Below are 53,184 nucleotides of genomic sequence, written 5' to 3' on the forward strand. Positions count from 1 at the left end.
GCGCGCAGCTACAACGGCTATACCGACCGGCCGGTCGACGAAGACCAGCTGCATGCGATCTGGGAGCTGATGAAATGGGGGCCGACCTCCGCCAACCAGCTGCCCGCGCGCCTGATCTGGTGCGTCAGCGATGCGGCCAAGGCGAAGCTCGCGGCCTGCACCTCGGCCCAGAACCAGCCCAAGATCCTCAACGCCCCGGTCAGCGTCGTTATCGCGATGGACCTCGAATTCCACGAGCATCTGCCCGAGCTGTTCCCGCACACCGATGCCCGGTCGTGGTTCAGCGGCGACGCCGCCAAGCGCGAGGTGTCGGCGTTCCGCAATTCGACGTTGCAGGGCGCCTATTTCATCATCGCAGCGCGCGCGCTGGGGCTCGACACCGGGCCGATGTCGGGGTTCGACAATGAGGCGGTGGACAAGGCGTTCTTCGCCGACCAGCCGAACCTGCGCACCAATTTCATCTCGACCCTGGGTTATGGCGACCCGGCGACGATCTTCGACCGTCTGCCGCGGCCGGCGTTCGAACGGTTCAATTCGATCGCCTGAATCGGCCCTCCGCCCGCTTGTGTCGGCCACGCGCCTGTCGCAAAGCGGGCGGAACGCCTCGCCATGACCGACACCCCCTCCCCCCGCACGCTCGTCATCGACACCGCGACCGCCGCCTGTTCGGTCGCGCTGATCGAACGGGGCGCGATCATCGCCGCCGCGCATCGCGAGGTCGGCCGCGGCCATGCCGAACAATTGCTGCCGATGATCGCCAGCCTGCCCGACGGCGGCCGCGCCGCGCATATCCTGGTCGACGTCGGCCCGGGCAGCTTCACCGGCCTGCGCGTCGGCATCGCCGCCGCGCGCGGCCTCGCGCTCGGCTGGGACGCGGACGTGCAGGGTTATTCGAGCCTGTCCCTGATCGCTGCCGCAGCGTTCGCCGCCGGTCGGGCTGGCGAGATTGCGGTGATGCTGGAGGGCGGCCATGGCGAGGTGTTCATGCAAGCCTTCGCCCCCGGCCCCCTGCCCCTCGACGCGCTCGCCTCGCGCAAGCCCGATGCCGCGATCGCGGCGCTCGCCGGCCGCCATCCGGTCGGCAACGGCGTCCGCTGGCTGCAACAGGTCGCGCCCGATCTCGACGGCACGCCCGCCCTGCCCAATGCCGCCGACGCGCTGCTGCTGCCGGTCGCGCTCGCGACGCTGGCGCCGCGCCCGCTCTATGGCCGTGCGCCCGATGCCAAGCTGCCCGGCGGCAAGGCGCCCCCGGCCGGGGTCGCGGCCTGATGGCTATGCGGCAGATACGGTTGCGGACCGGTGACGCCCGCGACGTCGCGCTGGTCGACACGCTCATGACCGCCGCGTTCGATCCGCGCTACGGCGAGGCGTGGACGCGCAACCAGTGCCTGGGCGTGCTCGCCATGCCCGGCGTCCGCCTGACGCTGGCCAGCGTCGACGACCGGCCCGCCGGCTTTGCGATGGTGCGCAGCGTCGCCGACGAGGCGGAGCTGCTGCTGCTTGCGGTCGATCCCGCCTGCCGCCGCCGCGGCATCGGCAAGGCGCTGCTCCGCGCCGTCATCGCCGAGGCGCAGGCGGGCGGCATCGCCGACCTCCACCTCGAGGTGCGTGCGGATAACGAGGCGGTGAAGCTGTACGCCGGGCAGGGTTTCGCCAAGGTCGGCGAGCGGCGCGGCTATTATCGCGGCAAGACCGGGCAGGTGTTCGACGCGCATACCTACCGTCGCGCCGTTTAGCGGTTGTTGCGAGTCGGTTTCGCTTTTCGCAACAAGGCACCTGCACTACATTGCGCGCATGCCTCGCAAGATCGACCTCGAAGCCCTCTGCAATCAGAAGGGCCTCCGCATCACCGAACAGCGCCGCGTCATCGCGCGCGTCCTGTCCGAAGCCGAAGACCATCCGGACGTCGAGAAGGTCTATGAACGCGCGTCGGCGATCGATCCGGGCATCTCGATCGCGACCGTCTATCGCACCGTGCGATTGTTCGAAGAGGCGGGCATCCTCGACCGCCACGATTTCGGCGACGGCCGCGCGCGCTACGAACCCTCGCCCGAGGCGCACCACGATCACCTGATCGACGTCGAGACGGGCCGCGTCATCGAGTTCGTCGATCCCGAACTCGAGCAATTGCAAAAGGCGATCGCGGAAAAGCTCGGCTTCCGCCTCGTCGACCATCGCATGGAATTGTACGGGGTCAGCCTCGACCGCAAGGCGTGATCCCGTCCGCGGCGCGGCCGGCGTGATCGCCAACCTGCGCCTCGGGCTGCGGCTGGCGGCGCTGGTCGTGGCGCTGGTCGCCGCGCTCGTCATTCATGGCCTGTGGCGGCTGCTGCGATTGCCCTCGCCATGGCCGCGGCTGTTCCTCGGCCTCGTCGCGCGTATCGTCGGGGCGCAAGTGCGTGTGATCGGCACACCGCTGCGCCGCGACGTCGTCTTCCTCGCCAACCACCTGAGCTGGATCGACATCCTCGCCATCGCCGGCGCGACCGGCAGCGCCTTCGTCGCCAAGGGCGAATTGCGCGGCGTGCCGCTGGTCGGCTGGCTCTGCACGCTCAACCGGACCCTGTTCGTCAGCCGCGAGGACCGGTTGCAGGTGACGACGCAGATCGCCCGCCTGCGCGATGCGATCGGCGAGGGGTGGAGCGTCACGATCTTTCCCGAGGGCACGACCGGCGACGGCCACAGCCTGCTGCCGTTCAAGGCGGCGTTGCTCGCCGCGCTCGATCCGCCACCCCCCGGCGTCCGGGTCCAGCCGGTTCGCGTCGATTACGGCACGGCGACCGACGAACTCGCCTGGGTCGGCGACGAACCCGGGCAGAGCCACGCGCTGCGGGTGCTACGCCGGAAGGGCACGTTCGCGGTGACGCTGCACCTGATCGATCCGTTCGACCCCGCCACGGTCGGCAACCGCAAGGCGATCGCGGCGCAGGCCCGGGCCGCGATCGAGGCCGCGGCCTGAGCCGCGCAGGTCAGTGCACGCCGGCGCCGAACGTATAGGACAGCGCCAGCCCGCCCGACAGCTGGTTGCGCGATCCGAAGGCGCGGACCACCGGCGAGCGGCCGGGATCACCCACCAGCCGGTCGTACTTGGCATAGCCCGACACGCCCCAATGGCTGGTCAGCTGACGCAGCGCGCCCGCGGTCGCACCGACCGCCTGCAGCCCGCCTTCCGCCTTGAATGCGGGAAGGCCCGCGCGCACCGCATCGGCAGGCGCGACACCGAAATAGGCACGATTGTAGCGGCCGCCCGACAGCGTCAGCCGCGGCCCGATCGAGAACAGCCAGCGGTCGGCATCGCGCGCGACATAGTCCGCGCCGACCATGCCGATCAGCCCCTTGTGCCCGCCGATGCCCTGCCGCGCCTCCACCCGCACGCGCAGCGCGTCGGTCAACGCATATTGCGCGAAGCCGCCGAGTTCGACGGTGAAGCCGACCGACGGCAGCACGCCGCCGACGTCGCGGCTGCGGCGCCGCCCCTCGAAGCCGATCGTCGGCCCGAACTGGAACTGGTTGTCGCGTATGACCGGGAAGCCCGCGCTCTCGTCGGGCGCCTCGAACGCGAACGGCGTGTCGCCGCGGGTACGCGAGACATCGACGAACGGGCGCAGGCTGACCGAATCCGATCCGGGATAGCTCGGCACCAGTTGCGGCCCCAGGCCGATGCGGGTGCGACGTGGCGCCTCGGGCGGCGCATCGGGCGACGCCTCCTGCGCCTGGGCGGGAACCACGCCGATGCCGGTCGCGACCAGCAGGGCAAGAACGATCGGGCGAATGCTCTCCATGGCACCGACGGTACAGCTTTCCCGCGATTTGGCGAGTCGCGACCGAGCGCGATCAGCGCGTCTGGCGGGCGACCGGCCTGGGCAGTGGCCCGGTCACCGGGCGGAGCGTGTCGATCCGCCGGTTGACGCAGCCGAGCACATCGACGGTCGTATCGTTGCCCTCGCGCACGCAGGCCCGCACCATTGCGCAGCCGATCCGGTCCAGCGGCGGATCGCCGCTCGAGATGTCGGCATGGCACCAGCGGAACGCCTTGCCCCGGCTGGCATAATGCAGCCGGATGCGACGCAGCTTGCGCGCGACCACGACGATATCCTCGGCCTGCGGCGGAGCGGTATGCGTGGCGGAGGAGCGCGGCGGCGGCGCGGCGGTTTCGCCGTCCGCCGCCGCCGGATGGTCGGCGGCGCCCGGCAGCGGACCGGCCTCGTCCTCGGGTTCCGCCGCCTCCGATCGAACCAGCTGCGCGGCCGGGCCGGTCTGCGCAGGAGCAGCGCCAGCAGCCGGCGTGGCGATTTGCCGTACCGCCGGCCCCTCGCATGGACCGATACGCCGCGCCGAGACCCGCCAGCGCATTTTGGGGGCATCGGTGCGCGGCAAGCCGATCTGTTCCTGATAGTCGGCGGACAGGTTGCTTTCAGCGATCCTCGCCCGCATCCGCGTCTCGGCGACCAGGCCGACGATATAGCCGGCGTCGCGGGTTTCGATCGGCGGCAGCGGGCAGCGGCGACTGCCGTTCACCCGGTTGCGCGTGATCGTCAGCCCCATCGGCGAACACAGCATGCCCTCGTCGAACACCGCACGGGCGCCGATCAGCTGTTCGAGGATCGCGGGCGTATCGCCGTCGCGGATGCACAGGCTCCAGTCCTGCGGCCCCCGCCCCCGAGGCCCGACGACCCCCGGCACCGCATCGCGGCTCGCGGCATCGGCATGGAAGGTCCACAGACCGGCGAGCATGCGCGGCGTCCCGGCGTTGACGATGATGTCCTGCCCGATCGTCGGTGCCGCCCAGATCGCCAGCATCGCCGCGGCAGCAGCCGCTCCCCCGGTGACGATCGCCCGTATCATCCGCCCGCCCCTCATTCTCTCCGTCCGGGCAGCATTTCACGGAACGCCGCGCCGGGCCAGCCCCGGGCTGGCGACACCGCGCCGCATCCTGTATGCGCGCGCCATGACCGCCCCGGAAAAGCCCAAGACCTTCCACGTCAAATCCTTCGGCTGCCAGATGAACGTCTACGATGGCGAGCGGATGGCCGAACTGATGGCCGCGGACGGGATGACGGCGACCGCCGATCCCGATGCCGCCGACCTCGTCGTGCTCAACACCTGCCACATCCGCGATCGCGCGACCGAAAAGGTCTATTCGGACATCGGCCGGCTGCGCAAGAACGCGCGCCTGAACGCGCGGACCGCGCCGATGATCGCAGTCGCCGGCTGCGTCGCGCAGGCGGAGGGCGACGAGATCGTCCGTCGCGCCAAGGTCGACGTCGTCGTCGGCCCGCAGGCCTATCACAACCTGCCCGCGCTGGTCGCCAGCGCTGCCGGCGGCACCCCCAGCCTCGACACCGACATGCCGCTGCTGTCGAAGTTCGCGGCCTTGCCCGCGCGGCGCCGCGTCGGTCCGTCCGCCTTCCTGACGGTGCAGGAAGGGTGCGACAAATTCTGCACCTATTGCGTCGTGCCCTATACGCGCGGCGCGGAAATCAGCCGCCCGTTCGCGGCGATCGTCGACGAGGCGAAGGCGCTGGTCGACGCCGGCGCGCGCGAGATCACGCTGCTCGGCCAGAACGTCAATGCATGGGACGACGACGGCAAGGGGCTGCACGACCTGATCCGGGTGCTCGATCGCATTCCGGGGCTGGCGCGCATCCGCTACACCACCAGCCATCCCAACGACATGGCGCAGGGGCTGATCGATGCGCACGGCGACGTCGAGAGCCTGATGCCCTTCCTCCACCTGCCGGTGCAGGCGGGCAGCGACCGCGTGCTGCGCGCGATGAACCGCAGCCACGACCGCGACAGCTATCTGCGGCTGCTCGACCGCGTCCGCGCGGTGCGGCCGGACATCGCGCTGTCGGGCGACTTCATCGTCGGCTTCCCCGGCGAGACCGAAGCCGAGTTCGCCGAGACGCTCGGCCTCGTCGATGCGGTCGGCTATGCGCAGGCCTATTCGTTCAAATACAGCCCCCGCCCCGGCACGCCCGCCGCCGACATGGCCGGCGCGGTGCCGCCGGCCGTGATGGACGAACGGCTGCAGCGCCTGCAGGCCGCGCTCGGCCGCGACCAGCAGGCGTTCAACCAGGCGAGCGTCGGGCGCGCCTGCGACGTGCTGATCGAACGGCGCGGCAAGCTGCCCGGGCAGATGCTCGGCAAGTCGCCCTGGCTGCAATCGGTGCATCTGATGACCGATGCCGCGATCGGCGACATGGTGTCGGTCGACCTGCTGTCGGCGGGGCCGGTGTCGATGGCGGGCGCCGAGCGGGTGCGGGCAGCGGCCTGATCTCGCCGTTCGCGGAAGGGGATGTTTCGCGTCGGACGCGACATGCCGGCGTGACGCCCCTTCCTCCCCCGCCTTCGTGTGAAAGTCGGGTTTTGCAGCTTCCCTTTCGCCGGTCCGCATCCCACATTCCTTTCATGCCATCACGGCATGAAAGGACCGCATGAGTCGCAAGCCCGTCCCCGCCCGCTCCGGTGAACGCAGCCGGGCAGAGGTGTTGTTCGACAAGCCGCAATTGCTCGCCACGCTTTTCGGCCAGTATGACCAGAATCTGGTGGCGCTCGAAAACCGGCTGGGCGTCTATATCACCGCACGCGGCAACCGCGTCGGGCTGGAAGGGACTGCCGAGAACGTCGCCCTCGCCCGCGACGTGTTGCAGGACCTCTACCACCGGATGCAGCGCGGCGAGGAGGTCGATACGGGGCTGGTCGACGCCGCGATCGCGATGGCGTCCGAACCGACATTGGCCGGCATCGTCAGCGCGGAGCGCGGCGGCATCCCGTCGGTGATGATCCGCACCCGCAAGAAGACGATCGTGCCGCGCACGCCCGCACAGGCGCATTACATGCGCGAACTCGCGACCAACGACATGATCTTCGCCCTGGGGCCGGCGGGGACGGGGAAGACCTATATCGCGGTCGCGCAGGCGGTCTCGCAGCTCATCACCGGCAGCGTCCAGCGCCTGATCCTGTCGCGCCCGGCGGTCGAGGCCGGCGAGAAGCTGGGCTTCCTGCCCGGCGACATGAAGGACAAGGTCGATCCCTACCTGCGTCCGCTGTACGACGCGCTGCACGACTGCCTGCCCGCCGAGCAGGTCGAACGTCGCATCACGTCGGGCGAGATCGAGATCGCTCCGATCGCCTTCATGCGCGGGCGGACGCTGGCGGATGCCTTCGTGATCCTCGACGAGGCGCAGAACACGACGCCGGCGCAGATGAAGATGTTCCTCACCCGCTTCGGCCAGAACAGCCGGATGGTGATCTGCGGCGATCCCAACCAGACCGATCTGCCCGGCGGCGTCGGCGCATCGGGCCTCGCCGACGCGACGGTGCGGCTGGACGGCGTCGAGGGCATCTCGATGACCCGCTTCACCGCCGCCGACGTCGTGCGTCACCCGATTGTCGGTCGGATCGTCGAGGCGTATGAGGGGCCGAACGGTTGACGGGGCGGAATATCCCTGAAACCTTTTCGGGATATTCCGGAGGCTGAGCCATGGCGTCGCCGTACGTTAAGGATGACGAGGCGAACGCTTTGGCCGCCCGCGTTTCGGGAAGGGCGCCCGCCCCGCCCGCCTGACCATAAGCGACTGTTTCGCCTATGCCTGCGCCTAGAACTATCACGCACGCCTGCTCCACTAGGGCGCCGATTTTTTCACGGACGGACCTCGCATGATCCATATCGAACTCACCCGCGAAGAGCCGTGGCCGGCGGATACCGACTGGGACGCGCTCGCCGTACGGGCGGCGCGCGCGGCGATCGAGCGGACGCCGCATGGCGAATTGCTCACCACCGCCGCGACTGTGGAGATCAGCGTCCGCCTGACGTCGGACGACGAGGTGCATGCGCTCAACGCGCAATACCGTCAGAAGGACAAGCCGACCAACGTCCTCTCCTTCCCGATGGTGCAGGCCGACCTGCTCGACACGGTCAGCCAGAACAGCGACGACGGCGAGCTGCTGCTCGGCGACATCGTGATGGCGCACGGCGTCTGCGCGCGCGAGGCGATGGAAAAGGGCGTCAGCATCGCCGAACATGCCACGCACCTGCTGGTGCATGGCACGCTGCATCTGCTAGGCTACGACCACATGGGGGATGAGGAAGCCGAGGGTATGGAGGAGATCGAGCGTCAGGCGCTCGCCAGCCTCGGCATCGCGGACCCCTATTCTGTACGAGAGGACTGACACGGCCGCCATGGCAGACGACCGAAGTAGCGCCGGCAACGGCGACTCCAGCGAATCCAATATCTGGCGCGGGCTGAAGCATCTGATCTTCGGCGGCGCACCGGAAGAATCCCTCCGCGACCAGCTGGAGGAGGCGATCGACCGGCATGAGGACGATCCCGCGCCCGATGCCAAGGGCGATCTCACCCCGCTCGAACGGCAGATGGTGCGCAACCTGCTCCACTTCGGCGAGCGCGACGCGGGCGACGTCGGCGTACCGCGCGCCGACATCATCGCGATCGAGGAAGGCACCACCTTCGCCCATCTCGTCCAGATCTTCGCGGAGGCCGGCCACAGCCGCCTGCCCGTCTATCGCGGTGCGCTCGATACGATCATCGGCATGGTCCACATCAAGGACGTGTTCAACATCCTGGCGACCGGCGCGGACCATCCCGCCGACCTGTCCGGGCTGATCCGCGATCCGCTGTACGTGCCGATGAGCCGCGGGGCGCTCGACCTGCTCGCCGACATGCGCGCGAGCCACGTCCATCTGGCGGTGGTGCTCGACGAATATTCGGGCACCGAAGGCCTCGTCACGATCGAGGATCTGATCGAGGAGATCGTCGGCGAGATCGAGGACGAGCACGACGAGGCGCCCGAGGCGCTGCTGGTGCCGATCGACGGCGGCGCATGGGAGGCCGACGCCCGCGCCGAGCTGGAGGATGCCGCCGAGCTGATCGATCCGCAGCTGGGCGAGACGGAGCATGACGTCGATACGCTCGGCGGCCTCGCCGCGGTGCTCGCGGGGCATGTGCCGGCGCGCGGCGAATGCGTCGACCATCCCAGCGGCTGGAAGCTGGAGGTGCTCGATTCGGACGAGCGCCGCATCCACCGCCTGCGCCTGCATCCGCCGGTCGCGCGCGAGGTCGAGGACGCCTGAGGTCAGCGTCGGTTCATCGACGTCCGGCATGATCCTCGCAAAAAGGGAGATGCCCGATGCCGACGTTCCGCCCTGCCCTTGCCCCGTCGCTTTTTCGCCGCTCTTCCGCCGGGCGGGGGATGGCAGGACCGGTCGCGTTGCTGCTCGTTGCCCTCCCCGCCCCCGCCGTGGCGCAGGCGTGGAGCACGATCAGCAGCGCGCCCGCCGGACCGTCCGTCGAACGTCAGGTCGGCAGGATCCGGGACGACGTGCGTGACGGCCGCAAGGCCGGCCAGCTGTCCAGACGCGAGGCCAGGGACCTGCGCAGGAAAGCCGACGGGATCGGCCTTCGCGCGGGCATGTATGCGCAAAACGGCCTGAGCGATTCCGAGCGTTCGTTTCTGGAGAGCAATGCGGCGGCGCTGCGCAGCGAGGTCGTCGTCAAACGATCGCAAGGACGGCGCTGATCGTCGCATCCGATCACCACGTTCGCGATTTCGCGTTTCCTCGATCACTGCCGCTGGAGTAGTTTTCCTGCAACACCGCGCCGGTAACGCCGGCCCTGCGGCAATGCGAGGAGAGCGACATGGACGCGATTACCCAAGGCAGCCCGATCAACGACCCCAGCAAGCAGCCCGCGGCAAAGCGCCGGCTGCTCGGTCGCACCGCCAAGGACTGGTGGCCCGAATCGCTGTCGATCGATATCCTTCACCAGAAGGGCGTCAGCGGCAATCCGATGGGCGACGACTTCGACTATCGTTCGGAGTTCCTCAGCCTCGACTATGACCAGCTGAAGGCCGACATCACCGCGCTGATGACCGACAGCCAGCCGTGGTGGCCCGCCGATTACGGGCATTACGGGCCCTTCTTCATCCGCATGGCGTGGCATAGCGCCGGCACCTATCGCACCGGCGACGGCCGCGGCGGTTCGTCCGCAGGCCAGCAGCGCTTCGCGCCGCTCAACAGCTGGCCCGACAACGGCAACCTCGACAAGGCGCGGCGCCTGCTGTGGCCGATCAAGCAGAAATACGGTCGCAAGCTGAGCTGGGCGGACCTGTTCATCCTCGCCGGCAATGTCGCGATCGAATCGATGGGCGGCCCGACCTTCGGTTTCTCCGGCGGACGCGAGGACGTGTTCGAGCCCGAGAAGGACGTCTATTGGGGCACCGAGGAGGAATGGCTCGGCCAGACCCGCATCGACGAGGAGGCCGGCCTCGCGCTCGAAAGCCCGCTCGCCGCGATCCAGCACGGCCTCATTTACGTGAACCCCGAGGGTCCGGGCGGCTGCCCGCATCCGCAGGGGTCGGCGCGCGACATGAAGGAAACCTTCGCGCGGATGGGCATGAACGACGAGGAAACCGTCGCGCTGACCGCCGGCGGCCACACCTTCGGCAAGGCGCATGGCGCGGGCGACGCGACGCTGGTCGGTATCGAGCCGGAGGGTGCGGACATCGCCAGCCAGGGCCTCGGCTGGACCTCCACGCATGAGAGCGGCATGGGCGATCACACGATCACCAGCGGCATCGAAGGCGCATGGACGCCGACGCCGACGACATGGGACATGAGCTATTTCGACATGCTCTTCGACCATGAATATGAGCTGGTGAAGAGCCCGGCGGGTGCGCACCAGTGGCAGCCGGTCGGCAGCCCGGACGATACGCTCGCACCGGCCGCGCATACCGCCGGCAAGCGCGTGCCGACGATGATGACGACCGCCGACATGGCGCTGAAGGTCGACCCGGCGTACAATGCGATCTGCCAGAAGTTCCGCGCCGATCCCGCCTGCTTCGCCGATGCCTGGGCGCGGGCGTGGTACAAGCTGACGCATCGCGACATGGGTCCGAAGATCCGCCTGATCGGCCCGGAAGTGCCGCAGGAGGAGCTGATCTGGCAGGATCCGATCCCGGTCGCGGACTATCCGCAGGTCGAGGCAGGCGACATCGCCGACCTGAAGACGGCGATCGCCGGCGCCGGCCTGTCGATCGAGGAACTGGTTACCACCGCCTGGGCCTCGGCCTCGACGTGGCGTGGGTCGGACCATCGCGGCGGTGCCAATGGCGCGCGCATCCGCTTCGCCCCGCAAAAGGACTGGGAGGTCAACCAGCCCGAACAGCTCGCCCGCGTGCTGGCGGTCTATGAGCGGATCAAGGCCGATTTCGACGGCAGGGGTGCACGGAAGGTGTCGATCGCCGACCTGATCGTGCTCGGCGGCTCGGTCGGCATCGAGGCGGCGGCGAAGGCGGCGGGGCATGCGGTGGAGGTGCCGTTCACCCCCGGCCGCACCGATGCCAGCGAGGCGCAGACCGAAACCGAAAGCTTCGACGTGCTCGAACCGCGCGCCGACGGCTTCCGCAACTACCTGCAGGTCAAGTTCAACGTGCCGACCGAGGAATTGCTGGTCGATCGCTCGCAGTTGCTCGGGCTTAGCGCACCGGACATGACCGTGCTGGTCGGCGGCCTGCGCGTCCTCGGAGTGAACCATGCCAAGGCGAAGCAGCATGGCGTGTTCACGACCCGTCCGGGCCAGCTGACCAACGACTTCTTCGTGAACCTGCTAGACATGGGCACCGCGTGGAAGCAGGTCAGCGACGAAAGCGACGAGGAGTTCGTCGGCACCGATCGTCACACGCACGAGCAGCGCTGGACCGCGTCGCGCACCGATCTGGTGTTCGGCTCCAACTCGCAGCTGCGCGCGATCGCCGAAGTCTACGCCTGCTCCGATGCGCAGGAGATGTTCGTCCGGCACTTCGTCAAGGCGTGGGTCAAGGTGATGAACGCCGACCGTTACGACCTGCTGGTCGGCAGCCCGGCGTAACGTGGGCGACTGGGGGGCGGGGTGGCGCGGAAAAGCCATCTCGCCTCCCCCTTCCGCTTCCCCCTCGCGCCTCCTATCGTAGGTCCATGCTGAAGCACGTCCTGCGCCTCGCCGCGCTCCTCGCCATCATCGCCGTGGCGGTCGTCGTCTATCTCGCCTGGCCGGACACGGCGCAGGTGCCGTTCGACAGGATCACCGGCAAGCGCCCGCAGATCGGCGAACCGCGCATCCAGACGCTGCCGACCGTCAAGGTCGCCGACGTCGTCGGCTGGCAGGGCGACCAGACCCCCGTCCCCGCCGCGGGTCTGACGGTGAAGGCCTTCGCCAAAAATCTCGATCACCCCCGCTGGCTGTATCGCCTGCCCAACGGCGACGTGCTGGTCGCCGAAACCAACTCGCCCCCGCGCGAAGGCGGCGGCATCCAGGGCTGGGTGATGGGCAAATTGATGGCGAAGGCCGGTGCGGGTGTTCCCTCCGCCAACCGCATCACCCTGCTGCGCGATACGGACGGCGACGGCGTGGCGGACCAGCGCCACGTCTTCATGACCGGGCTCAACTCGCCGACCGGCATGGCGCTGCTCGATGGCCAGCTCTACGTCGCCAACACCGATTCGCTCGTCCGCGTACCCTATGCAGAGGGCGCTACGTCAATCGCCGCCAAGCCCGAACTGGTCGTCAAGCTCAACGGCGGCGGCAACCATTGGGCGCGCACGCTGATCGCCGCCCCGGATGGCCGCACCCTGTTCGTCGGTGTCGGATCGGCATCGAACATCGCCGAAAACGGGCTGGAGGCGGAGAAATTCCGCGCCAACATCCTGCAGGTCTATCCGAACGAGAAGACGTTCCGCATCTACGCCTCCGGCCTGCGCAATCCGCAGGGCATGGCGATCAGCCCGTTCAACCAGCAATTGTGGACCGTGGTCAACGAACGCGACATGCTCGGATCGGACCTCGCGCCCGATTATCTGACGCAGGTCGAACTCGGCGACCAGTTCGGCTGGCCGTGGTTCTATTGGGGCGGCTACCCCGATACCCGCGTGGAACCCGCGCGTCCCGAATTGCAGCAATATTCGAAGCGTCCCGATTATGCGCTTGGGCCGCATGTCGCCGCACTCGGCCTGACCTTCGCCGGCGACGTCAAGCTCGGCGACCGGTTCGCACAAGGTGCGTTCATCGGCGAACACGGCTCGTGGAACCGCAAGCCGGTGTCGGGCTACAAGGTGGTATTCGTGCCGTTCGCCGCGCGCGGCTTCCCCGCTGACGGTGCCAGGCCCGTCGACGTACTGTCTGGTTTCCTCGACAAGGACGGCAAGGCGCATGGCCGTCCGGTCGGCGTCACCGCGGACCGCACCGGCGCGCTGCTGGTCGCCGACGATGTCGGCAACACGATCTGGCGCGTCGCGGCAAAATAAAACCCCCCCCTTTTCAAGGGAGGGGTTGGAGCGGACGCCATCGTCTCGCGGCTGGTGCGTCCCTTACGCCTTAGACCGTCCGCAGCCGCAGCGGTGTCCGCTCGACCGTGCCCGACAGCACCTTGCGCCCGAACACGCGGTTCATCGCCGCGGCGGCGTCGCCGTTCATGAACACGACGCGCGTGCCACCCGATGCCAGCGTCTCGATCGCGCTGATCGGCGCCTTGTGCTTGAGGCACAAAGCCTCGACATCGGTCTTGCTGGCGTTGACGTTGATCGCGCGCGACATGCGGGTCTCCCTTTCGAAGCGGGAGCGCATATCATCTCTCAGTCGGGACCATGCTCGAATAGGGCGGCCCGATGGTCCCCAAATGGCCCCTTACGCGGCGCTCCGCAACCCTTGCCGGTCATGGCGCGGACCGAAACCCTTGCCGAACCCGGCCCGATGCCCCATATAGCCCCTGCTAGAGTCGCACATCGACGGTCTACGGTGCTTTGCGGCTCCCTCTTCCTTCCTTCCCTGCTTCGAGCGCAATTTCGCGCATCGGTAATCGTACCGCCGCGCGGCAGAGTAGAAAGGATACTGCCATGAGCAGCATCACCGGCACCGTAAAGTTCTTCAACGCCGACAAGGGCTATGGCTTCGTCGCACCCGACACGGGCGGCGCCGATGCGTTCGTCCACATCACGGCGGTGGAACGCGCCGGCATGGCGACGCTGAACCAGAACCAGCGCATCAGCTATGACCTGGAGCAGGACCGTCGCGGCAAGACCTCGGCCGTCAACCTTCAGCCGGTCGACTGATCGAACGGGCGGGTCGCAGGACCCGCCCGCTTCGCGGTCACCGCGTCCTCACCGGACACGAAAAAGCCCGCGGGACACCGCGGGCTTTTTTGTGTCCGACGAAGATCGGCACAGGTTTGCGCGGGGATGCGACACTATTGCGTCCCTTGCCTTGCACATGGTGAGGTTTCGGCAGGCCGAACTTCGGGAGACGCAACGTCTCCGCGTCCTCCGCGCCTCCGCGCGAACCAATGTCGCCTTCGTCCTGCGCGCAGGAAGCGCCAGATCGTTCACGCATAAAGGGTAGCATTCGCTGACCGGCGACCAACATCGCACACGGCTTTGCACGTCTGCTACATCCGTAACAGCCGTCATAGCGGACAAGTGATTGTCTTGGAATTCCCTGCCAGATCGGCAGGTTCGGAACCGAATGGTGGAGCCGAGGGGGATCGAACCCCTGACCTCTGCAATGCCATTGCAGCGCTCTCCCAGCTGAGCTACGGCCCCATTCGTTCCGGGAGGCGACCCACTAGCGGGGGCGCCCGGGCATGGCAAGCGGGGAAATCCGCCTGCCATGCCTTTTTTCACATCATCGTCCGATCAATGGTCGTCGTCTTCGGTCGGCGCTTCCACGCCGAGATCGTCGTCGCCGCCGAGATCAACCTCGTCGTCAGCCGAGGGCTCTTCCTCTTCGCCCAGCGCTTCCAGATCCTCGTCCTCACCCTCGAGGTCGCGGTCGGCTTCCTTGGTGTCCGGCTTGGCCTGCTCGAACGGGAGCGGCTGCTTGGACTTCAGGATGGGTTCGGGATTCCATGTCGATCCGCAGTTGATGCAGGTGACGGGATCGTCCTTTTCGAGGTCGTAAAAGCGCGTGGCGCATTTCGGGCACGTACGCTTCGTGCCCCATTCCGGCTTAATCATGCCGTGTCGTGCCTTTCGGAATTGGGTTTCGCAGGCAAAGGTTGCCCCCAGCCCGTGAATTGGGGCGCGCCTTGCCATAGCGCAAGGTGGCTGTCAAAGCCCCCGACCCATGGCGCACCCCCTTCCCCAAGACCTCGCCGTCGGTCCGCGCGGACCGCTGACCGGCCCCATCACCGTCCCCGGCGACAAATCGATCAGCCATCGGTCGCTGATGTTCGCCGCGCTTGCGGTCGGCACCAGCCACATCACCGGGCTGCTCGAAGGTGAGGACGTGCTCGCCACCGCCGCCGCGTTGCGGGCGATGGGCGCGCAGATCGAACGGACCGGTGAGGGCACGTGGCGGGTCGACGGCGTCGGCGTCGGCGGGCTGCTGCAACCCGCGACCGCATTGGAGATGGGCAACAGCGGCACCTCGACCCGGCTGCTGATGGGCCTCGTTGCCAGCCACCCGATCACCGCCACCTTCACCGGCGACGCCTCGCTGTCGGCGCGACCGATGGGCCGGGTCATCGATCCGCTCACGCAGATGGGCGCGGACATCACTGCCAGCCCCGGCGGCAAGCTTCCCCTGATGGTGCGCGGCCTGTGCCCCGCGGTACCGATCAGCTACACGCTGCCGGTCGCCTCGGCGCAGGTGAAGTCGGCGGTGCTGCTCGCCGGTCTGAACACGCCCGGCATCACCCGCGTGATCGAACCGGTCGCGACGCGCGATCATAGCGAGCGCATGCTGCGCGGCTTCGGTGCGGAGATCGGCATCGAGGAAACCAACCATGGCCGCATCATATCGATCACCGGCGAGGCGGAACTGACGCCGCAGACGATCACCGTCCCCGGCGACCCCTCGTCCGCCGCCTTCTGGCTGGTCGCCGCATCGATCGTGCCGGGTTCCGACATCGTCGTGCGCAACGTCGGCCTCAACGTCACGCGCACCGGCCTGATCGCGGCGCTGCGCCTGATGGGCGCCGACATCACCGAGCTCGACGCGCGCGAAGTGGGCGGCGAGCCCGTCGCCGACCTGCGCGTCCGCCACGCTGCCCTGACGGCGATCGACGTGCCGCCAGACCTCGCGCCGAGCATGATCGACGAATATCCGGTGCTGTTCGTCGCCGCCGCCTTTGCGGCAGGACGCACCGTCGCCCGCGGCGCACACGAACTCCGCGTCAAGGAATCGGACCGGATCGCAGCGATGAAGGACGCGCTCGAAGCCTGCGGCGTGCCGTGCGAGGAATATGAGGATGGGCTCGCGATCACCGGCACCGGCGGCGATGCGATCCCGGGCGGCGCGCGCATCGCCTCGAAACTCGACCATCGCATCGCCATGAGCCTGACCGTCGCCGGACTGCACGCCGCAAAGCCGGTCACGATCGACGACATCGGCCCGGTGGCGACCAGCTATCCCGTGTTCTATCAGTCGCTCGACGCATTGACGCAGGGAACGGCCGCATGATCATCGCCGTCGACGGCCCCGCCGCATCGGGCAAGGGCACGATCGCCCGGGCGCTGGCGCGCCACTATGGCCTGCCCCATCTCGACACCGGCCTGCTGTACCGCGCAGTCGCGCTGACGGTCCGCCGGCTCGACCTCGACCCGGCGAAGGAAGCCGATGCGGTCGCGGCCTGCGGCTTCGACGACGCGCTGCTCGCCGATCCGGAGCTGCGGAGCGACGAGATCGGCCAGCTCGCCTCGATCGTCTCCGCCCATCCGCTCGTCCGCGCGGCGCTGCTCCAGCGCCAGAAGCGCTTCGCCCGCCAGCCGGGCGGTGCGGTGCTCGACGGCCGCGACATCGGCACGGTCATTGCGCCGGACGCCGACGCCAAACTGTTCGTCAAGGCCACCCCCCAGATCCGCGCGCAACGCCGCCACAAGGAATTGCAGGGCCACGGCTCGCAGGTCAGCTTCGACAAGGTCCTCGCCGACATCCGCGCCCGCGACGCCCGCGACAGCGGTCGTTCCACCGCGCCGCTGGTGATGGCGGACGATGCCGCGCTGCTCGACACGAGCTTCCTGTCGATCGAGGCGAGCGTGCAGAAGGCGGTGGCTCTCGTCGAGGCGCGGCGGGTGAACGTCGCGGATGGTGCCGACGACGGATGATGGGTGGTTAGCTGCCCGTCCGCTTTAGGCGGCGAAAGAGTGAGCGCAGGCCGCCACCAACCGCGTAGCCCACGCTTGCACCAAGGCTGGGCCACAGAGGTCCAAAAAGAAAATCCAAGGCGCTGGTCGAAGGCAGGTTCTCAGGATGCTGCCATTGCCAGAAGGCGATGTAGGCGATCATGGCGACAGGTACGATCCATAAGACGGTGCACCCCACACGGCCACTTGGCGAGAACAGCCCGATCAGCAACCCGACAACGGCACCAAAAATGAGCATGGCTTCGATGGTCATGGATGCAGCGTAGCACGCTCGTCGTCGTCAGCCATTGGGCGATAGCGCCCTCACCCACTCCTCCACGCCGCGCCACCCCGCCCACCTTGCCAAAACACCCGTTTTCCCCTAAGCGGCCACCGTCCGGCGAGCAGGTGCTCGCGGAGGTAGGCGCGATCGGTTCGACCGTTCGCGCCCTTTTCGCATGATGCGCATCGCTTTTCCTCCGCCTGTCCCAGCCCAATGGATGCCGCGATCGGCATGGGGTCGCCGCGGCGTTTTCAGCCAAGACCAGCGGAACCAACCGCTTGGCCGGAAACAGTAAACCTGAGGACACTCTAACCCTATGGCTACCCAGCCCACTCCTACGCGCGACGATTTCGCCGCGATGCTCGATGACATGTTCGGCGGCGCCGACAGCTTCGAGGGCCGTGTCGTCCACGGCACCGTTACCGCGATCGAGAACGACATGGCCGTCATCGACGTCGGCCTGAAGTCCGAAGGCCGCGTGCCGCTGCGCGAATTCGCCGCACCGGGCCAGAAGGCCGAGCTGAACGTCGGCGACGAAGTCGAGGTTTATGTCGACCGCGTCGAGAACATGCATGGCGAAGCGATGCTCAGCCGCGATCGCGCCCGTCGCGAAGCCGCCTGGGACAAGCTGGAACTCGAATTCAGCAAGACCGCACGCGTCGAGGGCGTCATCTTCGGCCGCGTCAAGGGCGGCTTCACCGTCGACCTGTCGGGCGCCGTCGCGTTCCTGCCGGGTTCGCAGGTCGATATCCGCCCCGTCCGCGACGTCACGCCGCTGATGGACATCCCGCAGCCGTTCCAGATCCTGAAGATGGACCGCAAGCGCGGCAACATCGTCGTGTCGCGTCGCGCAGTGCTGGAAGAAACCCGCGCCGAGCAGCGTTCGGGCCTGATCCAGAGCCTCGCCGAGGGTCAGATCATCGACGGCGTCGTCAAGAACATCACCGATTATGGTGCGTTCGTCGACCTCGGCGGCATCGACGGCCTGCTCCACGTCACCGATCTGTCGTACAAGCGCGTCAATCATCCGTCGGAGATGATCGCGATCGGCGACACCGTGAAGGTGCAGATCATCCGCATCAACAAGGACACGCAGCGCATCAGCCTCGGCATGAAGCAGCTCGAGTCCGATCCGTGGGATGGCGCATCGGCCAAGTATCCGGTCGGCGCGAAGCTGTCGGGCCGCGTCACGAACATCACCGAATATGGTGCGTTCGTCGAACTGGAAGCGGGCATCGAGGGCCTCGTCCACGTCAGCGAAATGTCCTGGACCAAGAAGAACGTCCATCCGGGCAAGATCGTCAGCACGTCGCAGGAAGTCGATGTGGTGGTGCTCGAGGTCGACGAGGACAAGCGTCGCATCAGCCTCGGCCTCAAGCAGGCGCAGAACAATCCGTGGGAAGCGTTCGCCGCCGCCCATCCGATCGGTTCGACCGTCGAGGGCGAAGTCAAGAACGCGACCGAGTTCGGCCTGTTCATCGGCCTGGACAACGACGTCGACGGCATGGTCCACATGTCGGACATCGCCTGGGGCGTGTCGGGTGAGGATGCCCTCAACCTGCATCGCAAGGGCGAGACGGTTCAGGCCGTGGTGCTCGACATCGACGCCGAGAAGGAGCGCATCAGCCTCGGCATGAAGCAGCTCGAGCGCGGCGGCCCGTCGGCCGGCGGCATCGCGGCATCGGGCGACCGCCTGAACAAGAACGCGATCGTCACCGTCACGGTCCTCGAAGTTCGCGATGCGGGCCTCGAAGTCCAGCAGGGCGACGACGGCGCGACCGGCTTCATCAAGCGCACGGATCTGGGTCGCGACCGCGACGAGCAGCGTCCGGAGCGTTTCCAGGTCGGCCAGAAGTTCGACGCGATGGTGACCGGCTTCGACCGTTCGAAGAAGCCGACCTTCTCGATCAAGGCGATGCAGATCTCTGAAGAGAAGCAGGCCGTGGCCCAGTACGGTTCGTCCGACTCGGGTGCGACCCTCGGCAACATCCTGGGCGAGGCTCTCAAGGCCCGTTCGGACGCTGAGAAGAAGTAAAAGACTGCGGGGCCGGGACAAAACGTTCCGGCCCCGTTTCTTTTTTTGGACCGGTTACGGATCGGCCCTGTACGTGAGGCCGATTGATCTCTATCAAGCCCTGGTTGCATAGAGCCGGGGGGAGCTTGTGATGATCCGTTCTGAACTAGTCCAAAAATTGTGCGATCTGAATCCGGGCCTTGCCGCCCATGACGTCGAGGCGATCGTCGCGACCTTCTTCGACGAGATTTCGCGCCGGCTCGCCGCCAATGGCCGGGTCGAACTGCGCGGCTTCGGTGCCTTCTCGACCCGCTCGCGCGATGCGCGTGTCGGGCGCAATCCTCGAACTGGTGAGACCGTCGAGGTTGACGCCAAGCGGGTTCCGTATTTCAAGCCGGGCAAGGAAATGCGCGCGCGCCTGAACGTCTGAGGCGGATATCGGCCATAGCGGCTTGACGCCCCGGCCCCGCTGGGCTTGTCGTGCGCAGGTGCGCGGACGTGGCGAAATCGGTAGACGCTGCCGACTTAAAATCGGCTTCCATCGGAGTGCGGGTTCGAGTCCCGCCGTCCGCACCATCATCCTGCCGGCCGAACCGGTCCGAAATCAGCGCGCTGTCGAAGCCGCGGGGACCGGCCGCGCCCTCCTTTTGCTCGGCGGGCCGGGCGAAGAGCAGCGTGCTGTCGAAGCCGGAAGGACCATCCGCAACCCCTTTCCGCCCGCGGGGTTGGGCGGAAAGCAGTGTCCTGCCGATGCCGGAAGGACCGGCCGCGCGCTTCTTCCGTCCGCGAACCCAGTCGGAAACCGGCATCTGGCCGATGTCTTAAAAGGCGTCCGCTCCACGCTTTTGCTCGCGGGGCTGGTCCCGGCGCTGCTTGCCGGGTGCGACCGGCGGCCCGATTCGGGGCCGGTGATCGTCAGCGCGATCGGTGGCGCCCCGCGGCTCTCCGACCCGGTGCGCGGCCGGCCGGATACGGCGGGACGGCTGTTGCTCGACGCCGCCGCCGAGGGGCTGGTCCGCTTCGATGCCAACGGGCAGATCGAACCCGGCCTCGCCGAGCGCTGGATCGTGATCGATCAGGGCATGAGCTACATCTTCCGCCTGCGCGATGCGCGGTGGAGCGATGGCAGCCGGGTCGAGGCCGAACAGGTGGTCGCGCAATTGCGCCGCCAGCTGGCCGACGGATCGCGCAACCCGCTCGCCCCTTTCCTCACTGCGGTCGACGAAATCGTGACGATGACCCCGCAGGTCATCGAGGTGCGGTTGCATCGGCCGCGGCCGGATTTGTTGAAGTTGTTCGCGCAGCCCGAACTGGCGCTGTGGCGTGACGGGACCTCCGGCGGCGCCGGGCCGATGCGGGTGGTGCAGGAGGGCAAGCGCAGCCTGCTGCTGCGCCCCGCCTTCGATCCCGGCCGCGCCGATCCGGAGGACCAGCGCCAGACGCGGCCCGAACAGGACGTCCGGCTGATCGGCGAGCGCGCCGCCCGCGCCATCGTCCGCTTCGCCGCACGCGATTCGGATTACGTCGCGGGCGGCAGCTTCGCCGACTGGCCGCTGGTCACCTTCGCCGCCATCGCCCCGGCGAACGTGCGCACCGACCCGGCGGCGGGCCTGTTCGGCTTCGCCATCGTCCATCGCGACGGCTTCCTCGCCGATGCGCAGAACCGCGCCGCGATCAGCGGAGCGATCGATCGCGTCGCGGTGACCGGCGCGGTGATGCAGGGCTGGGAACCGGCCGAGCGCATCCTGCCCGACACGCTCGATTCGACCGTGCCGCCGGCGCTGCCCGGCTGGTCGCTGCTCACCCCCGACCAGCGCCGCGAACAGGCGCGCGCGCGCGTCGCCGCCTATGGCATGCCGGTGACGCTGCGGATCGCGCTGCCCGCCGGACCGGGCGCAACGATCCTGTACGGGCAGGTCGCCGCCTCGCTGCTGGCCGCCGGGATCACGCCGCTGCGCGTCGGCATGGCCGAGGATGCCGACCTGCGCCTGATCGATCAGGTCGCGCCCTATGACAGCGCGCGCTGGTACCTCGCCAATGCCTGCGCGATGTGCGGCGACGAGGCGCGGACCGCGCTGATCGCCGCGCGCGATGCGCCGACGCTTGCCGAACGGTCGCGGCTGATCGCGGTGGCGGATGCGGCGCTGGCGATCGATACCGCCTTCATCCCGATCGCCCGCCCGCTGCGCTGGTCGCTGGTCGCGATGCGGCTGCGGCAGTGGCGGCCCAACACGCGGGCGTGGCACCCGTTGAACCGGTTGCGCGACGACACCAGATAGAGCGCATGACCACGCGCCCGCAACCGATCCACGCCCGCCCGCTGCTGGACAGCCTGCCGATCGGCCGCGACGCCGCCTCGACCCGCATCCGGCTGGAGGCGATGGAGCGGGTGATGGAGGGGCTGTTCGTCATCCCCGGCACCAACCGCAAGGTAGGCATGGACGTGCTGCTAGGCCTAGTGCCGTTCGTCGGCACCACGCTGGCGGCGCTGATCGGATCGTGGCTGGTGTGGGAGGCGCGCAACCTCGGCATGTCCCGGCTGCAGATGGCGCGGATGTTCGGCAACGTCGGGATCGACTGGGCGCTGGGCCTCGTGCCGTTCGTCGGCGCGGTGCCGGACTTCTTCTTCCGGTCGAACACCCGCAACCTGCGGATCATCCGCAAGCATCTCGACCGGCATCACCCGGCGACCGCGACGATCGTCGGTTGATACCGGCCGGCGCCGGCGCTATCGCGCGCCGCGCCAGATCTTGATCGCGGAGACGGGTCCCACGCCGCCCTGATGCGCCGGGCAGCGCCGATAGCGGAACGCGGTGTCGAGGCAGAGCCAGATCTCGTCCAGCCAGCCCTGCCGGTCGGCGGTGACGCGCATCATGTCCGCATCGAGCCCCGGATTGGCCTTCGCGACGGCCTGCGCCAGTCCGCCCGCGGTCAGCGGGGCGCGCGACAGGGCGTCCATGTCGGGATAGCGCAGCCTGGCGTACAGCCCGGTCGAGCGCGCGAAATAGCTGTCGGGCCGATAGCCGGCCATGCAGGTGCCATGCTTGGCCCATTCATGCTGCAACAGCTGCGCCGACGGCGTTGCGCAGATGTTGCGGCGGATGACGCTGCGCGACAGCAACGGCGTCGCCTTGCAATATTGCGGCCACTGTTTGCCGACGCCATCGGGCCACAGGCCGTGGAGCGTGAAGCCGAAGCGGTTGCCGCCGCCGCACTGGAACCGGGCCGCGGCGTCGCGGCCATGCTCGCGGCAATATTGCGGCGCCCAGCTGATCGCGAGCGTATAGCTGCCGATCGGCAATTGCCGTTGCGGCTGCCCCGCGCTCGGCAAATCCGGGCGCGGGCGATCGATGGTCGCCGGTGTCGCACAGCGATAGGCCTGCGCCTGCGCGACCGCCGGCACCGCAAGCGCGAGCGCCGCAGTTGCGAGCTGTGCGATCATGGCAGCGGCGTCTCGAGATCGTCCTCGTCCAGCCCCTCGCCGAACCAGATCTTGGCATCCAGCCGGAACAGCATCACCGCCGCGGCGATGTAGAGGATGTTCGCGATCAGCCCGACGACGACCTGCACGCCGATCGGCGCACGTCCGGACGCGACGAGGAACAGGGCGGACAGGACGCCGAATGCGCCGAAGGCGGCGAACACCACCTGCACCCATTTGGCGACGACGCTCGGGCGGCGCACGATGAAGAACCAGAGCAGCACTGAAATGGCGAGGCCGATCACCTGCATCGCCGGCAGGAACCAGGTCGCATTGGCGAGCATCGGGTTGGCGGCGAGCGCGGCCTGCGACGCCCCCCAGTTCAACGCGGTGTTGACGAGGCCGAGCAGGACCGAGGCCCAGTAGAATTGTTCGAAACGCGCGATCGATGGCGGCTTGGTCATGACGGTCCCCTCTGCACTGACCGCCAGACTAGCCGTCAGGCGATGGCGAAATCCAGTCCGATATCGGCGGCCGGCGCCGATTGGGTCAGTCGCCCGACCGAGACATAGGTGACGCCGCTGGCGGCGATGGCGCGGATCGTGTCGAGGCGGACGCCGCCGGACGCCTCGGTCGGCACGCGACCGCCGACCCGTGCCACCGCCTCGCGCAGCATCGCCGGCGCCATATTGTCGAGTAGCAGGTGCGTCGCGCCGGCGCCGAGCGCGGGTTCGATCTGGTCGAGCCGGTCGACCTCGACGATGATCCGGGCGATCCCCGCCGCGACCGCGCGCGATACCGCGGCGGCGACACCGCCCGCGACCGCGACGTGATTGTCCTTGATCATCGCCGCGTCCCACAGGCCCATACGGTGGTTCTGCGCGCCGCCGGTCGCGGTCGCATATTTCTCCAGCCGCCGCAGCCCGGGGATCGTCTTGCGCGTGTCGAGCAGGATCGCCCCGGTCCCCGCCATCGCATCGACATAGGTACGCGTCAGCGTCGCGATGCCAGACAGATGCTGGACGGTGTTGAGCGCGGACCGTTCCGCCGTCAGCATCGCGCGGGCGTTGCCGTGCAGGCGCAGCAGGGCCGTCCCCGCCGCGACGCGATCGCCGTCCTCGACCAGCCGCTCCAGCACGACGCCGGCATCAAGGCTGCGGAAGAACACCTCCGCCACGCCGATCCCGGCGACGACGATATCCTCCCGCGTGTCCATCAGGCCGGCGAAACGCGCATCGGCGGGGATCACCGCGGCCGAGGTGATGTCGCCGTGCTCGCCGAGGTCCTCCGCCAGCGTCGCCGCGACGAACGCATCCATATCGAAACCGGGTAGCGAAAAGACCATTATTCGTATACCAAAAGAGGGTTAGAGATGACGACGTGCAGGGTCATCGGTTCGGCATCCAGCCCGGTAGGATTGACGATGATGGATGAACAAGCGGCGACCGCCGAACTGCATCGCTTGTTGACCCTGGCGCTGGAAACGGCGGACCGGCTGGACCTGACGATGATCGCCATCCACATCGACGAGGCACGCAACCTGCTCGCCGGGAACGACGCGGCGGCAAACCACTGATCCGGCTCAGTCGCCGGTAACCGGCACGGCACGCACCGGCCCGAGATCGCCCTGCCCGACCGTCGCCGACGCCATCGTCAGCATCGCATCAAGGCTCTTCTTGGCCTTGAGCCGCAAGCCTTCCTCGATCTCGATCCGCGGCGTCAGGTCGCGCAGCGCGACATAGAGCTTTTCCATCGTGTTGAGCGCCATGTACGGGCAGATGTTGCAGTTGCAATTGCCGTCCGCACCGGGCGCACCGATGAAGCGCTTGGTCGGCATCGCCTTTTCCATCTGGTGGATGATGTGCGGCTCGGTCGCGACGATCAGCGTGTCGCCCGGCATCGCATTGGCGAATTCGAGGATGCCGCGCGTCGAGCCGACGTAATCGGCATGGTCGAGGATCACCGCCGGGCATTCGGGATGCGCGGCGACGGGCGCGCCGGGATGTTGCGCCTTGAGCTTGAGCAATTCGGTTTCGCTGAACGCCTCATGCACGATGCACACGCCCGGCCACAGCAGCAGCTCGCGCCCGGTCTTGCGCTGGAGATAGCCGCCGAGATTGCGGTCGGGGCCGAAGATGATCTTCTGGTCGCGCGGCAGCTGTGCGAGGATCGTCTCGGCGGAGGAGGAGGTGACGATGACGTCGGAGAGCGCTTTCACCTCGGTCGAGCAGTTGATGTAGGTGAGCGCGATGTGATCGGGATGCGCGGCGCGGAAGGCGGCGAACTGGTCGGGCGGGCAGCTGTCCTCGAGCGAACAGCCGGCGTCCATGTCGGGCAGCACGACGATCTTGTCCGGGCTGAGGATCTTGGCCGTCTCCGCCATGAAGCGCACGCCGCAGAAGGCGATGACGTCGGCGTCGGTCGCCTGCGCCTTGCGGCTGAGATCGAGGCTGTCGCCGACGAAATCGGCGAGATCCTGCAATTCCGGCTTCTGGTAATAATGGGCCAGGATCACCGCGTTGCGCTCCTTGCGGAGGCGCTCGATTTCGGCGCGCAGATCGAGTCCGGCGAAGCTCTGGGTCAGTTCCATACGCCCCCGTTAGGCGATTGTGGCGCGCCGCTCAACGCGCGTTGCCAAGCACCTCTTCGAGCGAGCGGCTGGCGTCCCAGCGTTCGGTCGATGCGACGGGATCGTCGGCGAAGCTGACCTTGACCGTGGCGTCGATCCCGGCGGCGCGCAGCGGCATGGCGAAGCTGCTCTCGACCGCGCGGCGGGTGGCGTCCTTGGCCAGTTTCATCGGGGCGCCGTCGCGCGCCTGCCGCACGAGTTCGGCCTGACCGGCGCGGCGATTGGCGGCGTCGAGCCGGGTGTCGGCGTCGGTGACGTGCGACAGGATGCCGCCCGTGCCATATTCGCGGATCGCGGTCAGATCGACCTGCGGGCCGTCGAGCTCGATCCCCGGCAGCCGCACCGACAATGTCCGCGTATCCGCGTCCCACGCGACGTCGCGTTGGGTCAGCTTGCCGAGATCGACCTCGTAGCGGACCAGCCCGGGCATGATGAGCGTCTTTTCCGTCGACAGGCCGAGCTGCGACTGGCGCGAGGTGCTGACCGCGACGAAGCGCGCGGCGAAGGCGGACAGGCGGTTTTGTTCGCGCAGCCCCTGAAGGCTGGCGCTGGCGACGGTGGTCGGATCGGGCGACAGCCGCCGCTCGACGTAGCGCTGCACGCCCCACAGGCCGATCATGACCGCCAGACCGAGCAGGATGATGACGCCCACCGCCTTGCCGAGGAACGATCCGGTCGAGGATCGCGCCACCGGGGCAGCGGGCGGGGCCGGCGCCGGCTCGTTCACGCCGCGATCCGCCATATCTCGTCCTCCCCGTTCACCAGTTCCCGCCCGCGCAGGTCGTAGAGATGCGCCAGCACCGATCGCTCCGCCGCCGGGATCAGCCGCGGGTCGAGCCCGACGTACATCCGCGCGGTGATCGCACCGAGCGCGAGCGGTGCCTCGCGCAGCAGGCGCAGGATCTGCCCCTCGCGCTGCTTGCGGTGGCCGAGCATGCCGCGCACCAGCCGCTGCGGATTCTCCACCGCCTCGCCATGGCCGGGATAATAGATGCGATCGTCGCGGCCGAGCAGCTTGTCGAGGCTCGCCATATACTGGCCCATGTCGCCGTCGGGCGGCGAGATGACGCTGGTCGCCCAGCCCATGACATGGTCGCCGGAGAACAATGCGCGCGTTTCGGGCAGGACGAAGGCGAGATGGTTCGAGGTGTGGCCCGGCGTCGCCAGCGCCGTCAGCGTCCAGCCGTCGCCGGCGACGGCCTCTCCCTCCGCGAGCACGCGGTCGGGCATGTAATTTAGGTCGAACGCCGCATCGAGCCGCGGGCTGTCGCTGGCGACGTGCACCGGCGCGGCACCGACGATCGGCGCACCGGTGGCGGCGGCGAGCGGCCGACTGCCCGGGCTGTGATCGCGGTGATGATGGGTGATGACGATCGCACGCACCGGCCGGCCGGCGATGACGCGGCGCAGCGCGTCGATATGCGCGGGGTCGTCCGGCCCCGGATCGATCACCGCCAGATCGCCTGTGCCGACGATATGCGTCTGCGTGCCGCCGTTGGTATAGGGCGAGGGATTGGTCGCGAGCACCCGCGTAACGAGCGGCTCGAGCTGGATCGGGATGCCGGTCGGGTGCTCAGCCATTGCGTCCGATGTGGCGCGATGTGCGCTGCAGCGCAAGAGGCGACCTCCCCCGCGGGTGGCGGGAGAGGTCGCGCGCATTGCTTCAGTCCTTGTCGGGCGAGGCCATTTCGGTGCGCAGTTCGTCGAGCGCCGCGTCCATCTCGGCGAGCACCTCCTTGCGGTCGGCATCGGCGATGTCGCGGTTGGCGGCGATGCTGGCGCGCGTCGCCTGCACGCTGGCGAGCGCGCTCGTCATCGCGGTGCGGCGGATCTTCTCGGCGTCGACGACGGCGAATTTGCTCGCGGACACCATCCCCTCGATCCGGTTGGCGCAGATCACCATGGTCCGCTTCTCGCCCTTGACCGCATGGACCACGATCTCCTTCGGGCCGCCGTCCCGGCCGTTGGTGCAATCGCGCTCGGTGACCTCCGGCGCCATCTTCAGCGAGCGGTCGACCATCTGCTGGATCGCATGGTCGTCGAACGTGCCGTCGGACGCGGAGGTATAGGTGCTGACCTTGCCGTCCTTGCCGACGCGGTTGACGACGATGCGCTTGGCCGGGGCGGCGGCGGGCGGCTGCGGCGCTTCGGGCGGGCGGGACGCGTCCACCGGTGCCGGCGGCGCGGCGGGGGCGGGCGGCGCCGGCGGCGCGGACTGAAGATCGACGCCCAAGGTATTGCCGACCTTGCCGGTCAGCGCGGCGGCGGCGCTGGTGCCGGATGCGGTCAGGCCGAGGCCGGCGAGGACGAGCGTGGAGACGAGCGCGCCTCCCGTGGCGAGGCGGCGGCGCGAGCGCGGCGAGGTGGACAGCATGCGGATTCTCCCTTTCAGATCGTCGATGGTGTGAAGGTGGCAGGCGGCGGACACCGCCCCGCCGTGCGCCGCCTTGACGATGGCGCAGGCATAAGCGTGGCGGTCGATGGTCGAGCGGCCGGCGAGCACGCGGGCGTCGTTGGCCAGCTCCTGATCGGCGCGGAAGGCGCGGAAGGCGCGCCAGGCGACGGGGTTGAACCAGTGGATCGCCAGCACCGCGAGTGCGATCCAGTTGGCGATCAGGTCGCCGCGCTGGTGGTGGCCGATTTCATGTTCGAGCGCGAGTTCGCGTTCGTCGGCATCGTAGCGGTCGGCGAAATCGAGCGGGAAGGCGACGTAGCGGCGCAGCACCCCGAACGCGAGCGGCCCGGTCGCGACATGGCTGGCGATGACATGCACCCCCCTCACCTGCTCGATCGCCGCGGCGGAGCCGAGCAGGCGGCGGCAAAAGCGGGTGTGGCTGGTCAGATGCCAGAACAGGAAGGCGAGCGCACCCACCGCCCATAGGCCGCCGACGACCAGCGCGATCGACGGCACGGACGGGGCGGCCACCGCAGCCACAGCGCCGCCGCCGCCATCGACGACGAAGACGGTGATCGTCTCGCCGACGCCGGAGATCGGCGTCACCGCCGCCTGCCGCCACGCATCGGGTAGCGGCGGGAGTGCCAGTCGCAGCACCGGCAGCGCCCATAACGCATAGGCCACCTGCGGCCCGAAGGCGTTGCGGACCGGGCGACGCGCCAGCAGGACGAGCAGCATCAACAGGGTGGAGGCGATCAGCGCCTCGATCAGCCACCCGGTCATTGTTTGAGGTCCTTCAGCAGGGCCTCGATCTCGGCAATGTCCTGCGCGGTGAGTTCGTCGCGCTCGGCAAGGTGCGCGACCAGCGGCGTGAGCTTGCCGCCGAACAGGCGGTCGATCAGCCGCTTCGACTCGCCCGACACATAGTCGCCGCGTGCGACGAGCGGGTGGTAGAGGTAGCGACGACCGTCCTCCTGATGCGCGATCGCCGCCTTGGCGAGCAGCCGCCCGAGCAGCGTCTTGACCGTATTGGCGCTCCACCCCTTGGCGGGATCGACGCGCTCGGCGACGTCCTGCGCGGTGAGCGGCGCCTCGTCCCACAGCACCTCCATCACCGCATGTTCGGCATCGCTGATTCGTTCTGCCATGGTCGACTCCTCCACTAACTACGGCTGTAATCGCTTCGATTACGCCTGTAGTCAAGAGCGGCATGCTCGGCTGTCGGGTTGCTTTACAAGTGAGGCACCGGCCGGGAGGGCGTTAACCACGGCAACGTCGGCCATCCGCGGCTTGCACGAACTGGCACACGATCTGCATCGTGTCGGGCAGCCGAGCGTTTCGACGCTTCAGCAGGGTGGGCCTGCCGCTATCTTCCGAGTCTCGCGCAGCCCACCCGCACCCGGCCTTCAGCCGGCGGCGGCCATCCGCACCGACGATCCAGACGCGCCCCGCAACGCGGCATGCGCCAGCGCCTCGGGATAGATCGTTCCGAACAGATGGTCGAAGGTGCGCATCCAGCTGAAATGCCGCTCGACGTGCGCCCGTGCCGCGGCGCTGGTCTCGGCGAGGTCGCCCCGCCACAATCGCTCGACGTTCGCCGCCATCGCCTCGACGTCGTCGACGGGGCCGAGCAGCCCCAGTCCAGCGGGCACCCGCGCCGGCATCGCGCCGCTGGCGACGCCGACCACCGGCAGCCCCGCCGCCTGCGCCTCGATGATCGAGATGCCGAACGTCTCGTCCGCCATCGCCGAGACGTACAGGTCCGCCGACGCAAGCGCCCGCGCGAGCGCCGCGCGATCGGCCTCGAAGCCGGTGAAGGCGATGGGCAGATCGGCCGCTTCGCGCTGCAGTTGCGCGCGCAGCTTGCCGTCGCCGATCATCACCAACGCCGCGCCGAGATCGCGCGGCAGGTGTCGCATCATCGCGACCAGCCGGTCGGCACGCTTCTCATTGTCGATCCTGCCCGCATAGACGAGCAACGGTCCTGTCCCCGGCAGGCCGTGGCGACGGCGATAGTCGGGATCGCGCTGCGCGGGATGGAAGAGCGCGGTATCGACGCCGAGCGGCAGCACCCCGGTCCGCGTGATGCCGCGGCGGCGCAGCGTCTCGCGCGCGGCCTCGCCCAGCGTATAGACGTGGTCGAACTCGCGATAAGTGATCTCGGTATAGCCGAGGCTGAGCCAGTAGAAGAGCTTGCCCGCCGGCCCGAACAGCGAGCGCGCGACCCGTTCGACATGCGCATTGGGAAAGTCGGTACGATAGCCCGCGACCAGCGCGGTGGCCGGAAACGCGCGGCGGTGCTGGATCGCGGTCCAGGGCAGCACCCAGGGGCAGAGCGATTCGATCACGTCGGGGCGATAGTCGGCGAGCAGCCGGCGCACGGCGGCGACGCGCAGGATGAAGCGATAATGGGGGCTGCCGCGCACCGGATCCGCCGCCACCTCCGCAAGAATATGGCGGCCGTTCACCGTCACCCGATCTTCGGGGCCCGGCACGATCTGCAACAGGTGATGCGGCGTATGCGACAGCACATGGTCGCGCTTTTCGCGCAGATAGGTGCTGATTCCGCCGCCACCGGTCGGCGAATAGCTTTGGGTCAGGTCGCAGACGAGCAACGGGCGCCCCGCATGCGGCGCGCCCCGATCGACCAGCATAGCCGGCGGTCGCTCAGCCGGCCGCGGTTTCGCCCTTCAACAGCGTCGCCAGCTCGCCGCTTTCGTACATCTCCATCATGATGTCCGATCCGCCGACGAATTCGCCGTTGGCATAGAGCTGCGGGATCGTCGGCCAGTCCGAATAGGCCTTGATGCCCTGACGGATGCCCTGATCCTGCAGCACGTCGACGCTCTCGTAATCGACGTTCAGATGATCGAGGATCGCGACGGCGCGGCTGGAGAAGCCGCATTGCGGGAACAGCGGGCTGCCCTTCATGAACAGCACCACCGGGTTGCTCTTCACGACGGCATCGATGCGGGCGTGGGTGTCATCGGTCATGGTCATCATCCTCAAGCGGCTGCGGTCTTCAGTTGCAGCGCATGCAATTCGCCGCCCATGCGATGCCCTAGCGCCGCATAGACAGCCTGGTGTTGCTTGCGGAGCGGCAGCCCCGCGAAACTCGCCGACACGACGCGTGCGGCATAATGATCGCCATCGCCGGCCAGATCGGTGATCTCGACCTCTGCATCGGGGATCGCGGCGCGAATCAGGGCGGCGATATCGTCGGCGGCCATCGGCATCCGTCCTACTCCGACTGCATCAGCTGACGACGCGCCTCGATCGCCTTTTCGGCGAGCGCGCGGCGGACGACCGCATCGTCGATGTCGATCCCGGCGGCGGTGAGGTCGCTGAACAGTTTGCGCATCACGTCCTCGTCACCCGCTTCCTCAAAATCCGCCTGGACGACTGCCTTGGCGTAGGCATCGGTTTCCTCGGGCGTCAGCCCCATCTGCTGCGCGGCCCATTGACCGAGCAGGCGGTTGCGACGCGCGGTGACGCGAAACGCCATCTCCTCCTCGCGCGCCATATGGTTTTCCTCGGCCTGTCCGCGATCGTCAAAACTGGTCATGGCCCACTCACCCCCGGGGTTATGCTCCCCGTCACATAGGTGCCGCCCCGCAGCCGTGCAACGTGTGCGCCGCCCCGGCACGTTTTCCCGAAATGGGTATGTCGACATTCGACTCTATGGAACTTTTGGTCATGCCGTGAGATGGTAAATCGAGGCACCAATCAATGGCGCCCGAGGAGAAGGACGATGCTGAAGCCCCATGCCACCATCGGCTATGACGCCGGACACGCGGACGGCCGCGCGCCGCCACTCGCCGGGATCCTGATGGGCACGGCGATCTCGCTGTTGCTATGGGCGATGATAGCCGTGCTGTTCCTCGCGATGCGCTGACCGGGTCAGCCGACCTCCACCACCAGTTTGCCGATGGCGGCGCGCGCCGCCATCCGTGCGATCGCGTCGCCGCCGCGCTCGAAGGCGAAGGTTTCGGTGACGCGGGGTGCAATCCGCCCCTGCTTCCAGAGACCGAACAGCTCCTCGACATGCGCGGCATTGGCCTGCGGATCGCGGGCCGCGAACGCCCCCCAGAAGACGCCGCAGACGTCGCAGCTCTTGAGCAACGTCAGGTTGAGCGGCAGCTTCGGAATGCCGGCCGGGAAGCCGACGACCAGATAGCGCCCCTCCCATGCGATCGACCGCAACGCCGGCTCGGCATAATCGCCGCCGACCGGATCGTAGATCACATCGAACCCGCCGCGACCGCCCGCCGCCTTGAACTGCTCGGCCAGCGCCTTCGACTGGTCCTTGTCGAACGGCGCGCGTCCGTAGATCAGCGTCTCGTCGGCACCGGCCGCCTTGGCCGCTGCCGCTTTCTCGTCGGACGACACCGCGGCGACGACGCGCGCGCCATAGGCCTTGCCGAGTTCGATCGCCGCCAGCCCGACGCCGCCCGCGGCCCCAAGTACGAGCAGCGACTGCCCCGCCTGCAACCGGCCCCGGTCGAGCAAGGCGTGGATCGTGGTGCCGTAGGTCAGGATCAGCGCGGCGCCCTCGGCGAAGCTGCGCTCCTCGGGTAGGCGGTACAGGCGTTGGGATTCGGTCGCGATCTTCGTCGCAAGGCCGCCATGGCCGATCACGCCCATCACCCGGTCGCCGGCCTGCCAGTCGGTGACGCCCTCGCCCACCGCCTCGATGACACCGGCGATCTCGCCGCCCGGCGCGAACGGGCGCGGCGGCTTGAACTGATATCGGTCCTCGATGATGAGGACGTCGGGATAGTTGATCGCGCACGCCTTGACCGCGATCAGCACCTGCCCCGCGGCAGGCTGCGGATCGGGCAGCTCGGTCAATTCCAGAGTGTCAGGTCCGCCCGACGCCGTCGACAGCAATGCCCGCATATCCGCTCCTGCTCGCGATCCAGGGGCGGTGTTGATCCACCGCGCCTTCGAAATTCGAAATCGCGGTATCCTTTGCCATCGTCAGGCCGATCTCGTCCAGCCCCTGCATCAGGCATTGGCGGCGGAAGGCGTCGAGTTCGAAGGCGAAGCGGTCCTGATACGGGGTGGTCACCGTCATCGTCTCGAGGTCGACGGTGACGGGCTGGTCCTTCGCTACCTCGACGAGCCGGTCTACCGCCGCCTGCGGCAGCACGACGGGGACGATGCCGTTCTTGAAGGCATTGCCCGAGAAGATGTCGGAGAAGCTCGGCGCGATAACAGCGCGCACGCCCATGTCGGCGAGCGCCCAGGCGGCATGTTCGCGGCTCGACCCGCAGCCGAAATTGTCGCCCGCGATCAGGATCGGCGCACCGGCATAGCGCGGATCGTCGAAGACGTTGCCCGGCTGCGCGCGTACCGTCTCGAACGCCCCGCGCGACAGGCCGGTGCGCGTGATCGTCTTCAGCCAATGCGCCGGGATGATGATGTCGGTGTCGATATTCTTGGCGCCCCAGGGATAGGCGACGCCACTGACGGTCGTGACCGGCTGCATCAGCGCTGCGTCTTCACCGGATGCGCGAGGACGCGCGCGCCCGCGACATAGGCGGCGACGCCGCTCATCATCGCGCCGGCCACCAGCAGGACAAGGACCTTCTTCACAGCTTTGCTCCCATCAGATCGCGCACGTCGGCGAGACGCCCGGTCACCGCCGCGGCGGCGGCCATCGCCGGCGACAACAGGTGTGTGCGCGCGCCAGGCCCTTGTCGACCCACGAAGTTCCGGTTCGACGTGGACGCGCACCGCTCCCCCGCAGGCACCTTGTCGGGGTTCATCGCCAGACACATCGAACAGCCCGGCTCACGCCATTCGAAGCCGGCGGACAGGAACACGCGGTCGAGCCCCTCCGCCTCGGCCTGCCGCTTTACCAGACCCGATCCCGGCACCACCATCGCGCGCACGCCGTCGGCCACATGCCGCCCGTCGGCGACCGCGGCGGCGGCACGCAGATCCTCGATCCGGCTGTTGGTGCAGCTGCCGATGAAGACATGCTGGACCGACACGTCCTGCATCGCCGTGCCCGGCGTCAGCCCCATGTAATCGAGGCTGCGCTGCGCCGCGGCGCGCTTCGACGGATCGGCGAAGCTGTCCGGCGCCGGCACCACGCCGGTGATGGGCACCACATCCTCGGGGCTCGTCCCCCAGGTCAGCGCCGGGGCGATGTCGGTCGCATCGAGCCGCACGACCTTGTCATAGGTCGCGGCCGGATCGGTCGCGAGGCTGCGCCACCACGCGACGGCCTTGTCCCACGCCTCACCCTGCGGCGCCATCGGGCGGCCCTTCAAATAGGCGAAGGTCCGATCGTCCGGGGCGACGAGGCCGGCGCGCGCACCGCCCTCGATCGACATGTTGGCAACGGTCATCCGCCCCTCGATCGACATGTTGCGGATCACGTCGCCGGTATATTCGATGACATGACCGGTGCCGCCCGCCGCGCCGATCCGGCCCATGATCGCGAGGATCACGTCCTTCGGACTGACGCCGAAGCCGAGCGTGCCGTCGACGCGCACCTCCATCGTCTTCGACTGGCTGAGCAGCAGCGTCTGCGTCGCGAGGACATGCTCGACCTCGCTGGTGCCGATGCCAAAGGCGAGCGCGCCCAGCGCGCCATGCGTCGAGGTGTGACTGTCACCGCAGACCAGCGTCGTACCGGGCAGCGTGAAGCCCAGTTCCGGCCCGACGACATGGACGATGCCCTGCTCCGCGGCGGTCGCATCGATATAGTCGATGCCGAATTCGCTGGTGTTGCGGCGGAGCGCGTCGAGCTGCTGTGCGCTTTCCGGATCGGCGATCGGCAGCAGCCGTCCGGCGGCATCGACGCGCGGCGTCGTCGGCAGATTGTGGTCGGGCACGGCGAGCGTCAGTTCGGGCCGGCGGACGCGGCGGCCGGCGACGCGCAACCCCTCGAACGCCTGCGGACTGGTCACCTCATGGACGAGGTGGCGGTCGATATAGATGAGGCAGGTGCCGTCGTCGCGCCGTTCGACGACGTGCGCCGCCCAGATCTTCTCGTATAATGTTTGCGGTCGGGTAGCCATGATGCGGGCGCGTTAACCGAAAGCTGCGCGAAGGTCGAGCCGGAGTGGCGGATAATTGCTTCGCCGTGCCCAAGCGTTGCTGCGCGCGGAGGCGACGGCCCTAGCTGTCGTAGGCTGCCGTCGTCTTCGCCGCGACCTCGTCCGCGGTCACGCCCGGCGCCAGCTCCACCAGCCGGAACGCCGAACCGTGATCCGGCCGCCGGAACACCGCGAGATCGGTGACGATCATGTCGACGACGTTCTTCCCCGTCAGCGGCAGCGAACAGGCGGGGATGAATTTCGGGCTGCCGTCCTTGGCATTGTGGTCCATCACCACGATGATCTGCTTGACCCCGGCAACGAGGTCCATCGCCCCGCCCATCCCCTTTATCATCTTGCCGGGAATCATCCAGTTGGCGATGTCGCCGCCCTCGCTGACCTCCATCGCGCCCAGCACGGTCAGGTCGATATGCCCGCCGCGGATCATCGCGAAGCTCTGCTCGCTGCCGAAATAGGCGCTCTGCGGCAGTTCGCTGATCGTCTGCTTGCCGGCGTTGATGAGGTCGGGGTCGACCTCGTCGTCATAGGGGAACGGGCCGATGCCGAGCATGCCGTTTTCCGACTGCAGCGTCACCGTCATCCCCGCGGGGATGTTGTTGGCGACCAGCGTTGGAATGCCGATCCCGAGATTGACGTAATAGCCGTCCCGCAATTCTTGTGCGGCGCGCGCGGCCATCTGGTTGCGATCCCACGCCATGCTATTTCTCTCCTTGCGTGTCGGTCCAGCGCTTGCCGGCCGGGAACACCTCGTCGAACCCGCCCTTCAGCGCCGATCCGTAGACGGGGTTGGGCAGCACGAACCAGCCGTTGCCCCACAATGCCGCGACCGCGCCGCCGTCGGCGATGCGGCGGCGGTCGGCCGCGGACGGCAATGCGTTGAACAGGTCGCTGAAATCGCCGAGCTGGTCGCCGCCCATCGCGACGACGCAATAGCGCTGGGCGATCGCGGTGCGGCGCGCGTCCTTGCCGCTGGCGCCGTCGCGCAGGAACAGGTCGGTGCCCGGCACGAAGTCGCCCAGCCCGGCGGCCTTCAGCCCCGCGACCGTGCCGGCCGCGTTGGCGGCGTTGCGGTTGCTGTTGATGATGACCGCGATACTGGCGGCGCGCAGCGCGGCGAAGGCCTCGACCGCGCCGGGGACGGGCGCGACCGCCGCGGCGCCGGTCCGCTCCCAGCGGGACCATTGCGCCGCATCGAAGGGCGCGGCCGGGTCGCGCGCGGCCAGCGCCTCCACCCCGAGGTTGAGCACGACGGTTTCGTCCGCATCGAACACCGCGGCACGCGGCTTGCCGGCGCAGCTCTCCCATTGCGGGGCGGCGAGCGTCGATCCCGGTTTCAGCACGACGCCGTCGCCGGCGGCGCGGCGATAGGTCGCATAGTTCACCAGCGCGCGGAACGCCTGCCGGCTGAGCGCCGCGGCCTCGCCCGATCCGTAGAGATACTGGAATTGCGGCGGTACCGGCGCCCCCGCCACGGCAGCCGCGCCACCACCGGGCGGCGGCAGCGCCTTCAGCCCGGTGATCCGCACGACCTTGCCGTCGGCGGTATAGGTCTGCCCCGGGGCCGGCAACGTCGCCACGCGCGGCCGACGCGTCGGGCCGCACGCCGCGAGGGTCGCCGCGCCCGCGAGGATCAGGACGGTGTGCCGCATCACGCCTCGGCCTGCTCCCGCGCGCGGACGGTACGGAATTCGATCTTCTTGTCGTAAGGTGCGCCGACGATCATCCGCTTCACATAGATGCCCGGCAGGTGGATCGCGTCGGGATCGAGACTGCCGACCGGCACCACCTCCTCGACCTCGGCGATGCAGACCCTCCCCGCGGTCGCCATCGGCTGGTTGAAGTTGCGCGCGGTCTTGCGGAAGATGAGGTTGCCGCTCTCGTCCGCCTTCCACCCCTTGATGATGCTGATGTCGGAGCGGATGCCGCGTTCGAGGATATAATCCTCGCCGTCGAAGCTCTTCACCTCCTTGCCCTCGGCCACCAACGTGCCGACGCCGGTCTTCGTATAGAAGCCGGGGATGCCCGCGCCACCGGCCCGGCAGCGTTCGGCGAGCGTCCCCTGCGGGCAGAATTCCACCTCCAGCTCGCCGGACAGATACTGGCGCTCGAACTCCTTGTTCTCGCCGACATAACTGGAGATCATCTTCCTGACCTGGCGCGTGCGCAACAGCTTGCCGAGCCCCTCGCCGTCGACGCCGGCATTGTTGCTGGCGATGGTCAGATCCCGGACACCCGACGCCTGGATCGCGTCGATCAGCCGTTCGGGGATACCGCACAGGCCGAACCCGCCCGCGCAAATCGTCATGCCGTCGTGCAGCAGGCCGTCGAGCGCGGCCGCGGCATCGGGATAGAGCTTCTTCATCGCCCGTCACTCTCCTGTCGTTGCCGCGGCGATAGCGGGGCCGTCGCCGTAGCGTCAATCGTGCGCTCGCCCCCCTCCCTCTCGGGCAGGAGCGGAGGTGGGGCCGGATCGCCGTATCGCGAGCACGCCACCCACCCCCGGCCCCTCCCTTGAAGGGAGGGGAGGAAGAAGGGTTACTTCAACGCGGCCTGCGCCGCCGCCAGACGCGCGATCGGAACGCGATAGGGACTGGCCGAGACGTAATCGAGCCCGACCTTTTCGCAGAAGGCGATGCTCGCCGGGTCGCCGCCATGTTCGCCGCAGATGCCGAGCTTGATATCCGGCCGGGTCTTGCGCCCGCGTTCCGCCGCCATCTCGATCAGCTCGCCGACGCCCTCGACGTCGATGCTGACGAACGGGTCCTTGGCGTAGATGCCCTGTTCGACATAGGCGCCCAGGAAGCGCGCCGCATCGTCGCGGCTGACGCCCAGCGTCGTCTGGGTCAGGTCGTTGGTGCCGAACGAGAAGAACTCGCCCGTCTCGGCGATCTCGCCCGCCTTCAGCGCGGCGCGTGGCAGTTCGATCATCGTGCCGACCAGATATTCGATCGTCTTGCCACGTTCGGCGAACACCGCCTGCGCCGCCTTGTCGACGACGATCTTCATCAGGTCGAGCTCGCGCTTGGTCGCGACCAGCGGGATCATCACTTCCGGGATCGGCGCCTTGCCCGATTTCTCCGCGACGTCGAGCGCCGCCTCGAAGATCGCGCGCGCCTGCGTCTCGTAGATCTCCGGATAGGTCACGCCCAGCCGGCAGCCGCGATGGCCGAGCATCGGGTTGAATTCGTGGAGCTCGGCGGCGCGGCGCTTGAGCACCTCGATATCGATCCCCGCCGCCGCGGCGACCTCGGCGAACTCATTCTCCTCGTGCGGCAGGAATTCGTGCAGCGGCGGATCGAGCAGCCGCACCGTCACCGGCAGGCCCGCCATCACCTCGAAGATCGCGGTGAAGTCGCTGCGCTGCGCCGGCAGCAGCCGCTCCAGCGCGGTGCGGCGACCCGCCTCGTCGGTGGCGAGGATCATCTGGCGCACCGCGGTGATGCGATCGGCCTCGAAGAACATATGCTCGGTGCGGCACAGCCCGACGCCCTCCGCGCCGAAATCGCGCGCGGTCTGGCAGTCGAGCGGCGTTTCGGCATTGGCGCGTACCTTCAGGCGGCGCACCCCGTCGGCCCATTCCATCAGCGTGCCGAAATCGCCCGCCAGTTCCGGCTGGACGGTCGCGACCTCGCCGAACATGACCTCGCCGCTGGCGCCGTCGATGGTGATCGTGTCGCCTTCGCGGATCTCTCGCCCGGCGACCTTCATCACCTTGTCCTTGGCCGAGATCGACAGCGATCCGGCACCGGAAACGCAGGGGCGGCCCATACCGCGCGCCACCACGGCGGCGTGGCTGGTCATGCCGCCGCGCGCGGTCAGGATGCCCTGCGCCGCGTGCATGCCGTGGATATCCTCCGGGCTGGTTTCGACGCGGACGAGGATGACCTTGTCGCCCGCCGCCTTGCGCTTTTCCGCGGTATCGGCGTCGAACACGACGGTGCCGGACGCGGCGCCGGGCGAGGCCGGCAGCCCCTTGGCGATCACGTCGCGCGGCGCATCGGGGTCGAGCGTCGGGTGGAGCAGCTGGTCGAGCGCCATCGGATCGACGCGCAGGATCGCTTCCTCACGCGTGATGAGCCCCTCGCTCGCCATGTCGACCGCGATCTTGAGCGCCGCCTTGGCGGTGCGCTTGCCCGAGCGGGTCTGGAGCATCCAGAGCTTGGTCTGTTCGACCGTGAACTCGATGTCCTGCATGTCGCGATAATGCGTCTCGAGCCGGTCGAACACCGCCGCCAGCTCGGCATAGACCTCGGGCATCGCCTCTTCCATCGAGGCGGGCTTGGCGCCGGCTTCCTCGCGGGCGATCTTGGTCAGATATTGCGGGGTGCGAATGCCGGCGACGACGTCCTCGCCCTGCGCGTTGATGAGGAATTCGCCATAATAGGCGCGGTCGCCCTTGGCGGGATCGCGAGTGAAGGCGACGCCGGTCGCCGACGTCTCGCCCATGTTGCCGAAGACCATCGCCTGGACGTTGACCGCGGTGCCCCAGTCGGCGGGAATGTCGTTGAGCCGGCGATAGACCTTCGCCCGCTCCGACTGCCACGATCCGAACACCGCGCCGACCGCACCCCAGAGCTGGTCGTGCACGTCCTGCGGGAAGGGCTTGCCCCATTCCTTCTCGACCAGCGACTTGTATTCGGCGACCAGCGCCTTGAGATCGCCGGCGGTCAGCTCGGTATCGAGCGTGAAGCCATTGTCCTCCTTGGCGATTTCCAGCGCTTCCTCGAACGCGCCGTGATCGAGTTCGAGCACGACGTCGGCGTACATCTGGATGAAGCGGCGATAGCTGTCCCAGGCGAAGCGTTCGTCGCCGGATTTGGCGGCCAGCCCCTCGACCGTCGCATCGTTGAGGCCGAGGTTGAGGACGGTGTCCATCATACCCGGCATCGACACGCGCGCACCGGAGCGGACCGACACCAGCAGCGGGTTGGCGGGATCGCCGAACGTCTTGCCGGTGATCCCCTCGATATGCGTGATCCCCGCGGCGACCTCGTCACGCAGCGACTGGGGGAATTTCTCCCCGTCCTCGTAATAGCGCGTGCACATCGCGGTGCTGATGGTGAAGCCCGGCGGCACCGGCAGGCCGATCGACGCCATTTCGGCAAGGTTCGATCCCTTGCCGCCGAGCAGATTCTTATCGCCCTTTCCGCCGTCCGAAACGCCGCCACCGAAACGGTACACGTATTGGGTCATCGCTGGTCCTTGAGCTACGTTGGATGCCTGTCCCGGGGAGGAGAGAAAGCATGGTCACGTCTGGTCGGCGGAAGGCGGGGGTATGCGCTACCCCTCGATTTTGGAGAAGTCGGCCACGGCATGCACCGCCGCCCGCACCCGCGCCAGCAGCGCCAGCCGCGCGGCGCGCTTGTCGGGATCGGGATCGTTGACGGTGACGTCGTCGAAGAACGCATCGATCGGTGCGCGCAGCGAGGCGAGCGCCGCCATCGCACCCTCGAAATCCTCGCGCGCGACCGCGGATGCGGCGGCGGGCTCGGCGGCGTCGAGCGCGGCGATGAGTGCAGCTTCGGCGGGTTCGGGGGTATAATTCCCTCTCCCATCGGGAGAGGGAGAGAGCGCCGAAGGCGCGGAAGGGTGAGGTTCGCCGAGCGTCTCGCCTTCGCCCTCACCCCGCGGCGCTGGCGCGCCTGCCCCCTCTCCCGCCGGGAGAGGGGTGTAGCCCTCCTTCTTCAGGATGTTGGCGGCGCGCTTGTAGCCGGCGAGCAGGTTCCGGCCGTCCTCGGTGGTGACGAAGGCTTGCAGCGCATGGACGCGGGCGAGCAGGCGGACGAGGTCGTCCTCGCCCCCCAGTGCGAACACCGCGTCGATCAGGTCGTGACGGACGCCGGCTTCGCGTTGCTGGACTTTGAGGCGATCGGCGAAAAAGGCAACACACGCCCATCCAATCGAACGACTTCGTTCGAAGCGAGCTTCATCGGCTTGCTCGTAACGTTCATCAGCTTGCTTTCTAAGCTGACTAAAAAATTCGATGGAAGCATCTCTCCCCGTTCGAATGAACTTGGAGATTTCTTTAAACGCATCTGCCGCCTGCAACTCTGGTCGGTCAATATGCCCAACCGGCGCTCGCCACGCTGCAAGCGCCAAGACTGGCATCAACTCCAGGCGCAAAGCGGCTTCTTGAACAAGCCTGATGATGCCAAGTGCCGCGCGACGTAATGCAAACGGATCTTTCGATCCCGTCGGCTTTTCATCAATCGCAAAAAATGCGGCAATCGTATCCAGCTTGTCCGCCAGCGACACCGCCACCGTGACCGGCGCGGTGGGTACGTCGTCGCCCTGCCCGACCGGCTTGTAGTGGTCGCGGATCGCGTCGGCGACCTCCTGCGGCTCGCCCTGCGCGGCGGCGTAATAGCCGCCCATCAGGCCCTGCAGCTCGGGGAATTCGCCGACCATGCCGGTGACGAGGTCCGCCTTGGCGAGGCGCGCGGCGCGTTCGGCCATGTCGGCGAGGGACATGCCCTCTCCCGTCGGGAGAGAGAGGGGCCCGCCCGGCGAAGCCGGGTGGGAGGGTGAGGATGACACGGGCGGCGTTTCGCGCTCACCCTCACCCCGCGGCGCTGACGCGCGTTGCTCCTCTCCCAGCGGGAGAGGGGACTTGACGATGCCTTCTTCGACCAGCCAGCGCGCCAGCTTCGCGACGCGGTCGACCTTGTCGGCGACCGTGCCCAGCTTCTCGTGGAAGACGATCTGTTCGAGCTTCGGCCGCAGGTCTTCGAGCCGGGTCTTGAGGTCCGTCTCGTAGAAGAAGCGCGCATCGCTCAGCCGCGCGGCGAGCACCTTGCGGTTGCCCTCGACGATCTTGGCGCCGCCGTCGGTCGCCTCGATGTTGGCGGTGCAGACGAAGGCGTTGGCGAGCGCGCCCTCCCCTTCTCCGGCAGCGTCGCGGCAGACGAAATACTTCTGGTTCACCCGCGCGGTCAGCTGGATCACCTCCGGCGGCACGGTCAGATAGTCCGCGTCGAAGCGGCCGAGCAGCGGCACCGGCCATTCGGTCAGGCCCGCATTCTCCGCGACCAGCCCTTCGTCCTCGACCAGCACGAGCCCGGCGTCGGCGGCCAGCGCGGCGGCGCGATCGCGGATCAGCGTGCGGCGTTCGTCCTGGTCGACGATGACGTGGCAGGCGCGCAGTTTCTCGACGTAATCCGCCGCCGACCCGATCGTGATCTGGCCCGGGTGATGGAAGCGATGCCCGAAGGTCGCAAATCCCGAACGGATGCCCGCGATCTCGACGTCGACCAGATCCTCGCCGAACAGCGCGATGATGCCGTGCAACGGCCGCACCCAGCGCAGGCTCTCGGTCGAGGCGGACGCGGCGCCCCAGCGCATCGACTTGGGCCAGGGAAAGGCGCGGATGATCGCCGGAATCGCCTCGGCCAGCACCGCCGTGGTGGCGCGGCCGGGCTTTTCGGTCACCGCGTAAAACACGCCGTCGCGTTCCGTCAGCGCGTCGCGGGTGAGCCCGGTCTTGCGCAGGAACCCGTCCAGCGCCTGCGGCGGGGCACTCGTCTTCGGCCCCTTCAGCTCTTCGGACACCGCCTGCGTCTCGACCGGCAGGTCGCGCGCGATCAGCACCAGCCGGCGCGGCGTCGCATAGGTGACCAGCGCCGCGGCGGCGAGGCCGGCCTTCGCCAGCTCGCCCGCGAACAGCCGCGCGAGATCGTCCCGCGCCTTGTCCTGCATGCGCGCGGGAATTTCTTCGGAGCGGAGTTCGAGAAGGAAGTCGGTCATCGGATGCTTGCCGCGCAGCGGCGTCCAGGAAGAAGATGAAGTTCACGCGAAGACACGAAGACGCGAAGAGAAGACAGTTGCAGGGATACGTTCACCCCGGGACGCGACAGCTTCGCGGCTTCGCGGCTTCGCGTGAACATATCGTCTGACCGCCTGACGGCGCCGAGAGCGCTCACGCCGCCCACCCGTTCTTCTCCATCCACGCGCCGCACGCGCCCTTGGCGAGGTCGCGGACGCGGCCGATATAGGCCTGCCGCTCCGCGACGGAGATGACGCCGCGCGCCTGCAACAGGTTGAAGGTGTGGCTGGCCTTGATCGCCTGTTCGTAGGCCGGGATCGGCAAGCCGGCGGCAAGGCTGTTCTCGCACTCCGCCGCCGCCTTCCTGAAGGCGTCGAACAGCGTCGCCGTGTCCGCGACCTCGAAATTCCACTTCGACATCTGCTTCTCGTTTTCGAGAAACACGTCGCCGTAGCTCACGCCGTTGTCGTTGAATTTGAGGTCGTAGACGTTGTCCACGTCCTGGATGTACATTGCCATCCGCTCGAGCCCGTAGGTCAGCTCACCCGCGACCGGCTTCATGTCGAAGCCGCCCATCTGCTGGAAATAGGTGAACTGCGTCACCTCCATGCCGTCGCACCAGACCTCCCAGCCGAGCCCCCAGGCGCCCAGCGTCGGCGATTCCCAATCGTCCTCGACGAAGCGGATGTCGTGGCGCGTCATGTCGACGCCGATCGCCGCGAGGCTGCCGAGATACAGCTCCTGCAGGTCGGGCGGCGAGGGCTTCAGGATCACCTGATACTGGTAATAATGCTGCAGCCGGTTGGGGTTCTCGCCGTAGCGCCCGTCGGTCGGGCGGCGGCACGGCTGGACGAAGGCGGCGTTCCACGTGTCCGGCCCGAGCGCGCGCAGCGTCGTCGCCGGATGGAAGGTGCCCGCGCCCATTTCCATGTCGTACGGCTGGAGGATCACGCAGCCCCGGTCACTCCAATAGTCATGGAGCGTGAGGATCATCTTCTGGAAGGAAAGCGGTGTGGCGGCCATTGCGCCTGCGGCTTTGGCGGATGAGGCGGCGTCTAGCAAGTGGTGCAGCGCGGCATTAGCTATGGGGCGAGCTTCACTTCAGGACACCGTTCCCGCATGATCCGAACCCTTGGCGCCGCGATATCGGCGATCGCGCTCAGCCTCGCGCTGCCGGCCTGCGCGCAGCAGCCCGCCACGCCCGCGCCCTCCCCGGCCGCGAACGATGCCGATCCCGCGCTGTGGGTGGTGAAGGACAAGGATACGACGGTCTATCTGTTCGGCACGATCCATGTGCTGAAACCCGGCCTGACCTGGTTCGACGAGGCGGTGAAGACCGCGTTCGACCGGTCGGACGAGGTGAAGCTGGAGATCGTGATGCCCGATCCCGCGACGATGCAGGGGCTGGTGCAGGCGACGGGCGTCGCTGCGCCGGGCACTCCGCCGCTGACCCAGCGCCTGCCCGAGGGCAAGCGCGCCGCCTTCACCAAGGCGGTGACCGACCTCGGCCTGCCCGCCAATGCGCTCGACCGGTACAAACCGTGGCTGGCGGCGACGCAGCTGTCGGTCGCGCCCTTGTCGAAGCTCGGCTACGACAGCACCAACGGGCCGGAGGAGGTCATCACCGCCGCGGCGAAACAGGCGAACAAGCCGCTGACGGGGCTGGAGACGCCGGAACAGCAGCTCGGCTTCTTCGGCAGCCTGTCGGACGCCGCGCAGTTGCAGTTCCTCGAAAGCACCGTCGACGAACTGCCAAAACTCGACAGCCAGATGGCCAACATGGTGGAGGATTGGGCGAAGGGCGACCCCGACGCGCTGGCACGCGAGATGAACGACGAGCTGAAGAGCTCGCCGGAGGTCGCCAAGGTATTGCTCACCGACCGCAACGCGCGCTGGGCGCAGTGGATCAAGCAGCGGATGGCGACTCCGGGAACCGTGTTCGTCGCGGTGGGTGCGGGGCATCTGGCCGGGCCGGATTCGGTGCAGGCCCATCTGGCGAAGCTGGGGGTCAAGGCGGAGCGGGTCCGATATTGAGGATGGTTGCCTGTGCGCGACGCCGAGTTGCTTTTCGCGCCCCCTTCCGCTAAGCGCCCCCGCTTCCGGCCATGGTCATCCCTGGAGGCGTGGCGCGGAAGCACATACAAGCACGTTTCGGAAGGTTATCTGCATGAGCGACACCATTACGCTCGCAGCCGAGACGCGCGACCGGGTTGGCAAGGGAGCCTCCCGGGCGCTGCGTCGTGACGGCCGCGTCCCCGCCGTGATCTACGGCCAGAACAAGGAACCGACCTCGATCCACCTCGAGGAAAAGGCGCTGATGAAGGCGCTGATGACCGGTCACTTCATGAATTCCGTCATCATGGTCTCCGGCGAGCGCACGCTGCCGAAGGACGTGACGTTCCACCCGGTCACCGATCGTCCGGTGCACGTCGACTTCCTGCGCATCGGTGAGCACACCGAAGTGACCGTGGCCGTCCCTGTCGTGTTCGCCGACGAAGACGAATGCCCCGGCATCAAGCGCGGCAACGGCGTGCTGAACGTCACCCGCCACGAGATCGAGCTGATCGTCGATGCCGCCGACATCCCCTCGGAGATCACGATCTCGCTGAAGGGTCGCGAGATCGGCGATTCGATCCACATCAGCGACGTGACGCTGCCAAAGGGCGCGAAGCCCGCGATCGACGACCGCGATTTCGCGATCGCCACGATCGTGCCGCCGACCGTCCCGACCGCGCAGGACGAGGCGCTCGAGGCCGAAGTCGCCGAGACGCAGGCTGCCGAGGCTGCGGCCGAAGCCGAAGCGACCGACGCCGGGGACGACGCCAAGGAGGGCTGATCCCCTTCGTCGAACCGTTGAAGGGGGCAGGGTGGCGCAAGCTCCCCTGCCCTTTTTCGTGTTATTCCGTCATTGGACGAAGGACCCAACCGCCATGCAGATCTGGGCCGGGCTCGGCAATCCGGGGCCGCAATATGCGCTGCACCGGCACAATGTCGGCTTCATGGCGCTCGACCTGATCGCCGACATGCACGGCTTCGCGCCGGTCAAAAAGCAGTTCCAGGGCTGGACGCAGGAGGGGCGGATCGGCAACCACAAGGTGCTGCTGCTCAAGCCCGCGACCTTCATGAACGAGAGCGGCCGCGCGATCGGCGAGGCGCTGCGCTTCTACAAGCTCGGCCCCGACGCGCTCACCGTCTTCCACGACGAACTCGATCTCGCGCCGTTCAAGGTGAAGGTGAAGCGCGGCGGCGGCACCGCCGGGCATAACGGACTGCGCTCGACCGACCAGCATCTGGGGCCGGAGTTCCGCCGCGTCCGGCTCGGTATCGGCCATCCCGGCCACAAGGACCGCGTCACCGGCTATGTGCTCGGCAATTACGCCAAGGCGGAGATGGACGACCTTGCCGGCATGCTCGGCGCGATCGGGGCGGAGGCGCCGTGGCTCGCCGCGGGCGACGACGTGCGGTTCATGAACGATGTCGCTATGAGGCTGGCGCCATGACGATCCGCACCCTGTTCGCCACCCGCTTCTACGAGGACGACCTCGGCGACGCCGCGCTGCTCGAGGAACTGGAGGATGCCTGCCTCGACCTCGCGCGGCAGGACCGCGCCGGCGTCGCCTGGTCGAAGGCCCACGGCTATCGCGGCTACACCTCCTACGCCTCGTTGAACGACCTGCCCGCGCGCGATCCGCGCTTCGCCGATCTGGTCCGCCTGCTCAACAAGCATGTCGCGCGCTTTGCCGAAGCGTGCGCGTTCGACCTCGGCGGGCGCAAGCTCAAGCTCGACAGCCTGTGGGTCAACGTCCTCAAGCCCGGCGGCACGCATTCGGGCCATATCCACCCGCACAGCGCGGTCAGCGGCACGATCTATGTCGCCACGCCCCCCGGCGCCGGCGCGCTGAAGCTGGAGGATCCGCGCCTGCCGATGATGATGGCCGCCCCCACCCGCCGCGCCGACGCGGGCGAGGATCACGCGACCTTCGTCTATGCCGAACCCAGGGCCGGCAGCGTCTTCCTGTGGGAAAGCTGGCTGCGACACGAAGTCGTCCCCAATGCCGCCAAGGGCGAACGGATCAGCATCAGCTTCAACTATCGCTGATCCGCCTTTCCCCCGCCGCAATCGCGCACCACGCTGAGCCATCGGGAGGCGATGCGATGCGGCTGGCGGTGATGATGGCGATGCAGGCGGTGGCCGGTCCGCCGGTTCCCGCCGAGTTGCGGCCAGTCCGGCCGACCCCGGTCGCGACGCCGTGCAACGAACCCGATGCGCAGGGCGACATCGTCGTCTGTGCCCGCGCCCGCGACACCGACCGCCTGCCGCAGATCGACCCCGATCGCTACGCCGGGCGACCGGTGCGCGCCGAAACCGGGCTGGCAGGCAAGGTGCGCATGTCGGCGGCGGCCGAACAGGGGACGTTGCCCAACGGCCAGAGCAGTCCACGCGCGATGCTGCATTTCAAACTGCCGTTCTGATCCGCAACCCGCCGTTCACGCGAACGACGTTACGACCGTCCTCATGCGTGTCACCAGATCCCAGATCGGCCTTGCCGCCGTCGTCCTGCTCGCTCCCGGCGGCTTCTTGTTGGGCGCGACGCTGGTCGCCAACCATTATCGCAAACGCCGCGCGCAGGCGGCGGTGGAACCACCGGTCGTTTCCTGAACGGAACGTTGTTTCAGGTTCATGCAACCCCGTTATGTTGACCGACGTTAGCACATCACAAGTTTCGAGAACGGGAGTGATTTTTATGCGTAAGTTGATGCTCGCCATGGGTTGCGCCGCGATGGTCCTGCCCGCCACCATGGTCGTGCCGGTGTCCGAGGCCGGTGCGCAGCGCTACAAGTATCGCGAGTGGCGCGACAATCGTGGCCGCGTCCGCTGCCGCAAGCCCGACGGCACGACCGGTGCCGTGGTCGGCGCGGTCGGCGGTGCCCTGCTCGGTCGCACGATCGATACCCGCGGCGACCGGACGGTCGGCACACTGGGCGGCGCGGTCGCCGGTGGCCTGCTCGGTCGCGAGATCGACCGCGGCGGCAAGCGCCGCTGCCGCTAAGCGGGCGGCCGTTTCGGTCGGAAAAGGGGCGTCGCGAGGCAACTCGCGGCGCCCCTTCTGCGTATGGGACCGGCAACCCTCAAGGAGTTATCGACACATGGTCACCCGCAGCGCTTCGGCGAGCTACGACGGCCTCGGCAAGGACGGCAAGGGCAAGATCACGACCCAGTCGGGCGTGCTCAGTGACAGCAACTACGGCTTCGGCACCCGTTTCGAGGATGGTCCCGGCACCAATCCCGAAGAGCTGATCGCGGCGGCGCATGCCGGTTGCTTCACGATGGCGCTCAGCTTCGCGCTTGCCGGTGCAGGCCATGCGCAGGGCAATCTCAAGACCGATGCCAAAGTGACGCTGGACAAGGACGGCGACGGCTTCACCATCACCAAGTCCGCGCTGACGCTGACCGGTCATGTCGAGGGCATCGATCAGGCGGAATTCGAACGCATCGCCAACGAAGCAAAGGCCGGCTGCCCGGTCTCCAAGGTCCTCAACTGCGACATCACGCTGGCGACCACCTTCGGCTGATCCGCCGGGACGGCCTGTCGGGGTGGTGAACGCGACGTAGTTTGCCGTTCACGCAACCCGGCGGGCCGTCCGCTGGTTCTGTGGGCACGTCCATCAAGGAGCCAGACCCATGCGTATCGCCTTCCTGTCAGCCGCACTTGCGGCGACGATCGTCTCGGCGATCCCCGCCGCCGCCCAGGACACCCGCCGCGAGGCGAACCGGGAGTATCGCGGCGAGGTGCGTGACGCCCGTCAGGATTATCGCCGCGACCTGCGCAACGCCGATTCGCGTCGCGACGTCCGCGATGCCCGCCGCGAATATCGCGACGAGGTCCGCGATGCCCGTCAGGACCGCCGCGGCGACCTGCGCGACATCCGTCAAGACCGCCGCGACGACTGGCGCCAGTATCGCAACTACGATTACAACCGCCTACCCCACGGCCAGCGCGCCTATTTCGCCGATCAATATTATCGCGACGGCCGCTATTACCAGACGCGCCGGCTCGGTCGTAACGACCGCATCTATCGCGGCAACAACGGGCGCTATTACTGCCGCCGCACCGATGGCACGACCGGCCTGATCGTCGGCGGCCTTGCTGGCGGCGCGCTCGGCAACGTCATCGCCGGCGGCGGTTCGCGCCTGCTCGGCACGCTGGTCGGCGCCGGCGGCGGCGCACTGCTCGGCCGGTCGATCGACCGCGGTCAGGTCACCTGTCGCTGATCCTCGACGAGGAATGACGAAGGGCCCGGTGGCGACACCGGGCCCTTTTCACGTCCTCAGATGATGCCGCCGCCCAGGCTGAGGCGGATCGCGAAGATCACGATCAGCACGAGGTTGAGGTTGCGACCGCCGTTCGACGACGACATCGCACCCAGCGCGGCGCCGACGATGCCGATCGGGATGACGAGCCAGTTCATCCAGCCGAGCAACGGAATGAAAGCGACGAGACCCAGCACCAGGGTGACGAGGCCGATCGCGATGGAAACGATATTGAGCATGGCGCCAACATGGCCGCTGTCTCGGCACGGGACAAGCGGCCATCGTGTGACGTTCGGTTAACCATCAACGCCGATGGCACCTTAACGGCGGCTGCGCCATGACCATCGCGTGACGACGAATCGTGCCTTTCTCCTGTCCGTCCTGCTGCTCGCCGCGTGCAGCAAGGAACCCGCATCGCAGCAGGATCTCGACAGCCTCGATCGGGAACTGACCGGATCGGGGACGGGCAACGCGCGCGATCCGGCGCTGACCGCGGCGCTGCACGACCAGATCATGGTCGATCCCGCGCTGACGCAGAGCGCCAACACCAATGTCGTGCGCCCGCCGAGCCGCCCCGACCCGCTGTCGGTGCCGGTCGACCCCGCGCGCGGCGGCGACGGCGTGCGCGCCGCGGATCTGAAGCCCGTCCCCGCCGCCGGCAAGGACTGCCCGGCCTGTCGCAAGGCCGATGGCGCGCTGACGCTGGGCGAGCTTGCGACACGCCAGTCGGGCAACGGCGGCTGCGCGCAGCGCGTGACCTATTCTGCCGGCTGGGCCAACCGTCTGCCCGCCGAGGTACCGCTCTATCCCGACGCACGCGTCCGCGAGGCCGCCGGCAACGACGCCTGCGGGCTGCGCGTCGTCAGCTTCACCAGCGCCGCGCCGGTCGGTCGCATCCTCGACTGGTACAATGCCCGCGTCAGCCGCGCCGGCTATTCCGCCGAGCATCAGGCGTCGGGCGCGCAGCACATATTGGGCGGCACGCGCGGCGATGCCGCCTATGTCGTCTATGCGACCGCCAACTCCGACGGCGGCAGCGACGTCGACCTGCTGGTCCGCTGACCTGACCTTCCGCGGCCATCCGGCGCGCGGGTAAGGCAACACTCCTGCCGCAGATCAAGGCGATCATCGCTTGCGATCTTTCGCCACTGCCCCATATTGTGCAGCGCAGCATCAATACGTCTGCCGGCGATCCTGCCCTTACGCGGAGTGCGCGCATGCGACGTTTGTCCGACACCATCGGCCGGTTGGCCGCCGCGCGGGGCGTTCCCCCGTCGGCCCGGGCCCCAGGCCCGGACCGGTTGTCCGACCTCGACGGCTTCGGCCGCAACCCCGGCAATCTGCGCGCGCGCCTGTACGTGCCCTCTTCCGTCCGTCCGCGGCCGGCGCTGGTCGTCGTCCTTCACGGCTGCACGCAGAATGCCGCCGGCTACGACCTGGGCGCAGGCTGGTCGCGGCTCGCGGACGAACAGGGGTTCGTCCTCCTGTTTCCGGAACAGAAGAGCGCCAACAATCCCAATCGCTGCTTCAACTGGTTCGCCCCCGAAGACGTCAGCCGCGACCATGGCGAGGCGCAGTCGATCCACGAGATGATCGCCGCGATCCGCGACGATCACGATATCGATCCCGACAGGATTTTCATCAACGGCCTGTCCGCCGGCGGCGCCATGACCGCGGTGATGCTGGCGACCTATCCCGAGCTGTTCGCCGGCGGCGCGATCATCGGCGGCCTGCCCTATGGCACCGCGATGGGCGTCGTGCAGGCGCTCGACCGGATGCGCGGCCACGGCATGCCCGACGATGCCGCGCTCGGCGCGCTCGCGCGCGACGCGTCGCGCCATGACGGCCGCTGGCCGACGCTGTCGGTGTGGCACGGCGATTCGGATGTGACGGTGCAGGATGCGAATGCAGAAGCGATCCTGGCCCAGTGGCGCGCGCTGCACGGTGTCGCCGACGTGCCGGCATCGCGCAGCGCCACCGGCGATCACGTGCATCGCACGTGGCAGGACGCCGCGGGCCGGACCGTGATCGAGGATCACCGCATCGCCGGCATGGGCCATGGCACGCCGATCGCGACGCGCGGGGCAGAGGCGGGCGGCACCGCCGGCGCATTCATGCTCGACGTCGGCATTTCCTCGACGCGGCGGATCGCCGCCTTCTGGGGCATCGCGCCCGCCCCCGTGGCGACCGGCACGTCCGCCTCCACCGCCGCGCCCCGCGAGCCGCAGCGCCTGAGGCCCGAACCGACACCCCGGCGCGAGGCGACCGGCGTCGCCGCGATCATCGACGATGCGCTGCGGGCCGCCGGCCTGGTCCGCTGACGCGGCGGCGTGCGGCCTGCATTCCCCTGACGCCGTTCTTGCTTTAGGGCGAGCGGCATGCCTCTTGTCTTTGTCATGGTCGGCGGTGCCCTGGGTAGCGGTGCACGCTATCTCACCGGCCGCGCCGCGCTTTCGCTGTTCGGACCGAACTTTCCCTACGGCACCCTCGCCGTCAACCTGATCGGCGGGCTGCTGATGGGCGCGCTGGCCGGCAGCCTGGCGCGTGTCGCCGGGTCGGGCGAGGCGTGGCGGCTGTTCGCCGGCGTCGGCGTGCTCGGCGGCTTCACCACCTTTTCCGCGTTCAGCCTCGACGTCGTCACCCTGATTGAACGCGGCGCACCCGGCACCGCGCTGTTCTACGCCTTGCTATCCGTGACCGGATCGGTGCTGGCACTGTTCGCCGGGCTGGCGATGACCCGCACCGGAGGCACGCTGGCATGAGCGACGATAGCAAGGCGATCCGGGATCAGGGCATCCGCCAGTTCAACGTCGGCTATGACGACGACGGCATCCGGCTCGATCGCTGGTTCAAGCGGCATCTGCCCGACACCAGCTTCACCACCGTCGCGAAATGGGCGCGCACCGGCCAGCTTCGCGTCGACGGATCGCGCGCCACGCCGGGCGACCGGATCAAGGCCGGCCAGACGCTGCGCGTGCCGCCGCCCGAACCCGAGATCAAGGACGAGGCCGGCGTCGTCGTCGCCAAGCCGAAGCGCGAACGCGCGCCGCTGAGCGAGGACCAGACCGCTTTCGCGCGCGAGATGGTGATGCACAAGGACCTGCAGGCGCTCGTCCTCAACAAGCCGCCCGGCCTCGCCACCCAGGGCGGCACCAAGACGATCGATCACGTCGACGGCCTGCTCGACGCGCTGCAATATGATGCCGAAGGGCGACCGAAGCTCGTCCACCGCCTCGACAAGGACACGTCGGGCGCATTGCTCGTCGCCCGTACCAGCCGCGCCGCCGCGTTCTTCGCCAAGGCCTTCTCCGGCCGCACCGCGCGCAAGATCTATTGGGCGCTGATCGTCGACGTCCCCTCGATCGAGGATGGCGTCATCGACCTGCCGATCGGCAAGCAGCCCGGCACCGGCGGCGAGAAGATGCATGTCGACGAGGAGAACGGCTCGCCCGCGCGCACCCGCTATCGCGTCATCGAACGCGCCGGCAACCGGTGCGCCTGGGTCGAGTTGCAGCCGTTCACCGGCCGTACGCATCAGCTGCGCGTCCATATGGCGGCGATCGGCCATCCGATCGTCGGCGACGGCAAATATGGCGGCGCGGCGGCATTCCTGACCGGCGGGATCAGCCGCAAGATGCACCTGCACGCGCGCCGCATCCGCGTCGACCATCCCGACGGCGGCAGCATCGACGAAACCGCAAGCCTGCCGACGCACTTCGCCGAGAGCCTCGCCACCCTCGGCTTCGACGAGGCGAAGGGCGATGCGATGCCGTTCGAGGAAGCCAAGAAGGGGCCGCCGCCCAAGGCCGTGCTCAAGCAGCGCGCCAAGGCGCATGCCAAGTCGATGCGCAAGGAGCATCGCGGCGAGCGGCGCCGGCGCGGCGCCAAGGACTGATCCGCGGGATGATCCGGCTCGCCGTGTTCGACTGCGACGGCACGCTCGTCGACAGCCAGGCCAATATCTGCGTCGCGATGGAGGAAGCGTTCCGCATCGCCAACCTGCCCGCGCCGCCGCGGCCGGCGATCCGGCGCATCGTCGGGCTGAGCCTGGTCGAGGCGATCCGCGCGCTGCTGCCGCACGCCGACGACGCGCAGCACCGGCGGATGGCGGCGGATTACAAGGACGCGTTCTTCCGCCTGCGCACCAGCGGCGCGATGGCGGAGGAGCCGCTGTTCGAGGG

General features: G+C 68.2%; 62 protein-coding genes and 2 tRNA genes (2 of these 64 only partly in view). 36 read left to right on the forward strand and 28 right to left on the reverse strand.

Features of this window, described 5'->3' with window-relative positions; genetic code table 11:
- The 5 genes from AC1RTO_RS11355 to AC1RTO_RS11375 all read left to right on the forward strand — a co-directional run.
- On the forward strand, positions 1 to 546 hold the 3' portion of the coding sequence (locus tag AC1RTO_RS11355; RefSeq protein WP_493160963.1) for a malonic semialdehyde reductase. It extends 48 nt beyond the left edge of the window; 546 of the gene's 594 nt are visible here — the last part of the coding sequence; its start codon lies beyond the left edge, outside the window; the stop codon is at positions 544 to 546.
- A gap of 63 nt (positions 547 to 609) precedes the next feature.
- On the forward strand, positions 610 to 1,269 hold the full coding sequence (gene tsaB / locus AC1RTO_RS11360; RefSeq protein ID WP_493160964.1) for a tRNA (adenosine(37)-N6)-threonylcarbamoyltransferase complex dimerization subunit type 1 TsaB: 660 nt from the start codon (positions 610 to 612) through the stop codon (positions 1,267 to 1,269).
- Positions 1,269 to 1,736, forward strand: a complete 468-nt coding sequence (locus AC1RTO_RS11365) for a GNAT family N-acetyltransferase (protein ID WP_493160965.1) — start codon at positions 1,269 to 1,271, stop codon at positions 1,734 to 1,736. The genes tsaB and AC1RTO_RS11365 overlap by 1 nt, the downstream gene beginning before the upstream one ends.
- A 58-nt stretch (positions 1,737 to 1,794) precedes the next feature.
- Entirely contained in the window at positions 1,795 to 2,217 is a 423-nt protein-coding gene (locus tag AC1RTO_RS11370; RefSeq protein WP_293872667.1) for a Fur family transcriptional regulator, read from the forward strand.
- 22 nt (positions 2,218 to 2,239) lie between these two features.
- Positions 2,240 to 2,959, forward strand: a complete 720-nt coding sequence (locus AC1RTO_RS11375; protein ID WP_493160966.1) for a lysophospholipid acyltransferase family protein — start codon at positions 2,240 to 2,242, stop codon at positions 2,957 to 2,959.
- 10 nt (positions 2,960 to 2,969) lie between these two features.
- Here the strand turns inward: AC1RTO_RS11375 and AC1RTO_RS11380 are convergent, their stop codons facing one another.
- On the reverse strand, positions 2,970 to 3,782 hold the full coding sequence (locus tag AC1RTO_RS11380; RefSeq protein ID WP_493160967.1) for a MipA/OmpV family protein: 813 nt from the start codon (positions 3,780 to 3,782) through the stop codon (positions 2,970 to 2,972).
- A 52-nt stretch (positions 3,783 to 3,834) separates the two neighbouring features.
- Positions 3,835 to 4,845 carry a hypothetical protein gene (locus AC1RTO_RS11385; RefSeq protein WP_493160968.1) on the reverse strand — a complete coding sequence of 337 codons (1,011 nt, stop codon included), beginning with the start codon at positions 4,843 to 4,845 and terminating at the stop codon, positions 3,835 to 3,837.
- Positions 4,846 to 4,948: 103 nt separating this feature from the next.
- Here AC1RTO_RS11385 and miaB point away from each other — a divergent pair, with 103 nt between their 5' ends.
- From miaB to AC1RTO_RS11420, 7 genes are all read left to right on the forward strand, one after another.
- On the forward strand, positions 4,949 to 6,277 hold the full coding sequence (miaB, locus tag AC1RTO_RS11390; protein WP_493160969.1) for a tRNA (N6-isopentenyl adenosine(37)-C2)-methylthiotransferase MiaB: 1,329 nt from the start codon (positions 4,949 to 4,951) through the stop codon (positions 6,275 to 6,277).
- 160 nt (positions 6,278 to 6,437) lie between these two features.
- Positions 6,438 to 7,436 carry a PhoH family protein gene (locus tag AC1RTO_RS11395; protein ID WP_493160970.1) on the forward strand — a complete coding sequence of 333 codons (999 nt, stop codon included), beginning with the start codon at positions 6,438 to 6,440 and terminating at the stop codon, positions 7,434 to 7,436.
- Positions 7,437 to 7,662: 226 nt separating this feature from the next.
- Positions 7,663 to 8,175, forward strand: coding sequence for an rRNA maturation RNase YbeY (ybeY, locus tag AC1RTO_RS11400; protein ID WP_493160971.1), 513 nt, complete (start codon positions 7,663 to 7,665; stop codon positions 8,173 to 8,175).
- A gap of 10 nt (positions 8,176 to 8,185) precedes the next feature.
- Positions 8,186 to 9,094, forward strand: a complete 909-nt coding sequence (locus AC1RTO_RS11405) for a hemolysin family protein (protein ID WP_163958476.1) — start codon at positions 8,186 to 8,188, stop codon at positions 9,092 to 9,094.
- Between the two features lie 56 nt (positions 9,095 to 9,150).
- A complete protein-coding gene (locus AC1RTO_RS11410; RefSeq protein ID WP_493160972.1) occupies positions 9,151 to 9,540 on the forward strand; it encodes a hypothetical protein in 390 nt (129 codons plus the stop codon).
- A gap of 119 nt (positions 9,541 to 9,659) precedes the next feature.
- Positions 9,660 to 11,888: a catalase/peroxidase HPI gene (gene katG / locus AC1RTO_RS11415; RefSeq protein WP_493160973.1), complete on the forward strand. Its 2,229-nt coding sequence runs from the start codon at positions 9,660 to 9,662 to the stop codon at positions 11,886 to 11,888.
- Between the two features lie 86 nt (positions 11,889 to 11,974).
- Entirely contained in the window at positions 11,975 to 13,300 is a 1,326-nt protein-coding gene (locus AC1RTO_RS11420) for a PQQ-dependent sugar dehydrogenase (RefSeq protein ID WP_493160974.1), read from the forward strand.
- A gap of 70 nt (positions 13,301 to 13,370) precedes the next feature.
- Here AC1RTO_RS11420 and AC1RTO_RS11425 read toward each other — a convergent pair whose 3' ends face one another.
- Complete coding sequence (locus AC1RTO_RS11425) at positions 13,371 to 13,589, reverse strand: hypothetical protein (RefSeq protein ID WP_293872654.1); 219 nt, start codon at positions 13,587 to 13,589, stop codon at positions 13,371 to 13,373.
- A 299-nt stretch (positions 13,590 to 13,888) separates the two neighbouring features.
- On the opposite strand from AC1RTO_RS11425, the gene AC1RTO_RS11430 reads away from it, so the two are divergent.
- Positions 13,889 to 14,104 carry a cold-shock protein gene (locus tag AC1RTO_RS11430; protein WP_037534615.1) on the forward strand — a complete coding sequence of 72 codons (216 nt, stop codon included), beginning with the start codon at positions 13,889 to 13,891 and terminating at the stop codon, positions 14,102 to 14,104.
- Positions 14,105 to 14,514: 410 nt separating this feature from the next.
- Here AC1RTO_RS11430 and AC1RTO_RS11435 read toward each other — a convergent pair.
- A tRNA-Ala gene (locus AC1RTO_RS11435) sits at positions 14,515 to 14,590 on the reverse strand.
- A gap of 93 nt (positions 14,591 to 14,683) precedes the next feature.
- A complete protein-coding gene (locus AC1RTO_RS11440) occupies positions 14,684 to 15,004 on the reverse strand; it encodes a TIGR02300 family protein (protein ID WP_262829412.1) in 321 nt (106 codons plus the stop codon).
- Positions 15,005 to 15,113: 109 nt separating this feature from the next.
- Here AC1RTO_RS11440 and aroA point away from each other — a divergent pair, with 109 nt between their 5' ends.
- Complete coding sequence (aroA, locus tag AC1RTO_RS11445) at positions 15,114 to 16,451, forward strand: 3-phosphoshikimate 1-carboxyvinyltransferase (RefSeq protein WP_493160975.1); 1,338 nt, start codon at positions 15,114 to 15,116, stop codon at positions 16,449 to 16,451.
- Entirely contained in the window at positions 16,448 to 17,095 is a 648-nt protein-coding gene (gene cmk, locus AC1RTO_RS11450; RefSeq protein ID WP_493160976.1) for a (d)CMP kinase, read from the forward strand. The genes aroA and cmk overlap by 4 nt, the downstream gene beginning before the upstream one ends.
- A gap of 7 nt (positions 17,096 to 17,102) precedes the next feature.
- Here cmk and AC1RTO_RS11455 read toward each other — a convergent pair whose 3' ends face one another.
- Entirely contained in the window at positions 17,103 to 17,387 is a 285-nt protein-coding gene (locus tag AC1RTO_RS11455) for a hypothetical protein (protein ID WP_493160977.1), read from the reverse strand.
- 325 nt (positions 17,388 to 17,712) lie between these two features.
- On the opposite strand from AC1RTO_RS11455, the gene rpsA reads away from it, so the two are divergent.
- From rpsA to AC1RTO_RS11480, 5 genes are all read left to right on the forward strand, one after another.
- Complete coding sequence (gene rpsA, locus AC1RTO_RS11460; RefSeq protein ID WP_293872841.1) at positions 17,713 to 19,431, forward strand: 30S ribosomal protein S1; 1,719 nt, start codon at positions 17,713 to 17,715, stop codon at positions 19,429 to 19,431.
- A gap of 130 nt (positions 19,432 to 19,561) precedes the next feature.
- Positions 19,562 to 19,840 (forward strand): integration host factor subunit beta, encoded by a 279-nt coding sequence (locus tag AC1RTO_RS11465; protein ID WP_493160978.1) that lies wholly within the window; start codon positions 19,562 to 19,564, stop codon positions 19,838 to 19,840.
- Positions 19,841 to 19,902: 62 nt separating this feature from the next.
- Positions 19,903 to 19,986: transfer RNA gene (locus AC1RTO_RS11470), tRNA-Leu, on the forward strand.
- A gap of 269 nt (positions 19,987 to 20,255) precedes the next feature.
- Complete coding sequence (locus tag AC1RTO_RS11475; protein ID WP_493160979.1) at positions 20,256 to 21,689, forward strand: ABC transporter substrate-binding protein; 1,434 nt, start codon at positions 20,256 to 20,258, stop codon at positions 21,687 to 21,689.
- Positions 21,690 to 21,694: 5 nt separating this feature from the next.
- A complete protein-coding gene (locus AC1RTO_RS11480; RefSeq protein ID WP_493160980.1) occupies positions 21,695 to 22,120 on the forward strand; it encodes a DUF4112 domain-containing protein in 426 nt (141 codons plus the stop codon).
- An 18-nt stretch (positions 22,121 to 22,138) separates the two neighbouring features.
- Here the strand turns inward: AC1RTO_RS11480 and AC1RTO_RS11485 are convergent, their stop codons facing one another.
- From AC1RTO_RS11485 to nadC, 3 genes are read right to left on the reverse strand one after another with little or no spacing between them, the layout of a single operon-like run.
- Positions 22,139 to 22,852: a ribonuclease T2 family protein gene (locus AC1RTO_RS11485; RefSeq protein ID WP_493160981.1), complete on the reverse strand. Its 714-nt coding sequence runs from the start codon at positions 22,850 to 22,852 to the stop codon at positions 22,139 to 22,141.
- A complete protein-coding gene (locus AC1RTO_RS11490) occupies positions 22,849 to 23,295 on the reverse strand; it encodes a hypothetical protein (protein WP_493160982.1) in 447 nt (148 codons plus the stop codon). Before AC1RTO_RS11490 ends, AC1RTO_RS11485 begins: the two co-directional genes overlap by 4 nt.
- 35 nt (positions 23,296 to 23,330) lie before the next feature.
- A complete protein-coding gene (nadC, locus tag AC1RTO_RS11495) occupies positions 23,331 to 24,176 on the reverse strand; it encodes a carboxylating nicotinate-nucleotide diphosphorylase (protein ID WP_493160983.1) in 846 nt (281 codons plus the stop codon).
- A gap of 27 nt (positions 24,177 to 24,203) precedes the next feature.
- Here nadC and AC1RTO_RS11500 point away from each other — a divergent pair, with 27 nt between their 5' ends.
- Positions 24,204 to 24,407, forward strand: coding sequence for a hypothetical protein (locus tag AC1RTO_RS11500; protein ID WP_493160984.1), 204 nt, complete (start codon positions 24,204 to 24,206; stop codon positions 24,405 to 24,407).
- A 6-nt stretch (positions 24,408 to 24,413) separates the two neighbouring features.
- On the opposite strand, the gene nadA is transcribed toward AC1RTO_RS11500, so the two are convergent.
- The 9 genes from nadA to AC1RTO_RS11545 all read right to left on the reverse strand — a co-directional run bounded on the left by nadA (position 24,414) and on the right by AC1RTO_RS11545 (position 31,420).
- A complete protein-coding gene (gene nadA, locus AC1RTO_RS11505; protein WP_493160985.1) occupies positions 24,414 to 25,421 on the reverse strand; it encodes a quinolinate synthase NadA in 1,008 nt (335 codons plus the stop codon).
- Positions 25,422 to 25,452: 31 nt separating this feature from the next.
- Complete coding sequence (locus AC1RTO_RS11510; protein ID WP_493160986.1) at positions 25,453 to 26,202, reverse strand: DUF4230 domain-containing protein; 750 nt, start codon at positions 26,200 to 26,202, stop codon at positions 25,453 to 25,455.
- Complete coding sequence (locus tag AC1RTO_RS11515) at positions 26,184 to 27,041, reverse strand: MBL fold metallo-hydrolase (RefSeq protein ID WP_493160987.1); 858 nt, start codon at positions 27,039 to 27,041, stop codon at positions 26,184 to 26,186. Before AC1RTO_RS11515 ends, AC1RTO_RS11510 begins: the two co-directional genes overlap by 19 nt.
- 82 nt (positions 27,042 to 27,123) lie before the next feature.
- Positions 27,124 to 28,638, reverse strand: coding sequence for a M56 family metallopeptidase (locus AC1RTO_RS11520; protein WP_493160988.1), 1,515 nt, complete (start codon positions 28,636 to 28,638; stop codon positions 27,124 to 27,126).
- Entirely contained in the window at positions 28,635 to 29,003 is a 369-nt protein-coding gene (locus AC1RTO_RS11525; protein ID WP_293872853.1) for a BlaI/MecI/CopY family transcriptional regulator, read from the reverse strand. Before AC1RTO_RS11525 ends, AC1RTO_RS11520 begins: the two co-directional genes overlap by 4 nt.
- 258 nt (positions 29,004 to 29,261) lie before the next feature.
- Positions 29,262 to 30,509, reverse strand: a complete 1,248-nt coding sequence (locus AC1RTO_RS11530) for a glycosyltransferase (RefSeq protein WP_493160989.1) — start codon at positions 30,507 to 30,509, stop codon at positions 29,262 to 29,264.
- A gap of 13 nt (positions 30,510 to 30,522) precedes the next feature.
- A complete protein-coding gene (grxD, locus tag AC1RTO_RS11535) occupies positions 30,523 to 30,849 on the reverse strand; it encodes a Grx4 family monothiol glutaredoxin (RefSeq protein ID WP_493160990.1) in 327 nt (108 codons plus the stop codon).
- A gap of 11 nt (positions 30,850 to 30,860) precedes the next feature.
- Positions 30,861 to 31,091 (reverse strand): BolA family protein, encoded by a 231-nt coding sequence (locus AC1RTO_RS11540; RefSeq protein WP_262829454.1) that lies wholly within the window; start codon positions 31,089 to 31,091, stop codon positions 30,861 to 30,863.
- Between the two features lie 5 nt (positions 31,092 to 31,096).
- Positions 31,097 to 31,420, reverse strand: a complete 324-nt coding sequence (locus AC1RTO_RS11545) for a DUF1476 domain-containing protein (protein ID WP_493160991.1) — start codon at positions 31,418 to 31,420, stop codon at positions 31,097 to 31,099.
- A 186-nt stretch (positions 31,421 to 31,606) separates the two neighbouring features.
- Here AC1RTO_RS11545 and AC1RTO_RS11550 point away from each other — a divergent pair, with 186 nt between their 5' ends.
- Positions 31,607 to 31,750: a hypothetical protein gene (locus AC1RTO_RS11550; protein WP_493160992.1), complete on the forward strand. Its 144-nt coding sequence runs from the start codon at positions 31,607 to 31,609 to the stop codon at positions 31,748 to 31,750.
- Positions 31,751 to 31,755: 5 nt separating this feature from the next.
- Here the strand turns inward: AC1RTO_RS11550 and AC1RTO_RS11555 are convergent, their stop codons facing one another.
- From AC1RTO_RS11555 to AC1RTO_RS11595, 9 genes are all read right to left on the reverse strand, one after another.
- Positions 31,756 to 32,754, reverse strand: coding sequence for an NADPH:quinone oxidoreductase family protein (locus AC1RTO_RS11555; protein ID WP_493160993.1), 999 nt, complete (start codon positions 32,752 to 32,754; stop codon positions 31,756 to 31,758).
- Positions 32,717 to 33,346, reverse strand: a complete 630-nt coding sequence (leuD, locus tag AC1RTO_RS11560) for a 3-isopropylmalate dehydratase small subunit (protein WP_493160994.1) — start codon at positions 33,344 to 33,346, stop codon at positions 32,717 to 32,719. Before leuD ends, AC1RTO_RS11555 begins: the two co-directional genes overlap by 38 nt.
- A 103-nt stretch (positions 33,347 to 33,449) precedes the next feature.
- The gene (gene leuC, locus AC1RTO_RS11565; protein WP_493160995.1) at positions 33,450 to 34,889 is read right to left on the reverse strand and encodes a 3-isopropylmalate dehydratase large subunit; all 1,440 of its coding nucleotides are present in this window, start codon (positions 34,887 to 34,889) and stop codon (positions 33,450 to 33,452) included.
- Between the two features lie 100 nt (positions 34,890 to 34,989).
- Entirely contained in the window at positions 34,990 to 35,625 is a 636-nt protein-coding gene (locus tag AC1RTO_RS11570; RefSeq protein ID WP_493160996.1) for a 3-oxoacid CoA-transferase subunit B, read from the reverse strand.
- Position 35,626: 1 nt separating this feature from the next.
- Positions 35,627 to 36,580: an HAD family acid phosphatase gene (locus tag AC1RTO_RS11575; RefSeq protein WP_493160997.1), complete on the reverse strand. Its 954-nt coding sequence runs from the start codon at positions 36,578 to 36,580 to the stop codon at positions 35,627 to 35,629.
- The gene (locus AC1RTO_RS11580) at positions 36,577 to 37,290 is read right to left on the reverse strand and encodes a CoA transferase subunit A (protein WP_493160998.1); all 714 of its coding nucleotides are present in this window, start codon (positions 37,288 to 37,290) and stop codon (positions 36,577 to 36,579) included. The genes AC1RTO_RS11575 and AC1RTO_RS11580 overlap by 4 nt, the downstream gene beginning before the upstream one ends.
- 173 nt (positions 37,291 to 37,463) lie before the next feature.
- The gene (gene ppdK, locus AC1RTO_RS11585) at positions 37,464 to 40,121 is read right to left on the reverse strand and encodes a pyruvate, phosphate dikinase (protein WP_493160999.1); all 2,658 of its coding nucleotides are present in this window, start codon (positions 40,119 to 40,121) and stop codon (positions 37,464 to 37,466) included.
- Between the two features lie 87 nt (positions 40,122 to 40,208).
- Positions 40,209 to 42,671, reverse strand: coding sequence for a glycine--tRNA ligase subunit beta (glyS, locus tag AC1RTO_RS11590; RefSeq protein ID WP_493161000.1), 2,463 nt, complete (start codon positions 42,669 to 42,671; stop codon positions 40,209 to 40,211).
- Positions 42,672 to 42,843: 172 nt separating this feature from the next.
- Positions 42,844 to 43,713: a glycine--tRNA ligase subunit alpha gene (locus AC1RTO_RS11595; RefSeq protein ID WP_493161001.1), complete on the reverse strand. Its 870-nt coding sequence runs from the start codon at positions 43,711 to 43,713 to the stop codon at positions 42,844 to 42,846.
- Between the two features lie 96 nt (positions 43,714 to 43,809).
- Here AC1RTO_RS11595 and AC1RTO_RS11600 point away from each other — a divergent pair, with 96 nt between their 5' ends.
- The 9 genes from AC1RTO_RS11600 (at position 43,810) to AC1RTO_RS11640 (ending at position 48,964) form a co-directional block, all read left to right on the forward strand.
- On the forward strand, positions 43,810 to 44,724 hold the full coding sequence (locus AC1RTO_RS11600) for a TraB/GumN family protein (protein WP_493161002.1): 915 nt from the start codon (positions 43,810 to 43,812) through the stop codon (positions 44,722 to 44,724).
- 133 nt (positions 44,725 to 44,857) lie between these two features.
- Entirely contained in the window at positions 44,858 to 45,526 is a 669-nt protein-coding gene (locus tag AC1RTO_RS11605) for a 50S ribosomal protein L25/general stress protein Ctc (protein WP_293872887.1), read from the forward strand.
- 94 nt (positions 45,527 to 45,620) lie between these two features.
- On the forward strand, positions 45,621 to 46,190 hold the full coding sequence (gene pth / locus AC1RTO_RS11610) for an aminoacyl-tRNA hydrolase (protein ID WP_493161003.1): 570 nt from the start codon (positions 45,621 to 45,623) through the stop codon (positions 46,188 to 46,190).
- Positions 46,187 to 46,789, forward strand: coding sequence for a TIGR02466 family protein (locus tag AC1RTO_RS11615; protein ID WP_493161004.1), 603 nt, complete (start codon positions 46,187 to 46,189; stop codon positions 46,787 to 46,789). Before pth ends, AC1RTO_RS11615 begins: the two co-directional genes overlap by 4 nt.
- Positions 46,790 to 46,845: 56 nt before the next feature.
- Complete coding sequence (locus tag AC1RTO_RS11620; protein ID WP_493161005.1) at positions 46,846 to 47,163, forward strand: 5'-nucleotidase; 318 nt, start codon at positions 46,846 to 46,848, stop codon at positions 47,161 to 47,163.
- A 43-nt stretch (positions 47,164 to 47,206) separates the two neighbouring features.
- Positions 47,207 to 47,350, forward strand: a complete 144-nt coding sequence (locus AC1RTO_RS11625) for a hypothetical protein (RefSeq protein ID WP_493161006.1) — start codon at positions 47,207 to 47,209, stop codon at positions 47,348 to 47,350.
- Positions 47,351 to 47,435: 85 nt separating this feature from the next.
- Entirely contained in the window at positions 47,436 to 47,741 is a 306-nt protein-coding gene (locus tag AC1RTO_RS11630; RefSeq protein ID WP_493161007.1) for a glycine zipper 2TM domain-containing protein, read from the forward strand.
- Between the two features lie 97 nt (positions 47,742 to 47,838).
- A complete protein-coding gene (locus AC1RTO_RS11635) occupies positions 47,839 to 48,264 on the forward strand; it encodes an OsmC family protein (RefSeq protein WP_493161008.1) in 426 nt (141 codons plus the stop codon).
- A gap of 109 nt (positions 48,265 to 48,373) precedes the next feature.
- Positions 48,374 to 48,964, forward strand: a complete 591-nt coding sequence (locus AC1RTO_RS11640; RefSeq protein ID WP_493161009.1) for a glycine zipper 2TM domain-containing protein — start codon at positions 48,374 to 48,376, stop codon at positions 48,962 to 48,964.
- A gap of 56 nt (positions 48,965 to 49,020) precedes the next feature.
- Here AC1RTO_RS11640 and AC1RTO_RS11645 read toward each other — a convergent pair whose 3' ends face one another.
- The gene (locus tag AC1RTO_RS11645; protein WP_493161010.1) at positions 49,021 to 49,242 is read right to left on the reverse strand and encodes a hypothetical protein; all 222 of its coding nucleotides are present in this window, start codon (positions 49,240 to 49,242) and stop codon (positions 49,021 to 49,023) included.
- A gap of 109 nt (positions 49,243 to 49,351) precedes the next feature.
- On the opposite strand from AC1RTO_RS11645, the gene AC1RTO_RS11650 reads away from it, so the two are divergent.
- The 5 genes from AC1RTO_RS11650 to AC1RTO_RS11670 all read left to right on the forward strand — a co-directional run.
- Positions 49,352 to 50,065: a hypothetical protein gene (locus AC1RTO_RS11650; RefSeq protein ID WP_493161011.1), complete on the forward strand. Its 714-nt coding sequence runs from the start codon at positions 49,352 to 49,354 to the stop codon at positions 50,063 to 50,065.
- 239 nt (positions 50,066 to 50,304) lie between these two features.
- Positions 50,305 to 51,324: an extracellular catalytic domain type 1 short-chain-length polyhydroxyalkanoate depolymerase gene (locus AC1RTO_RS11655; protein ID WP_493161012.1), complete on the forward strand. Its 1,020-nt coding sequence runs from the start codon at positions 50,305 to 50,307 to the stop codon at positions 51,322 to 51,324.
- A gap of 57 nt (positions 51,325 to 51,381) precedes the next feature.
- Positions 51,382 to 51,765: a fluoride efflux transporter CrcB gene (gene crcB / locus AC1RTO_RS11660; RefSeq protein WP_493161013.1), complete on the forward strand. Its 384-nt coding sequence runs from the start codon at positions 51,382 to 51,384 to the stop codon at positions 51,763 to 51,765.
- A complete protein-coding gene (locus tag AC1RTO_RS11665; RefSeq protein WP_493161014.1) occupies positions 51,762 to 52,898 on the forward strand; it encodes an RluA family pseudouridine synthase in 1,137 nt (378 codons plus the stop codon). Before crcB ends, AC1RTO_RS11665 begins: the two co-directional genes overlap by 4 nt.
- A gap of 8 nt (positions 52,899 to 52,906) precedes the next feature.
- On the forward strand, positions 52,907 to 53,184 hold the beginning of the coding sequence (locus AC1RTO_RS11670) for an HAD-IA family hydrolase (protein ID WP_493161015.1). Its footprint extends 376 nt past the window's final position; 278 of the gene's 654 nt are visible here — the first part of the coding sequence; its start codon is at positions 52,907 to 52,909; its stop codon lies beyond the right edge, outside the window.

This window comes from Sphingomonas sp. GW821-FHT10F09 (genome assembly GCF_058809195.1).

Coding starts and splice junctions, on each gene's coding strand:
- AC1RTO_RS11645 (WP_493161010.1), bottom strand. CDS start 49,242: ATGCTCAATATCGTTTCCATCGCGATCGGCCTCGTCACCCTGGTGCTG.
- aroA (WP_493160975.1), top strand. CDS start 15,114: ATGGCGCACCCCCTTCCCCAAGACCTCGCCGTCGGTCCGCGCGGACCG.
- AC1RTO_RS11490 (WP_493160982.1), bottom strand. CDS start 23,295: ATGACCAAGCCGCCATCGATCGCGCGTTTCGAACAATTCTACTGGGCC.
- AC1RTO_RS11600 (WP_493161002.1), top strand. CDS start 43,810: ATGATCCGAACCCTTGGCGCCGCGATATCGGCGATCGCGCTCAGCCTC.
- AC1RTO_RS11580 (WP_493160998.1), bottom strand. CDS start 37,290: ATGAAGAAGCTCTATCCCGATGCCGCGGCCGCGCTCGACGGCCTGCTG.
- ybeY (WP_493160971.1), top strand. CDS start 7,663: ATGATCCATATCGAACTCACCCGCGAAGAGCCGTGGCCGGCGGATACC.
- AC1RTO_RS11545 (WP_493160991.1), bottom strand. CDS start 31,420: ATGACCAGTTTTGACGATCGCGGACAGGCCGAGGAAAACCATATGGCG.
- AC1RTO_RS11500 (WP_493160984.1), top strand. CDS start 24,204: ATGACGACGTGCAGGGTCATCGGTTCGGCATCCAGCCCGGTAGGATTG.
- AC1RTO_RS11510 (WP_493160986.1), bottom strand. CDS start 26,202: ATGGCGGATCGCGGCGTGAACGAGCCGGCGCCGGCCCCGCCCGCTGCC.
- AC1RTO_RS11665 (WP_493161014.1), top strand. CDS start 51,762: ATGAGCGACGATAGCAAGGCGATCCGGGATCAGGGCATCCGCCAGTTC.
- AC1RTO_RS11615 (WP_493161004.1), top strand. CDS start 46,187: ATGACGATCCGCACCCTGTTCGCCACCCGCTTCTACGAGGACGACCTC.
- AC1RTO_RS11635 (WP_493161008.1), top strand. CDS start 47,839: ATGGTCACCCGCAGCGCTTCGGCGAGCTACGACGGCCTCGGCAAGGAC.
- AC1RTO_RS11520 (WP_493160988.1), bottom strand. CDS start 28,638: ATGACCGGGTGGCTGATCGAGGCGCTGATCGCCTCCACCCTGTTGATG.
- AC1RTO_RS11595 (WP_493161001.1), bottom strand. CDS start 43,713: ATGGCCGCCACACCGCTTTCCTTCCAGAAGATGATCCTCACGCTCCAT.
- AC1RTO_RS11530 (WP_493160989.1), bottom strand. CDS start 30,509: ATGCTGGTCGATCGGGGCGCGCCGCATGCGGGGCGCCCGTTGCTCGTC.
- AC1RTO_RS11440 (WP_262829412.1), bottom strand. CDS start 15,004: ATGATTAAGCCGGAATGGGGCACGAAGCGTACGTGCCCGAAATGCGCC.
- AC1RTO_RS11620 (WP_493161005.1), top strand. CDS start 46,846: ATGCGGCTGGCGGTGATGATGGCGATGCAGGCGGTGGCCGGTCCGCCG.
- AC1RTO_RS11525 (WP_293872853.1), bottom strand. CDS start 29,003: ATGGCAGAACGAATCAGCGATGCCGAACATGCGGTGATGGAGGTGCTG.
- AC1RTO_RS11550 (WP_493160992.1), top strand. CDS start 31,607: ATGCTGAAGCCCCATGCCACCATCGGCTATGACGCCGGACACGCGGAC.
- leuD (WP_493160994.1), bottom strand. CDS start 33,346: ATGCAGCCGGTCACGACCGTCAGTGGCGTCGCCTATCCCTGGGGCGCC.
- AC1RTO_RS11455 (WP_493160977.1), bottom strand. CDS start 17,387: ATGACCATCGAAGCCATGCTCATTTTTGGTGCCGTTGTCGGGTTGCTG.
- AC1RTO_RS11540 (WP_262829454.1), bottom strand. CDS start 31,091: ATGCCGATGGCCGCCGACGATATCGCCGCCCTGATTCGCGCCGCGATC.
- ppdK (WP_493160999.1), bottom strand. CDS start 40,121: ATGACCCAATACGTGTACCGTTTCGGTGGCGGCGTTTCGGACGGCGGA.
- AC1RTO_RS11570 (WP_493160996.1), bottom strand. CDS start 35,625: ATGGCGTGGGATCGCAACCAGATGGCCGCGCGCGCCGCACAAGAATTG.
- cmk (WP_493160976.1), top strand. CDS start 16,448: ATGATCATCGCCGTCGACGGCCCCGCCGCATCGGGCAAGGGCACGATC.
- grxD (WP_493160990.1), bottom strand. CDS start 30,849: ATGACCGATGACACCCACGCCCGCATCGATGCCGTCGTGAAGAGCAAC.
- nadA (WP_493160985.1), bottom strand. CDS start 25,421: ATGGAACTGACCCAGAGCTTCGCCGGACTCGATCTGCGCGCCGAAATC.
- leuC (WP_493160995.1), bottom strand. CDS start 34,889: ATGGCTACCCGACCGCAAACATTATACGAGAAGATCTGGGCGGCGCAC.
- AC1RTO_RS11425 (WP_293872654.1), bottom strand. CDS start 13,589: ATGTCGCGCGCGATCAACGTCAACGCCAGCAAGACCGATGTCGAGGCT.
- miaB (WP_493160969.1), top strand. CDS start 4,949: ATGACCGCCCCGGAAAAGCCCAAGACCTTCCACGTCAAATCCTTCGGC.
- AC1RTO_RS11485 (WP_493160981.1), bottom strand. CDS start 22,852: ATGATCGCACAGCTCGCAACTGCGGCGCTCGCGCTTGCGGTGCCGGCG.
- pth (WP_493161003.1), top strand. CDS start 45,621: ATGCAGATCTGGGCCGGGCTCGGCAATCCGGGGCCGCAATATGCGCTG.
- AC1RTO_RS11430 (WP_037534615.1), top strand. CDS start 13,889: ATGAGCAGCATCACCGGCACCGTAAAGTTCTTCAACGCCGACAAGGGC.
- glyS (WP_493161000.1), bottom strand. CDS start 42,671: ATGACCGACTTCCTTCTCGAACTCCGCTCCGAAGAAATTCCCGCGCGC.
- AC1RTO_RS11385 (WP_493160968.1), bottom strand. CDS start 4,845: ATGATACGGGCGATCGTCACCGGGGGAGCGGCTGCTGCCGCGGCGATG.
- katG (WP_493160973.1), top strand. CDS start 9,660: ATGGACGCGATTACCCAAGGCAGCCCGATCAACGACCCCAGCAAGCAG.
- AC1RTO_RS11605 (WP_293872887.1), top strand. CDS start 44,858: ATGAGCGACACCATTACGCTCGCAGCCGAGACGCGCGACCGGGTTGGC.
- AC1RTO_RS11555 (WP_493160993.1), bottom strand. CDS start 32,754: ATGCGGGCATTGCTGTCGACGGCGTCGGGCGGACCTGACACTCTGGAA.
- AC1RTO_RS11480 (WP_493160980.1), top strand. CDS start 21,695: ATGACCACGCGCCCGCAACCGATCCACGCCCGCCCGCTGCTGGACAGC.
- AC1RTO_RS11515 (WP_493160987.1), bottom strand. CDS start 27,041: ATGGCTGAGCACCCGACCGGCATCCCGATCCAGCTCGAGCCGCTCGTT.
- tsaB (WP_493160964.1), top strand. CDS start 610: ATGACCGACACCCCCTCCCCCCGCACGCTCGTCATCGACACCGCGACC.
- nadC (WP_493160983.1), bottom strand. CDS start 24,176: ATGGTCTTTTCGCTACCCGGTTTCGATATGGATGCGTTCGTCGCGGCG.
- AC1RTO_RS11395 (WP_493160970.1), top strand. CDS start 6,438: ATGAGTCGCAAGCCCGTCCCCGCCCGCTCCGGTGAACGCAGCCGGGCA.
- AC1RTO_RS11370 (WP_293872667.1), top strand. CDS start 1,795: ATGCCTCGCAAGATCGACCTCGAAGCCCTCTGCAATCAGAAGGGCCTC.
- crcB (WP_493161013.1), top strand. CDS start 51,382: ATGCCTCTTGTCTTTGTCATGGTCGGCGGTGCCCTGGGTAGCGGTGCA.
- AC1RTO_RS11365 (WP_493160965.1), top strand. CDS start 1,269: ATGGCTATGCGGCAGATACGGTTGCGGACCGGTGACGCCCGCGACGTC.
- rpsA (WP_293872841.1), top strand. CDS start 17,713: ATGGCTACCCAGCCCACTCCTACGCGCGACGATTTCGCCGCGATGCTC.
- AC1RTO_RS11465 (WP_493160978.1), top strand. CDS start 19,562: ATGATCCGTTCTGAACTAGTCCAAAAATTGTGCGATCTGAATCCGGGC.
- AC1RTO_RS11410 (WP_493160972.1), top strand. CDS start 9,151: ATGCCGACGTTCCGCCCTGCCCTTGCCCCGTCGCTTTTTCGCCGCTCT.
- AC1RTO_RS11630 (WP_493161007.1), top strand. CDS start 47,436: ATGCGTAAGTTGATGCTCGCCATGGGTTGCGCCGCGATGGTCCTGCCC.
- AC1RTO_RS11625 (WP_493161006.1), top strand. CDS start 47,207: ATGCGTGTCACCAGATCCCAGATCGGCCTTGCCGCCGTCGTCCTGCTC.
- AC1RTO_RS11380 (WP_493160967.1), bottom strand. CDS start 3,782: ATGGAGAGCATTCGCCCGATCGTTCTTGCCCTGCTGGTCGCGACCGGC.
- AC1RTO_RS11420 (WP_493160974.1), top strand. CDS start 11,975: ATGCTGAAGCACGTCCTGCGCCTCGCCGCGCTCCTCGCCATCATCGCC.
- AC1RTO_RS11640 (WP_493161009.1), top strand. CDS start 48,374: ATGCGTATCGCCTTCCTGTCAGCCGCACTTGCGGCGACGATCGTCTCG.
- AC1RTO_RS11405 (WP_163958476.1), top strand. CDS start 8,186: ATGGCAGACGACCGAAGTAGCGCCGGCAACGGCGACTCCAGCGAATCC.